At 44.4% G+C, this 57,671-nt stretch carries 42 protein-coding genes, 4 pseudogenes and 1 riboswitch (2 of these 47 running past the window's edge); of the genes and pseudogenes, 27 read left to right on the top strand and 19 right to left on the bottom strand.

Annotated elements, in window-relative coordinates:
• Together ACIFQN_RS07295 and ACIFQN_RS07300 are read left to right on the top strand one after the other, a co-directional pair.
• Window positions 1–389, top strand: the 3' portion of a protein-coding gene (locus tag ACIFQN_RS07295) for a GyrI-like domain-containing protein (RefSeq protein WP_429832433.1). Its footprint begins 91 nt before the window's first position; the window shows 389 of its 480 coding nt (coding positions 92–480); its start codon lies beyond the left edge, outside the window; its stop codon occupies window positions 387–389.
• 23 nt (window positions 390–412) lie between these two features.
• Window positions 413–880, top strand: coding sequence for a phage tail protein (locus tag ACIFQN_RS07300; RefSeq protein WP_429832370.1), 468 nt, complete (start codon window positions 413–415; stop codon window positions 878–880).
• Between the two features lie 189 nt (window positions 881–1,069).
• On the opposite strand, the gene ACIFQN_RS07305 is transcribed toward ACIFQN_RS07300, so the two are convergent.
• The 6 genes and pseudogenes from ACIFQN_RS07305 to aepX form a co-directional block, all read right to left on the bottom strand.
• Window positions 1,070–1,330: a hypothetical protein gene (locus ACIFQN_RS07305; protein WP_429832371.1), complete on the bottom strand. Its 261-nt coding sequence runs from the start codon at window positions 1,328–1,330 to the stop codon at window positions 1,070–1,072.
• A 42-nt stretch (window positions 1,331–1,372) separates the two neighbouring features.
• A pseudogene (locus tag ACIFQN_RS07310) lies at window positions 1,373–2,137 on the bottom strand (YheC/YheD family protein); the annotation flags it as partial.
• 18 nt (window positions 2,138–2,155) lie between these two features.
• Window positions 2,156–2,890: a YheC/YheD family protein gene (locus tag ACIFQN_RS07315; protein ID WP_429832372.1), complete on the bottom strand. Its 735-nt coding sequence runs from the start codon at window positions 2,888–2,890 to the stop codon at window positions 2,156–2,158.
• Complete coding sequence (locus tag ACIFQN_RS07320) at window positions 2,887–4,020, bottom strand: 2-aminoethylphosphonate aminotransferase (RefSeq protein ID WP_429832373.1); 1,134 nt, start codon at window positions 4,018–4,020, stop codon at window positions 2,887–2,889. Before ACIFQN_RS07320 ends, ACIFQN_RS07315 begins: the two co-directional genes overlap by 4 nt.
• Window positions 4,021–4,040: 20 nt before the next feature.
• On the bottom strand, window positions 4,041–5,174 hold the full coding sequence (gene aepY / locus ACIFQN_RS07325; protein WP_429832374.1) for a phosphonopyruvate decarboxylase: 1,134 nt from the start codon (window positions 5,172–5,174) through the stop codon (window positions 4,041–4,043).
• Between the two features lie 3 nt (window positions 5,175–5,177).
• A complete protein-coding gene (gene aepX / locus ACIFQN_RS07330; RefSeq protein WP_429832375.1) occupies window positions 5,178–6,071 on the bottom strand; it encodes a phosphoenolpyruvate mutase in 894 nt (297 codons plus the stop codon).
• A gap of 660 nt (window positions 6,072–6,731) precedes the next feature.
• On the opposite strand from aepX, the gene codB reads away from it, so the two are divergent.
• Window positions 6,732–7,997: a cytosine permease gene (gene codB / locus ACIFQN_RS07335; protein ID WP_429832376.1), complete on the top strand. Its 1,266-nt coding sequence runs from the start codon at window positions 6,732–6,734 to the stop codon at window positions 7,995–7,997.
• A gap of 110 nt (window positions 7,998–8,107) precedes the next feature.
• Here codB and ACIFQN_RS07340 read toward each other — a convergent pair.
• Window positions 8,108–9,253 (bottom strand): annotated as a pseudogene (locus tag ACIFQN_RS07340) (IS4 family transposase).
• Between the two features lie 267 nt (window positions 9,254–9,520).
• Here ACIFQN_RS07340 and tnpA point away from each other — a divergent pair.
• The 3 genes and pseudogenes from tnpA to ACIFQN_RS07355 all read left to right on the top strand — a co-directional run.
• Window positions 9,521–9,886, top strand: coding sequence for an IS66 family insertion sequence element accessory protein TnpA (gene tnpA, locus ACIFQN_RS07345; protein ID WP_429832377.1), 366 nt, complete (start codon window positions 9,521–9,523; stop codon window positions 9,884–9,886).
• 46 nt (window positions 9,887–9,932) lie between these two features.
• Window positions 9,933–10,232 carry an IS66 family insertion sequence element accessory protein TnpB gene (gene tnpB, locus ACIFQN_RS07350; RefSeq protein ID WP_429832434.1) on the top strand — a complete coding sequence of 100 codons (300 nt, stop codon included), beginning with the start codon at window positions 9,933–9,935 and terminating at the stop codon, window positions 10,230–10,232.
• A 95-nt stretch (window positions 10,233–10,327) separates the two neighbouring features.
• Window positions 10,328–10,984: pseudogene (locus ACIFQN_RS07355) on the top strand (transposase); the annotation flags it as partial.
• 712 nt (window positions 10,985–11,696) lie between these two features.
• Here the strand turns inward: ACIFQN_RS07355 and ACIFQN_RS07360 are convergent.
• The 4 genes from ACIFQN_RS07360 to ACIFQN_RS07375 are packed head-to-tail and all read right to left on the bottom strand — an operon-like array spanning window position 11,697 to window position 20,210.
• The gene (locus ACIFQN_RS07360; RefSeq protein WP_429832378.1) at window positions 11,697–13,133 is read right to left on the bottom strand and encodes a TIGR02679 family protein; all 1,437 of its coding nucleotides are present in this window, start codon (window positions 13,131–13,133) and stop codon (window positions 11,697–11,699) included.
• Window positions 13,134–13,136: 3 nt separating this feature from the next.
• Entirely contained in the window at window positions 13,137–17,429 is a 4,293-nt protein-coding gene (locus ACIFQN_RS07365) for a TIGR02680 family protein (protein WP_429832379.1), read from the bottom strand.
• Window positions 17,416–18,633, bottom strand: a complete 1,218-nt coding sequence (locus ACIFQN_RS07370; protein ID WP_429832380.1) for a TIGR02678 family protein — start codon at window positions 18,631–18,633, stop codon at window positions 17,416–17,418. The genes ACIFQN_RS07365 and ACIFQN_RS07370 overlap by 14 nt, the downstream gene beginning before the upstream one ends.
• Window positions 18,630–20,210 carry a TIGR02677 family protein gene (locus tag ACIFQN_RS07375; protein ID WP_429832381.1) on the bottom strand — a complete coding sequence of 527 codons (1,581 nt, stop codon included), beginning with the start codon at window positions 20,208–20,210 and terminating at the stop codon, window positions 18,630–18,632. Before ACIFQN_RS07375 ends, ACIFQN_RS07370 begins: the two co-directional genes overlap by 4 nt.
• A 165-nt stretch (window positions 20,211–20,375) precedes the next feature.
• Here ACIFQN_RS07375 and ACIFQN_RS07380 point away from each other — a divergent pair.
• From ACIFQN_RS07380 to ACIFQN_RS07420, 9 genes and pseudogenes are all read left to right on the top strand, one after another.
• Window positions 20,376–21,611 (top strand): annotated as a pseudogene (locus tag ACIFQN_RS07380) (DEAD/DEAH box helicase); the annotation flags it as partial.
• On the top strand, window positions 21,608–21,784 hold the full coding sequence (locus ACIFQN_RS07385) for a zinc-ribbon domain containing protein (protein ID WP_429832435.1): 177 nt from the start codon (window positions 21,608–21,610) through the stop codon (window positions 21,782–21,784). The pseudogene ACIFQN_RS07380 and the gene ACIFQN_RS07385, both read left to right, overlap by 4 nt.
• A 163-nt stretch (window positions 21,785–21,947) precedes the next feature.
• The gene (locus ACIFQN_RS07390) at window positions 21,948–22,259 is read left to right on the top strand and encodes a hypothetical protein (protein ID WP_429832382.1); all 312 of its coding nucleotides are present in this window, start codon (window positions 21,948–21,950) and stop codon (window positions 22,257–22,259) included.
• Between the two features lie 198 nt (window positions 22,260–22,457).
• Complete coding sequence (locus ACIFQN_RS07395) at window positions 22,458–23,261, top strand: Fic family protein (protein ID WP_429832383.1); 804 nt, start codon at window positions 22,458–22,460, stop codon at window positions 23,259–23,261.
• The gene (locus ACIFQN_RS07400) at window positions 23,231–23,590 is read left to right on the top strand and encodes a hypothetical protein (protein WP_429832384.1); all 360 of its coding nucleotides are present in this window, start codon (window positions 23,231–23,233) and stop codon (window positions 23,588–23,590) included. Before ACIFQN_RS07395 ends, ACIFQN_RS07400 begins: the two co-directional genes overlap by 31 nt.
• Window positions 23,591–24,822: 1,232 nt before the next feature.
• Window positions 24,823–25,899, top strand: coding sequence for a hypothetical protein (locus ACIFQN_RS07405; RefSeq protein WP_429832385.1), 1,077 nt, complete (start codon window positions 24,823–24,825; stop codon window positions 25,897–25,899).
• A 74-nt stretch (window positions 25,900–25,973) separates the two neighbouring features.
• On the top strand, window positions 25,974–27,386 hold the full coding sequence (locus ACIFQN_RS07410) for a WG repeat-containing protein (protein ID WP_429832386.1): 1,413 nt from the start codon (window positions 25,974–25,976) through the stop codon (window positions 27,384–27,386).
• Between the two features lie 456 nt (window positions 27,387–27,842).
• Window positions 27,843–28,028: a hypothetical protein gene (locus tag ACIFQN_RS07415; RefSeq protein ID WP_429832387.1), complete on the top strand. Its 186-nt coding sequence runs from the start codon at window positions 27,843–27,845 to the stop codon at window positions 28,026–28,028.
• A 111-nt stretch (window positions 28,029–28,139) separates the two neighbouring features.
• Complete coding sequence (locus tag ACIFQN_RS07420; RefSeq protein ID WP_429832388.1) at window positions 28,140–28,898, top strand: aminoglycoside adenylyltransferase family protein; 759 nt, start codon at window positions 28,140–28,142, stop codon at window positions 28,896–28,898.
• Between the two features lie 489 nt (window positions 28,899–29,387).
• Here the strand turns inward: ACIFQN_RS07420 and ACIFQN_RS07425 are convergent, their stop codons facing one another.
• The 3 genes from ACIFQN_RS07425 to ACIFQN_RS07435 form a co-directional block, all read right to left on the bottom strand.
• The gene (locus ACIFQN_RS07425; RefSeq protein ID WP_429832389.1) at window positions 29,388–30,164 is read right to left on the bottom strand and encodes a sulfite exporter TauE/SafE family protein; all 777 of its coding nucleotides are present in this window, start codon (window positions 30,162–30,164) and stop codon (window positions 29,388–29,390) included.
• Window positions 30,165–30,462: 298 nt separating this feature from the next.
• The gene (locus ACIFQN_RS07430) at window positions 30,463–31,884 is read right to left on the bottom strand and encodes a Na+/H+ antiporter NhaC family protein (protein WP_429832390.1); all 1,422 of its coding nucleotides are present in this window, start codon (window positions 31,882–31,884) and stop codon (window positions 30,463–30,465) included.
• Between the two features lie 118 nt (window positions 31,885–32,002).
• A complete protein-coding gene (locus ACIFQN_RS07435) occupies window positions 32,003–33,010 on the bottom strand; it encodes a D-cysteine desulfhydrase (protein ID WP_429832391.1) in 1,008 nt (335 codons plus the stop codon).
• A gap of 207 nt (window positions 33,011–33,217) precedes the next feature.
• Here ACIFQN_RS07435 and ACIFQN_RS07440 point away from each other — a divergent pair, with 207 nt between their 5' ends.
• From ACIFQN_RS07440 to ACIFQN_RS07465, 6 genes are all read left to right on the top strand, one after another.
• Window positions 33,218–34,108 carry a LysR family transcriptional regulator gene (locus ACIFQN_RS07440; protein WP_429832392.1) on the top strand — a complete coding sequence of 297 codons (891 nt, stop codon included), beginning with the start codon at window positions 33,218–33,220 and terminating at the stop codon, window positions 34,106–34,108.
• A 318-nt stretch (window positions 34,109–34,426) separates the two neighbouring features.
• The gene (locus ACIFQN_RS07445; protein WP_429832393.1) at window positions 34,427–36,253 is read left to right on the top strand and encodes an assimilatory sulfite reductase (NADPH) flavoprotein subunit; all 1,827 of its coding nucleotides are present in this window, start codon (window positions 34,427–34,429) and stop codon (window positions 36,251–36,253) included.
• A 35-nt stretch (window positions 36,254–36,288) separates the two neighbouring features.
• Entirely contained in the window at window positions 36,289–38,010 is a 1,722-nt protein-coding gene (gene cysI, locus ACIFQN_RS07450; RefSeq protein WP_429832394.1) for an assimilatory sulfite reductase (NADPH) hemoprotein subunit, read from the top strand.
• 420 nt (window positions 38,011–38,430) lie between these two features.
• Window positions 38,431–38,525: riboswitch (cyclic di-GMP riboswitch) on the top strand.
• Between the two features lie 218 nt (window positions 38,526–38,743).
• Window positions 38,744–39,496 (top strand): GTP cyclohydrolase II, encoded by a 753-nt coding sequence (locus ACIFQN_RS07455; RefSeq protein WP_429832395.1) that lies wholly within the window; start codon window positions 38,744–38,746, stop codon window positions 39,494–39,496.
• Window positions 39,497–39,520: 24 nt separating this feature from the next.
• Window positions 39,521–40,618, top strand: coding sequence for a bifunctional diaminohydroxyphosphoribosylaminopyrimidine deaminase/5-amino-6-(5-phosphoribosylamino)uracil reductase RibD (gene ribD, locus ACIFQN_RS07460; RefSeq protein ID WP_429832396.1), 1,098 nt, complete (start codon window positions 39,521–39,523; stop codon window positions 40,616–40,618).
• 1,005 nt (window positions 40,619–41,623) lie between these two features.
• Window positions 41,624–43,168 (top strand): malate:quinone oxidoreductase, encoded by a 1,545-nt coding sequence (locus ACIFQN_RS07465; RefSeq protein ID WP_429832436.1) that lies wholly within the window; start codon window positions 41,624–41,626, stop codon window positions 43,166–43,168.
• A gap of 550 nt (window positions 43,169–43,718) precedes the next feature.
• Here ACIFQN_RS07465 and ACIFQN_RS07470 read toward each other — a convergent pair.
• The 3 genes from ACIFQN_RS07470 to ACIFQN_RS07480 all read right to left on the bottom strand — a co-directional run bounded on the left by ACIFQN_RS07470 (window position 43,719) and on the right by ACIFQN_RS07480 (window position 46,734).
• Window positions 43,719–45,146 (bottom strand): HAMP domain-containing sensor histidine kinase, encoded by a 1,428-nt coding sequence (locus ACIFQN_RS07470; RefSeq protein WP_429832397.1) that lies wholly within the window; start codon window positions 45,144–45,146, stop codon window positions 43,719–43,721.
• Window positions 45,139–45,840, bottom strand: a complete 702-nt coding sequence (locus ACIFQN_RS07475) for a response regulator transcription factor (RefSeq protein WP_429832398.1) — start codon at window positions 45,838–45,840, stop codon at window positions 45,139–45,141. The genes ACIFQN_RS07470 and ACIFQN_RS07475 overlap by 8 nt, the downstream gene beginning before the upstream one ends.
• Before the next feature lie 309 nt (window positions 45,841–46,149).
• Entirely contained in the window at window positions 46,150–46,734 is a 585-nt protein-coding gene (locus tag ACIFQN_RS07480; protein WP_429832399.1) for a class I SAM-dependent methyltransferase, read from the bottom strand.
• 355 nt (window positions 46,735–47,089) lie between these two features.
• Here ACIFQN_RS07480 and ACIFQN_RS07485 point away from each other — a divergent pair, with 355 nt between their 5' ends.
• Window positions 47,090–48,175 carry an ankyrin repeat domain-containing protein gene (locus ACIFQN_RS07485; RefSeq protein WP_429832400.1) on the top strand — a complete coding sequence of 362 codons (1,086 nt, stop codon included), beginning with the start codon at window positions 47,090–47,092 and terminating at the stop codon, window positions 48,173–48,175.
• Between the two features lie 359 nt (window positions 48,176–48,534).
• Window positions 48,535–50,637 carry a cytoplasmic protein gene (locus ACIFQN_RS07490; protein ID WP_429832401.1) on the top strand — a complete coding sequence of 701 codons (2,103 nt, stop codon included), beginning with the start codon at window positions 48,535–48,537 and terminating at the stop codon, window positions 50,635–50,637.
• Window positions 50,638–50,808: 171 nt separating this feature from the next.
• Here ACIFQN_RS07490 and ACIFQN_RS07495 read toward each other — a convergent pair whose 3' ends face one another.
• On the bottom strand, window positions 50,809–52,044 hold the full coding sequence (locus ACIFQN_RS07495) for an MFS transporter (RefSeq protein ID WP_429832402.1): 1,236 nt from the start codon (window positions 52,042–52,044) through the stop codon (window positions 50,809–50,811).
• 226 nt (window positions 52,045–52,270) lie between these two features.
• On the opposite strand from ACIFQN_RS07495, the gene ACIFQN_RS07500 reads away from it, so the two are divergent.
• From ACIFQN_RS07500 to ACIFQN_RS07515, 4 genes are read left to right on the top strand one after another with little or no spacing between them, the layout of a single operon-like run.
• Entirely contained in the window at window positions 52,271–53,296 is a 1,026-nt protein-coding gene (locus ACIFQN_RS07500) for a sugar-binding transcriptional regulator (RefSeq protein WP_429832403.1), read from the top strand.
• Window positions 53,297–53,307: 11 nt separating this feature from the next.
• Window positions 53,308–54,303, top strand: a complete 996-nt coding sequence (locus tag ACIFQN_RS07505) for a 2-hydroxyacid dehydrogenase (protein ID WP_429832404.1) — start codon at window positions 53,308–53,310, stop codon at window positions 54,301–54,303.
• A gap of 14 nt (window positions 54,304–54,317) precedes the next feature.
• Window positions 54,318–55,754, top strand: coding sequence for an FGGY-family carbohydrate kinase (locus tag ACIFQN_RS07510; RefSeq protein WP_429832405.1), 1,437 nt, complete (start codon window positions 54,318–54,320; stop codon window positions 55,752–55,754).
• 21 nt (window positions 55,755–55,775) lie between these two features.
• The gene (locus tag ACIFQN_RS07515) at window positions 55,776–56,405 is read left to right on the top strand and encodes a class II aldolase/adducin family protein (RefSeq protein ID WP_429832406.1); all 630 of its coding nucleotides are present in this window, start codon (window positions 55,776–55,778) and stop codon (window positions 56,403–56,405) included.
• 346 nt (window positions 56,406–56,751) lie between these two features.
• Here ACIFQN_RS07515 and ACIFQN_RS07520 read toward each other — a convergent pair whose 3' ends face one another.
• Window positions 56,752–57,671 carry the 3' portion of a hypothetical protein gene (locus ACIFQN_RS07520; protein WP_429832407.1) on the bottom strand. Its footprint extends 94 nt past the window's final position, so only the last 920 of its 1,014 coding nucleotides appear in the window; the start codon falls outside the window, past its right edge; its stop codon occupies window positions 56,752–56,754.

Raw genomic sequence — 57,671 nt, forward strand, 5'->3', positions numbered from 1 at the left:
TGAACAAGGAGAAGGAAAACTTTTGGCGGACAGTGGAGCAGGATGGAAGGCTTGACGCATTAAAGGCTGTCGCTGCGAACGACTATATCTTTGCTGTGAACGAAGCGGTAAACCGCAAGAGGATGTATTATGCCGGCGTCATGACAGAAGCATCGGTACCGGAAGAACACAGAGTGATCCAATTCCCTAAGGGACAATACCTCGTCATTAAAGGTGAAGGGAAGACTTCTGATGAGTTGAGTAGTATGCTTACCGGCATTGCCTTTGGTCAAGTTTTGCCGGAAGCCGATAACTTTGCCTATGTCGGCGGGCCCAATGCGACGATTGAGATGGGGCAGCGAGACGGCCTTGTATATGGGGAAATGTGGATTCCGGTTGTGAAGAAGTAAACGAGATCAAAGGAGGAAATGAGATGTCCCCTATCGTTGATTTTAAAAATGTGTCTACGGCTGGTCTGGAGTCTTCACCAGTAGCAGAAGCGCTAGCTGGTATGCGTGCGAATGAAGCCCGTTACTTCATGAACAAATACAAGCACGAATTTACGGTCGTACCAGCCAGCGAAAGCCAGGAGACGCTTGATTATGTGAAACGAGTTTTGAAAGAAGAACGTGGTATTGAGTTTGCGGCCCAACCTCTAGAAACATCGCGTTTTCAAGTAGAAAATATCAAATGGGCCTTCGTCTTTTATGAGGATGGTCTAGCGGTCAACGTCATGTATACGGTGGATGATCCTAAAAAGCGGGCCGTTGGATTTAAGCTATCTGAGGGGATGGAAGTACCTAAAGAGTTGGAAGAGAAGAAGTTCAAATTTGCAAGACAGAAGTCCAAACTGGCTGGGACAATTCGAGGTTCGTTCTTCGTCATTAAAGGAGAATATTGAGTCAATCAACGTAAGGCACCCGTTTGGGTGTCTTTTATTTTGCGATAAAATTCGCCGATAAAGTGATACGGTGAACCGTATCATAAGTGATGGTAAACAATGATAGACACGAATTAGTATGAACGCAATATCGTATAAACAGATTCATCTGTTCGAAAGGTAAGTCCCCGAAGTCGTAGTCATCAATTATCAAGAATCGAGCTTTTTCTTGATCTCATCGATCTGATCCGTGCTTCCTCCTCGGTATAATAACCAAGGAATTATAGATGCGTCAGATCCCATTTGAGCAAATTCCTTGAACTGTTGGAGTAACTTGTTTAATTGGTCTTCCGTATAAGTTTTTCCCGAATTTTTTGCAGCTAGATTCATTATTGTTTTTATTGTTTCATCGTCGTTGAATTTATCTTCCGGCACACTTTTAATTACATCTATAATCATGTCAATATCCATAGATAATCTCTCCTTTTACAGGAAGATACGATATCGTATCCCTTATTTGTAGTTTTGAATTGTCTCGTACATGGTTTTATCTTCTAATTGAAGAAATATATTATCATGCGGATCGTTATTGGCTTCAATGATCCACACCTTCCCCTGCGTATCAAAACACATATCAAACCCAATGACTCTAATACCTGGATATTTGTATTGAAGTCGCTCTACAGCCCGTAATGCTACTTGATCTAATTGGGATAGAAGCGATTGTAGTGAAAGGTTCTGTAAGGAGGAACGTTGAACTACTGTGTCAACGGGGAGTATGGTTGCCCCAAGGTTTACATTGGTTATGGCGTAACCATAGTTCGCTAATTTTGCCAGTTTTCCTGTCACTTTCCATGGAGTTTCACTCTTACGTTGTACCATTACCCTGATGTCAAAGGGGCGATGATCTATCTCCATTAAAGGAATCCGATGCTGAACAATATATGTTTCAGAGAGGATTTTATTTACTTCCCCACTGTCAATGTATTGGGCAAAACCCTTCAATATTTCCCGTGTTAAGTAGGAAAAGAGATCATCACGTGTTACGACTTGTTTCGTCAATTTAACTTGAACCAAAAAGCGCTCGTTTCCTTCGGAAGAAATGGTAATGATACCACGACCGGCACTCCCGGCAGCAGGTTTCAGAATGACTGTACCATATTTTGTGAGTAACTCCCTTAGGTTTTCCTCTGTCATCAATCGAGTCTCCGGTAAATAGGAATTGATCCGCTCATCTTCTTTCAGAGCATTATATGCTTCCCATTTGTTCATCCTTTTATCACCTAACCATTCCTATTAGCTCTTTTTATATGCCAAAATTCGACGACACATGGCTTTGTCCCCCAGTTTGCGGAAATGGGACATAGCAGGATAATGATTTGTTTCAATGACCCATACACGGCCATTCTCGTCCAGTCCCATATCCATCCCATAAATACGATGTCTTGGAAAGAATGCGCTAAGCCTCTTAGCTGACAGTAAAGCGATCCTTTTGACATCGTACAGTAACCTTTGTGGGGAGTGACCATTGAGTGAAGATCTTCGAAGTGCGGTTTTAACGTGCAGTATCGTTCCTTTGCTCCTTGTATTGTTCGTGACGATGTAACCTTTGCCTGCGACTTTGGCAACTTTTGCGGTAACTGTCCACACACCAGAATTTCTTCTGCGCTGTACAATGATCCTCATATCAAACGGACGGTTGTGCACAGTGGCCAGGTGAATCCGGCGTTGAACCATATAATCAGAGGATCCGATTTTCCTTTTTACATAGGAATACGTCTGTTTTTTCCCTCTTATCGTTTTCTTTGTCTTCTCCCTGTGTACGTCGCAACGCCGGTTCCCTAACGAAGATACCTGAATCACGCCTTTCCCGCCGCTTCCGTGGACAGGTTTTAGAATCACATGGTCATATTTCTCGATAAACTTCCAAAACGCACTTCGCGTCAGTCTCTTTGTATTCGGCAAGTACGGCGCTAGTTGTTCAGATCGTTTCAGGATCAAATATTTTGACCATTTATTTTTTCCGCTCATTGGTGGTCATTCACCTTCTCGAAAGGATAACCTATGGCCCTAAGATAATTTACCATCAATTTCAAAAATTCTTGGATATCCTTGTAGGTAATATCCCCTATAGTTGCAATCCTGAACGTGTTTGACTCTTCGAGTTTACCGGGATAAATCGTAAAACCCTGGCTGTAAAAATAGTCATGCATTTCGTTGAAATCGTATCCGTTACAATCAGGTTCGAGAATGGAAGTAAGGAGTTTGGAATGATGTTTTTCAGGAACGATATAGTTCAATCCAAGACGAGTAATCCCTGCTATTAATGTTTCCCATGACCTGGTATATCGTTCGTATCTTCCCTTTATCCCCTCTTGTTTTAATTCGTTGATCGCTTGCTTGAGTGCATAAAAGGTCTGTACTGGCGGTGTAAATCGCATTTGACGGGTTTTCGAAAAAAACTTGTATTGAGCATATAAATTCAAGTAATAATTTCTTGGTTTCTTGTGCTGTATGCTTTCCAATTTGCTTTTATTTGCGATGACAAATGCGACACCCGCTATACCTTGAAGATTTTTATTGGAGCTTGCAGCCATAAAACTGATAGTCATTTTGTCCATTTGAATTGGAATAGCCGCAAATGAGCTCATCGCATCCACGATCATATCAATGCGATGTTTCCTGCATATAGCCCCTATAGACTCAATATCGTTCAAAAGGCCGGTAGTCGTTTCATGGTGGACTACTGCGAGGTGGGATATCTTTCGGGAGGAGTTTTGGATCAGTTTTTCCAGAGCAATCAAATCGATGCCATCATCAGCAGGGCTATTGAACTCCAAGAAATTCAAATCGTAGGCTTCGGCAATTTCACACATCCGTTTCCCGTACGCACCATTGTTAATGATGACCACTACCTCATCATCTACAACAGAACTTAAAATGGATTCAACCGCTGCAGTACCTGAACCGCCAAGCAATACGGTCGTGTAATGTTCCGTTTCTGCAACCAACCGGGTGAGTTCCGTAGATACGTATTCCATAAGATCGCCAAACTCCGTTTCACGTGGGCAAATATCAGGTACCACTTGTGCGTATTTCACGCTGTCTGTAGTTGTAGCGGGCCCGGGATTCAGCAAAATATTTCGCTTCACGATCCGCATACGGGTTCCCCTTCCGTGAGCTAGTTGTTTCTTACAAACGTCTGTAACCGTTCTTTTACTTCATACGGTTTTGTTTTCGGACGACCAAGTTGTTCCGAAAAGCCTCTTGAAATTCGCAAATACAGAAAAGTGAGTCCTTTCGTTTGTTTCCATTCTCTAATGGAGGATTCCAATTCGTCCAAGTTGTGAATATAAATGGAGTTCATGTAACCGCAAGATGCGGCAATGTCCACGAAATTGACATTATGTGATACCGTGCTTTGACCACCTGTCGAATCATGAGCGTTGTTATCAAGCAGAATATGAAGCATGTTGGGCGGACTGTAGTACCCGTTTGTAGCTAAACTCCCCATGCGCATGAGCAAAGAGCCGTCCCCATCAATCACGAAGATATCCAAATCTTTTTTGGTGAGCGCCAACCCCAGTCCGAGAGAACTGACACATCCCATGGAGCCAACCATATACAGATGATTGTTGGCATCTTCGATTTCATACAATTCCCGCCCTGTCATTCCAGTTGTAGCAAGCAGTACGGTGTTGATGCCTTGGCACGCATGAAAGACGGTGAGTGCTTCATGCCGAGTGGGCATCTGATCCCCTTTATTTTTGATCACTTTTATTAGGTTCAAACGAGTGGAAGGCTCTTGTTTTTGTAGGGGTTCTTCTGCAAATGTTCCTTTTCTGACGACAAAGAAGAAAGGCTGGTTATAATTCATACATTGATTTGCATATAGCAGTTGATGCTTGGCTTCCTCCGGATCAGTAGACAAATACAGCCAGTTAATATGCATCAATTCCAGCAATCGCGTTGTAATTTGCCCCATCAGTTCGTGCTGTGGTTCATCAGGCATACCCGTTTCTCCTCGAAGACTGACAAATCCAAGTAACGGAATCCGAAACGGATAGTTCAGAGAGACTAATGGGGACACTGCATTCGTCAGCCCTGAATTTTGCATCAGAGCAACGGGTTTTTTTCCTCCTAAAAAGGCCCCGGATGCAATGGCAACCGCATCTCCTTCGTTTGCTGCTGCAACATATTCGCATTCATTGATGGAGTAATTGATCAGGTTTTTCAAAAGGGAGCAGGGAACCCCGCTGTAAAAGGTAAACCCGAGCTTTTGCAGTTCTTCTCCAAATATGTTTGTTTGCAGCATGATTCAATCCCCCTGAATATTTTCATGGGAAGGAAGGTACTTCATTTCAGCAGCTTGCAGCTCGTCAGCCCTTTGCAGCCTGAAAACCTCTTCGAGGGTGGTCACTTGGCCTTCTACTCCAATGAGACTTTCATCTTGGTAAATTTGCCTTGATATTTTTTGCATCGCGTCGATGGATGCCCTCAGATTATGGTTAGCCCAGATGGCAACACTGATCCCCAATTCACGAAATCGTTTTGTCGGAGTCGAATAATATTTCGTAGGCACAATGACCACCGGGTGCCTTCCATTCCATTCATTCATAAATATTTCAATTTCCGTCATGTCTGATCGATTGCTGTGGATAAGGACAGCGTCGGCACCTGCTTGCCGATAAGCCTCCGCTCGTCGCAGTACTTCCATTAGACCCCAGCCCGCAATAAAAGCTTCCACCCTCGCCACGACAATAAAGTCATCGTCATTTTGCGTGTCTTTCATTGCTTTAATCTTGCCGCAAAACTCATCTACTTCGGCAAGGGGTTGGGCTTCGCCGTTTAAAAAAGAGTTGGTTTTTGGAAACAGCTTATCTTCTATGCAAACCCCTGCTATGTTTCGCTGTTCCAATTTTTTTACTAATCGTCTTGCGTTATTGAAGTTTCCATAGCCCGTATCTCCGTCCAACAAAATCGGTATGGACGTAGCATCACTCATAAACTCCAAAACATCCAGCACCTGAGTCCAGGAAGCTTCATTGCTGTCCCTCACTCCCATGGCTGCCGTCATGGATAATCCGCTGGCCCAAATCCCTTTAAAACCGGCTTCTTCCACAATTTTTGCAGACAGACCATAATGCGCTTCCATTAAAAACTCCAGGTTTTGCGAGTGAATCAAATGTTTTAATTTTGATGTTTTTTTCATGGTAGTATCCTTTCAATAAGGGTCAGATCTCCATCAGTCTATGGGTAAAACAGCAAAACTGTTACTAGGACCATCTGTTTGGTTTTTCGTTTTATCTCGATGCGGTATATCGCACCAACTATTTTGGGCTTGAACGAAAGGTGGGAATGCTGTGGAAAAGATTTTGTGGAGCCTTCGGGGGACTTGCAGGGGTAAGCCGTTCAACAAATGTTATTGTTAGCCAATGGGTGAATGGAGGTTTGAGCATCACAGGACCCGTTCGATATATGTTTACCAGCAAGTGACGAGCGGTGAGCCATACCATAAGTGACGGCGAAAAATTTTTGTATTTCGGTTTATCTCAGACACCATTTTTTCATCCTGTATAAAATAATTCCATACAAAAAGAAATTTTTAAATGACAGACTAACGTTTTTGTGCAATAATTAACCATAATTACATACTGGTACCTTTAATTCAGTCCAGAGAGGCTGACAAGGACAGCGGAAAAAATGATCATTGCTTGGGTAGCCTATGGGAAGGATATCCAACTTTCATTATGTAGAAAAAGCTTCTTGTCAGGTATTGGCAAGAAGCTTTTTCATTTCCTAATCGTCTAAAGTAATCGAAGTTTCCTTCGGTACCAGTTTCTAATCAACTAACTTATTGGGGGGAATTGGTATGTCAAACGTAGATAAGGAATTCTCGTTCCAGGCGGTGCCTCAGGCGAATCGTAATGGATTTTGGAAGATTCTTGCGGTCATGCTCTCTTTCACTTTTTTTTCAGCAAGTATGTGGTCTGGAGGGACATTAGGAAGCGGGTTAACGTTTGTCCAGTTTATTTGGATTGTAATAACAGGTAATTTCATCCTGGGTCTATATACAGGTTCATTGGCTTATATTGCAGCTAAAACGGGGTTATCCACCCATTTGTTGACGAAATATGCATTTGGTGAAAAAGGCTCGTATTTATCTTCATTTTTATTAGCGACAACCCAAGTAGGGTGGTTTGGTGTCGGACTTGCGATGTTTGCTGTTCCCGTTGAAAAAGCGACTGGGATTAATGTGTATGTATTAATTACGATTTTAGGATTAATGATGACAGCGTCAGCTATATTTGGCATGAAGGCTTTAACCGTATTAGGATTTGTCGCAGTTCCCGCAATTGCCATTTTCGGGAGTTATTCCATGTTTGATGCAGCTGGAACAATCGGGGGACTTCAGGGCTTGCTCGCCTATGAACCAACTGAGACAATTGGTCTTGCAGCAGCATTAACCATTTGTATCGGCTCTTTTATTAGTGGTGGTACGCTTACGCCTGATTTTGCCCGTTTTGCCAAGACATCGCGTTCAGCAGTTACGGCGATTGTGATTGCGTTCTTTCTTGGAAACTCACTGATGTTTTTGTTTGGTGCTGTAGGGGCCATTGCTTTTGGGAAATCGGATGTCTCGGATATCATGTTTTTACAGGGTCTCATTATCCCTGCCATCATTGTCCTCGGCTTAAATATTTGGACAACAAATGATAGTGCGTTATACGCTTCAGGATTAGGCTTCGCCAATATTACGAAAATATCGAAGCATAAAGTGGTTGTCTTTAACGGAATTGTCGGTACAATTGCAGCTATGTGGCTTTATAATAACTTTGTTGGATTTTTGACGATTTTAGGCTCCACACTGCCATCGATTGGAGCGATTGTATTAGCAGATTATTTTATTTTAAAACGTGGAAAATACCAACCATTTGAAACGATGACTTTTAAAGCAGTTAATTGGGTTGCGATTGTCGCATGGGTATGTGGAGTTGTCATTGCAAAATTTGCACCAGGCATCCCTCCAATCAATGGATTATTAGGGTCTGCCATTATTTATGTCGTTGTGATGAAATGTCTGCCTCAGCACTATCGTTGCATAAAAATGAGCCCATCCTTTGTCGAAGTATTCTGAATCACATTTCCAGCTTCGCAACCAAAAACGACAGACACCAGCAAAAGGTAGCCACTATCCATTTGGTAGTTATATACATTTATTACAACCGTGACGACGACAAACAACATCTATTTCCTTTTCTGTCGGCCTTTTGATGTTCGTTCTGACTGGTAATCCATTCTGCCGATCCATTGCTCGAATGTTTGCCAGAGAAAGACTTTGAGCCATCTGCTGATTTGCAACAGACTGTGTTGACTTTTCCTTTCCAGCTTGACAAGAAGCAACAAGCAGTAGGCAATAAGAGCGAGAAACACTTGATTGTTTACAGCGTTGTCACTCGTTCCATAGAATGTTTTGATCTTTACATGCTGTTTGATCCACTTGAAAAACAGCTCAATTTGCCAACGCCAACGGTAGATGTCACTCAATTCTTCTGCATCCAGATCGAATCGATTGGTGATGATACGAATCAGATTTCCTTTCGAATCAAGCGTTTCAATGAGACGTAACACGTTATCTACCCGTTTCTGTGGCGTTCCAAGCAGGATCATCGAATCCGATAAAACAGAGCTATTCGCAGGGAGAGGGAACGCATAGAGATGACGGATTTGAGCGTTCTCTTTCAGGCGAGACGCGAAGAAGATGCCTTTGTCCGTGTATTCATCAAATTTTGCGTAATCCACGTATCCCCGATCAAAGACGTACATCGCTCCGATTTCGTCAATGAGTGCTTCCATTTGGGTACGATCATTCGCGTTCGCACAAGTAAGCGTGATTTTTTCTGGATACACATCCTGCTGGCTGGCAAAAACGAGACGAAGATGAATCTTGATTCCCGCCTTGGTTTTCCGGAAGGTAGCCTATTTGTACTTCTGCAAACATAACCCAATTGTAGTCGAATCGATGATCTTGATATCTTTTCGAAGAGAGTAGGTGTTACCCGATGTCTTCTGAATCTGCCGTACCAGGTCAACAAAAATTTCTTCGAGCAGAGCAGGTTCGACTCGGTTATTTTTCCGGCTCAACTGTGCAGGACTGATTGATGAAAGTCCTAGTTCCTGCTGAAATTTCTTGGACAGAACATCATCTGCAATGGCTCGAAGCCCTTCTCGTTGCTGAAGGTGGGCATGCAAAAACAGCAACAGGTACGCTTTGGTTGTCAGTTTTTTCACGTACTTGTCCTGGTTCGTTTCGTCAATACGCTGTTGAAGTTTCACAATATTGATGGGGGCAACCCATTTACCAAATGAAGAAAATAGGGTATTCTTGTCCATGAGCTTTCCTTTACGGTGGATTTGGACAGGAACTACCTGACCTTTCCAGTGTAAAGGATTTTTTTATGCCACGAACACTTGAATGCTGAACATTAAGAGGATTTTGAACGCTTAGTAAAGATTAATGCAACGCTAGTGAAAGAAAACACGTTTTGAGGGTAAGCGTCCAATAAGACAGTGGATAGAAACTTCCCGAAAACTGTGGGACAATCCTCTCAATTAAAGTTTTTAAAGTAAAGTTGAAAAACTTTAAAGGGAGGTTTAGAGTTGGACACTAGGGAAGTCACGAGCCAGTATCGTTTCAACCAGTGGACTGAGATAGTCCGTCAATGCCGCAGTAGTGGTCAGACAGTCGCTGTGTGGTGTGCTGAGAATAACATCAAACCAACAAGTTATTACTATTGGTTAAGAAGGATCCGTAAAGCCGCCTGCGAAGCGCTCCCATCACTTAGTGGAAACAATCCAATCGTTCCAGTAAATATTCCAGACCACGCGGTTGAAACTTGCTCTTCGGATCAAGAATCATCTTCGGATATTGTATTGCGTTTTGGGGCTGTAACACTGGAAATTCGCAACAACGCATCAGCAGCGTTGATCGAAAACACCTTGAGGGCATTGCAAAATGTTCGGTGATATCTCAAAAGCGGAGAAAATCTATATTGCTTGTGGTTATACTGACATGCGAAAGTCAATTGATGGACTCGCCGCTATTGTCCAACAGAACTTTCAGTTGAACCCTTTCCAGAACAGTCTGTTTCTCTTTTGTGGCCGTCGACGTGATCGAATGAAAGCACTCTGTTGGGAAGGAGATGGATTTGTTCTCTTTTACAAGCGATTGGAAAACGGAAGTTTTCAATGGCCAATGAATGCCGAAGCCGTTCGTTCCATCACATACCAGGAATTTCGATGGCTTCTAGAAGGCTTATCCATAGACCAACCGAAGGCCGTGAAAAAGATCAATATTACCGCCTGTATTTAGCAGCAAAAAATCCCGAAAATGCGCATGGTTACTGGGCTTTTTCACACTTTTATGCTATAATGGGTAGAGTAGAAAACGCTAAAGGAACGGTAATTATGAGCGCTGCAGATCAGGTAAATGTACTCGAAAAACGCATAGGCGAACTGGAGTTGGAAAACAAACGACTCCACGAAACGGTTGAATATCTGACGCGCAAGCTCTTCGGCAGAAATACCGAGAAGACATCGTCCCTTTCTTTGGGGCAGATGTCTCTTTTTGATGAAGCAGAAACCCAAGCCGATCCGATGGCACCAGAGCCTGACCTTAAGGAGGTACAAGGCTACCAGCGAAAGAAATTTAAGGGCCAGCGGATGGAACTCTTGAAGGATATCCCTCACGACAAACGCCTCTGCACGCTTGATGAACAAGACTGCTTTTGCGAAGCATGCAACACCAATCTTGTATCGGTAGGTGAAGAATTCGTCCGAACGGAAATCGAGTTCATTCCTGCCAAAGTTAGAGCCATCGATTATTACCGTGAAACCTTTGAGTGCCGCACCTGTCGTAAGAATGGGGAACCCTACATGGAGAAATCCCCCATGCCTTATCCGGTGATCCAACATTCCATGGCTTCTCCTTCCACAGTGGCGTGGGTCATGCATCAGAAGCTCTTGCAAGAAAAATATTTGCATGCGGATGAAACGACCGTCCAAGTAATGAATGAAGAGGGACGGAAAAATACCACTAATTCCTACATGTGGGTATACAGCAGTAGATTATTACAAAAAATCATCTCAATCATCTCAAGTTATCAGCTTGAATATTTTGATTTTGTTGATTACAGGCAGGAAGTGTACGACGAGTACCTTTACACAGTGGAAATCGGCACATATTCATATAATGATACAAATTTAGGATTAATAAAGGTAGATAATGAGTTAGTAGAGAAATTGCTAGACCCCAAGATATCGGCAAATGAATTCTATGCATTATTAATCCAGGATGTATTCGATCCGTGTATTGATTGGTGAACATTCTGAGCAATTTGGCGTAACAGCCTTACACAAAAAATTGTTTGCAGTTACTGAGAGCGCAGAGAGCCATATAACAAAAGATGGTTAACGTATTTAGGCAGGAGATAGTTCTGGATAAATAGTACATAAATAAGCAGGGTTACTTTGATAAATTCGACAGGTGCCTGGCACTTATCTGTCGAATTACTTTTTGACGAGGTTACTTTCCGATTTCATGTTTAAAACACAAATATGAAGCAGTATGCAGGCTCTTTCGAATGTGCCAAAGACCAATAACTTTTAGGCAAGAAGAAATTCAATCTATCACCTGCACGCCCGAATTCTCTTTTGGGCGTATTTTGGACCAATTCAAAATAATTTCTAATTCGTTGTCGTCCAGCTGTAAAAAGTGTACTAAGAAGCCCCTAACGTTCATTCGTCCGCTAAGAGCTTCTGTAAACATTGAATTTGATCAATACATACCAATGAGATCGGCGAATAACTCATCGATTATCGATTCCTGATAACCGGGTTTTCTCTTCGTAACGACCGCTTGGAGCGTCTCCTGAAACCAATCAGGCGTATCTGCCCATTTGTTCTGCAATATACTCTGGGCAAACGAATCCCATCTTGCTTCATCAATCTCGTACTGAGTCGTCATTGCCTGTCGATAGTCGCTTGTGGTGTAGCGCCATAGCTTCACTGCTTCTCCCCCATAGCGCCGCCAGACACGAGCCGCCATTTGAAAGCCTTCGGGGTCGAAATCGCCTGAGTAAAAAAGCTGGCATCCCCCCTGCACCAATCGATCCAATAGCGCCCATACAGCCAGAGTAAACTGTCCCGATGAACAAACAAGTGGTGGATATGGATGATCGGACATCTGTTGTTCCCAGCGATCCACAATAGCCGAAAAAACAGCGGGATTTTCCATGACCCAGACTACACGTACATCCGTGTGTACCGGACGCATAACCGGATACCAGACAGGCTTGTTGACCACCGTTCGCAGAGGTAGGCCAATCACCTCATGTTTTGGCCAATGATTCCCGCTATGCTGTTCATCCGCATCCACATAGGTAATTCCACAAACCATGACATGCGACGAAAGATCATCACGAAGCACACGATGCTCGTAAAGTAACTGGGCTATCTCCTCCGCATGTTGTGGCGCATCTTGCTTTTTGGCATGGGCAAGCGCGTAAAGCAAAAGCTTCCCCAGCGCCTGATTGCTATCAAACGCATGGGGGTTCCCTGTTGTTTTCGCAGCCAATACCGGAAGCCGAACATACTCTGACTTGCCCAATGCATCCAGAATACAGAATGCTTGTGCGACCATCCGCAGACTCTTCCGCAGTTCTTCAGGCGCAGAGCTATACCATTGACGCACTGCTACGGACCCTGTTGCCTGTTGCTCGGTCAGATCTTGCAACCAGTCAAAAAATTGGCTCCGCATGCAAACAGGCAAGAATGGCGACTTTTCGTCTGGTTCACGTGTGAAAAGTCCTCTTAGCTCCGCTGTCACCTCAATCCAAAACTGTTGCCAGATGAGTTGTTCCTGTTGCTTTTTCTCCTTTTTACTTCGCAGTGGTTCACGGTAGTATGCTTCCACAAGCCGGAGCAGTGACAATTCTCCAAATCTGGTCTCCTTCAAGCCATTCTCCAGATCAGCCAGCTTGATTTGTGCCGATTTACCAGGATCGTAACGCTTGCGGAGTAGTCCGGATAATCTGTCTGCTTCTTCGTTCGAGAGGTTGGTCAAACGAATCTTGTCACCAAATTCACCGTAGCTTTCATACTTGCTGCGCAGCGCTTGAAACAGCTTGTGATATCCGCTAGTTTCTGCTTTGAAATAACGGATTGCTTCTTTAAGTAACGCCCTCTCTGTTTCAGTCTCCCGCATGTCTCCCATCTGTTACTCTCCCTGATCCCATTCCATACTAGCCGCCACCTCATCGTATTCTGGCTGTAACTCTGTCCATTCAGGATGGAGCATCCGCAGCGTATGTCCATCCCAGCGATAACGTGCAACCGTTACATAGTCGGCGTTTTTCGGACGAATCAGTTCACATATCGCCAGGTGGGAAACCGAATGATAATCGCCCCAAAGCGCCTGCGAGTTCATGATGTAGTTGAACCCAAGCTGTTCTACCAACTCGAACATATCGCGGATGTTGTTTTCATCCACACCTGCGAAAGCCTCATCCAGTGAGATGACGCGGGGAGAGAATTTGTCTGCCTCTTGATAACGGGAAAACACGGCAGAAAAAAGCGGAATGTACATCGCCATCGCCTTCTCGCCACCACTGAACTGGAAAAAATGGCGGTCGGTCAATTCCTTGGTCGGCTCACCCTCCCTGCGATACCAGAGCTTAAAGCTGAACCATTGGCGATAATCCAGAATTCTTTTCATGACCTGATGCAGCGTCTCGCCACTAGCCTCTCGCTGAATGGCTACTTCCTGTTTCGCTTTCTCAATTCGCGAACGGAAATGGGTCGTGATTCGCTCGATATCCTGATCGCGCATCAGTTTGGGGTCTCGGCGCAGGTAATCTACCAGATCCCTGGTATCCAGTTGGGTTTCATCATCTGCCACAAGCGGAACCCATTTCAGCGAGAACGTGAGACCGCTTGAGCTATCGCGCTGCTGCATCAGTTCGTTCATCCGCTCTACCCACTTCTCCGCGCGGGCGATGCGATGCTTGATCACTCGACCGACACTTTGCAAAATGACCTCTTCAAAGATTTTTCTGTCTTCTGTCGTGAGGACAATTCGTTGCAGTTCAATTTCTTGTCCAAGTTTGTCCAAAACAATGTACGGGTGGGTACGCTTTCCTTCATACTCCAGCACGATGATCCGCCGCTTGGCTCTTGCTTTCAAGTCTTCCCATTCACGGGACCATTCCGTCGTTTCCAAGACTTCAACAGATTCCATTGCTTCCTGATTGCCGTCATGATCGGTATAAGCCAACGTATAATCCAGCGATGCCTGATATTCGAGCAAATGAACCTGACGTTCCGTATCAAATACGTTTTGAACCCGGTTGTTGTACGATTCTCGCTCGCGGTTTGCCGCCTGTATTACGGGCGCTAATGTCTTGACAGATCGGATTGCCAGTTGATCGAGCTTGAGTACTTCCAATTCTGTTTCCTCAGCTTGAGGTATTTCTTCTGTTTGCTGATCAAGCGTATATCTCCACAGACCGAGCAGGTATTCCTCATGAAATACCTTCCGCCATGCTTCGAGCAGTGCTGTCTTCTGTTTAAGCAGGGAGTCAACTTCACGCTGCTTCATTCGCAGTTCTCTTTCGATGGCTTCCGTTTGCCCTTTGGTATGCTGAATCATTTGCAGCTCTTGCGGGATTTGTGCCAGTCGTTCTGTGCAATATCTGATCTTCTGTTGGATTTCCTGTGCGTCGTCGGAAGCAAGCAGACGCTCGATGCTCTCCAATGCTTTTTCCAAACGCTCCCGCTCACGGATAATCGTATTTTCCTCACCCTTAAGCACATCGTACTCATCGGTAGCGATAGCGAGCGATTGTTCTGTTTCCCGTAAACGGTGTTGCAGATTTACCTTGTCCCGGTAGGCTACTTCCAGCTTGCGCAAATCCTCAAGATAATATTGGATGGAGCGGACAGCTTGACGCAAGGACTCTTCCTCCATCGGAATAGTCAGACCTTGCCCCATTTGCTTTAGGCTATCTCTTTCACGCAGCAATTGTTCCAAAGCTTTGCGTACTTTTTCGTTCCGCAGTTGAACCTGCTCTTCCCAAATCTCCAATTTTTGCCTGGTTTGGGTCAACGATTGCAACGATGTAATCAGGTCATCTCCTTTGGGGAGTTGCCCAAGCTCTTCAGCTAGTACCCGCAAATTCGCTTGGGTTTCCTCGATCAATTGAGCAAAGAACGCAATCTCTTGATCGATCTCGACCAGTTGCTTTTCCAGGAGCGTTAACTGTTCTTCCCGATAACGTCTGCGCGCTTCACGGCCAACATATACCGACTTTTCGATGGCAGGAGCATTGCCAAGCAGAACGCCCAAACCAAAACGTCCGTTCTCGCTGATAAAGGTAGAAGCAGCCGTCTGTTGGTCGGGTTGGCACAAAATGGTTTGCAGCACTGCTTCAATCTCCGCTTTGCCCACTCCGCTTTCTTCTGCTGGGGTAGCGACAAACCATTCCATGATGGTATGGGAAAAAAGCTGGGGATCAGGCAGGATGATCCGATCTTTTACCTGCTCTGACCAGCTTGCTATTTTCTGCACATGCGATTCGGAAACGATCAGTGCATCAAGTAACCCAGCTTCTGTCAGGGCTGACTCAATTTGTGCCCGCATCGCAGGAGTGACTTCCTCTCGAAACTCAACGGCAGCATAGAGCGGGATATGAGGAATTTGTTCAGATTGCAACCATTGTCTTGCTTGTTCTATTTGTTCATTGCGTGGAGGCTCTGGATCTTTTTTCTCCCGCCACGCCTTGTGCAGTGCTACTATCTGCGAACGCTGCTTGTGTTTTACCTGTTGTTCGCGCTGTACATCCCCAAGCTTGTCGCGCAGTGTTTGCCTTACTTGCTCATTAGCCTTCATCACTGGCTCACGAACATCATCATAGCGGTGGTTCTCCTCAAAATGAGAGACTCGGTGAATCACCTCACGAACGGAATCTGGCTGCAAACGAAGCTGTTGTACGCTCCCCTGCCACTCATGGAAGGAGGAAATCAGGCGTTCTTTCTCCTCTTCCACGACACGCTCCCATTTTTGTTTGGTAAACATCAGCTCGTCCACCTGCTTGCGCGCTTCTCCCAATTCCTGCTCCGCCTCTTGCTTCACTCGCACAGCCGCACTCACCTTTTGCGCCTGCTCAAGCGATTGCTGAACCCTGTTTCGGTAGTCACTCGCTTCTTTTTGCCACAATTCCATAGAATATCCGGCGCGGGCCCGTTCAAACTCACCACGGGCTACTTCATGTGCGGGAAACTCATTTTCGCTTGATTCCTGCTCCAGGCTCTCAAGCAAATCCGTCATTTCCTTGTCGGCTTCCCTGATTTTCAACTCACAATCATCGATAACTCGGCGAAGTTGTGCCATCTGTTGCCGTTTTCCATCGCTGGCCTGCTGCTTTTCCTTGCCCCGTCGGATTTGTTCTTGCTTGTCCGCTTCCAGTTTTACCCTTTCTTTGGCGGCGCGCATCAGATCGTGATCCCGAAGCTGTTCGTGTTCATAGTGGAGTTGTTGTTCCTCTGCCTGTAGTACGTGAATATGATTCGCAAGTTCTTCCAGTTTGGCTTGCTCATCCGTTACGTTTTGTGTGAACTGCGCTTTGCGGTGCTCTGTCTTTTGCACCTCCGCCAGCGCTTCTGTCAACCCCTTGGCTTTGTCGTACCAAATGTATCGGTTGTACGCCGTATACTCCCTGACAATCCGCGCCAATGATTTATGATCCCGCCCCAAATGCTCCAGCTGCAGCTTGGTTCGATCCATCGATTCGATGGCATCGGAGAGCGGTCGTAATTCTTCATCCGACAAACCCGGCAAAGCGTGCTCCAGAATGTTGTAGATGACGGTTGGTTTAAAATCCTTGGATAGCTTGGGACTGCGCAGCTGGATGAGCAATTTGATTAAATCCTCATAAGCTTCCGGCGATTGAAACCCGAAGAGCAGCTTGTTCACCATTTCCGCGTACTCTCCTTGTGAAAAAACGACCCGCCCACCTGCTCCAATTCTCTTTTCCAGCTCTCTTTTGCCCAGCGGAATCCGATCATCCTTTTGCAATTCGGCGTTGTATTCCTTGTTGTAGAGCGAAAAGTCGATTCCCACTCGACGATTGTCCTGAATGGAAAATCCCCAAAAATCCATCGAAGCGTTGCGCTTGGCCTTTAACCCAATCCCGATCGTCAAATACTGGCTGCTCATCGGCTTCATGAACTCCAGATACAAATACCCGGTTCGTTCATCATAGCCTGTGACCTCTTTCTCTCCCAACAAGTAATCTTCCATCCGCCTCGCCTTGGAGCCAAACGGATCAAGGCGGTCAGGACTTTTCTTGCCATCCAGTACGACAGGAATCAGGCTTTGCATGGTAACCGATTTCCCTGATCCATTCGTCCCGCGCAACAAGAGCTTGCCGTCCGCAAATCCAAATGCTTCTTCATCGTAATACCAAAAGTTGACCAACCCTGCCCGTGAAAGCTGCCATCTATTCGTTTCCATCTTGCGGATTCACTCCTTCCTGCCGTTTTTTCTCATAGTCCTCCGGGTACCTCGCTACGATTCGTCCCAGACTTGGCATCAATACAATCAGTCCGTCTGTCCCGTCCTCTTGTGCCATTCCCCACAACTTAAGCTCATTCAATAATTGAGCGGACAGTGCTTTTGGCGACATGTCACGGATTGCTTTGCCCCAGCCATGTCCATAGGTTTCCTTGCATTCGTGCAGTAGTGTCTCGTAATCTACTTGTGTCATCAGTATTCGTCCGTCTTTTTGGATCGTACATGTGCCGTCCGCTGTTTTTTCCCTTACCGTTCTGGCAAAAAACAATACCACATCACTAATCGCACGACTGTCCGGAAAGATCGTAGCCGCTTGATGCTTCTCATGCAGCACGAGCATTGCGTCTTTCGCGTATAATTCCAGGGACAGACCCAATGTCTCATCAAAATCACGTGCGATCACATTGCGCTGATTACGCAGATATAACCAGTCTCCGTCGTGCAGCTCTTCCTCCCGCACTACCGGAGAGAGCAGCAATTGGCGATACACCCGATACCTTCTGGCCAGCGTTTCGTTATCTGGCTGGGATACCTGCAATACCTCGTCTATGGATTGAAAATGGGTCAAATCTTTTGGATATGCGCGCAAAAAGTACTTGACCAGCGGAGTTACTTCATACAGAACCTCGACAGATTCAGTCATGGCAAACTCTTGTTCATCGCCATCCACCATTTTGAGCAAATGCCACTCTTTTGCCTGCTGCAACACGCGAACGAGCGACTTTCGGTGTTCGTAATTGGTCCAGACGACGGATTCCGGGCCGGGGTAGGTGCTTTTCAGTTCTTCGGCAATTTCAGATAAAAGAAACTGGTCATCGATGCTTTTTCCTTCGAGATAGGCCAGCAACAAGCAAAACATCACGTAATCCCGCACTTCAAAAAAGGAGTCAATCCCCATCCAGGGTGCAGGTTGGGTATTCAAAAACTTTTCCAGCTTTACAAATTCATAGTGAACAATCAGACGAAACCCCAGCTTTTCCTGAAAAAACTGGCGCAGAATCGTTTCTCGTTCCCGAACAGACTGATACCAGATGATGTCACTCCTGGGTATCCAGAAGCGCTCCAGCAATTCCCATGCAGCCTCTTGTGCCATATCGTCAAAGCTTGCGGCATATTTGCTTTCTGTTTTTTGTGGGTCGCTCACTTGCTTGCTCCCTTCACCTGGTCGTCAAAATAGATCACAAAATCAGGCATGTCCAGCACACCATCCGTACACTGCATTTGAATCCGCTGGTTGTTCCCCAGATCCATCACCTTGAAGCGTCGGCCATCCTCCGTCTTGCCTTCTCGTGTGGGAGAGGCCATGCTTTTGCCGATCCAGCCAAGCAAGGTTTGGCGCACAAATGGCTCCACAACAGGTAATTCCGCAATGCGTACCCGGCCTGACGTAAAGATTTTATCCAGTATTTCTTTTTGCTGCTGCTTCTGTATCAGGTATTTTTGCAACATTGCCGTTTTTTCTTCCTGTTTGTTTTCAATTCGACTGGCGCGTGTCCGCTCGCGAAACTCACGAATTCGCGGCTTGATCATCAGTTCGCCAGGTTTGGTGTCCCAGATGGCAGCATAAATATCCTCCGTATTTTTCTCTGACTCCGTCCACAGATGGCGCATGTGAGACAAGCCAAAAATGGCAGCCGACAAACAATCTGCCTCTTCTTTACTTGCGAGAGACGCAAACCACTTGGCGACATACAGGTAATCCGTCCTCCGGCTGCGCATACTGGTATGCCGCTCTCCCATGCGCTGGGCATATCGGGTAATGCGGCGAATCGCTTCGTTCGTTTCCCGCTGCAAATCTTCCAAATCGCTGTTGTTTCCAGCCTGATCACCCAAAAACCACTGATGCACTCCCGCCCACTGATCGCTGTACCTGCGAAGCAATTCCGCTTGAGACTGTTGCGGCTGGTCAAAGCGAGGAATGGTCTGTTCATAGTCGGCTACTCTACTGAAAACGGAATCGAGCAGCACAGGATCTACCGACGAGAGAATTCCCTCGATCTGGAAGGAACTGCGTTGTAAGCCAAGCATAAACCTGCGCAGGTAGTCGGTCACCTGATCTTTGTACACCAGAAACTGTTCGGTCATCATCGCGTCTTCTACCTGCACGCTATCCAGACTGGCGAGATAGTCTCGTGCATTGTTGGTGACTCGCTGAAACTGGACGTACAGATCTGTCCACCACTGATGCACTTTTTCATCTTGCCATTCTTCTATCTCATAGCGAATTCGCTCCCCCTGTCTTGGCGGGAGGACATAACGGATCGGACGAGTAAGCGGTTCCAGCACCTCTACCAGTTTATCAAATTGAGCCGCTTCCAATGCTCCGCCATAGGAAGTACCCAAATCCTCCAATTCGTCTACCAATCGTTCCAGGCGAATGGTGTAGGGAGTAGCTTGGTAGCGATACCGCTTCTTTTTGAAATCCTCAATTTTGGCTACCTTCCCCGATTGTTTTCGTTCAAGGTTTCGCCATTCATACAACTGTTGCAGATCGTTTTGCAAAAGCTCGTCTGTATAGCTTGCTGCTTCCTCAGGCATCAGCCGTTCCATCACCGCCTGCAAAATCTCCTCTGGTCGCAACCAGTGGCGAAAGCGTTGCTGTTGTTCATAAAAATAACGAAGGATGGCCCGGTATCGGTAGGTGTTGTCCACTGCCAGATACTTTGCCTCGATCAGCTGCTTGTATGTTTTTCTCGGATGACTGTTTTGACCATCGTACATGAGATTCACCTGCTTTTTGCGTACATTCATGTTCACAGTATCGGATATTTTGAATTTTGATATTCCTTTCATTATAGCGAATTTTAGAGAGGGTGAAGGGGAGAATTAGTGTAAAATTTTGGTAATTGCGCACAACGAGCAGATTTTCCGACAGGTGCCTGGCACCTGTCGAATGAGATCGTAAGTGAAGGGTATCTGCTTTCTGAAAAATCGGCTGACACCAGTAAAACCCAAACATCGCTCGTGGTTGTTCCAGCATCGCTTGTTTATAATTGGAAGAGTGAATTTGACAGATATGCGCCCGATTTAGATGTTGTAGTTGCCTATGGTGCGCCAGGAGAGCGTTTCGATTCGTTACACGAGAGAAAACCTGATGTGTTTATTACGTCGTATCCGGAATTGAGACAGGATCTTTCCCTCTATGAAAATCTTGAATTTGACTCGCTGATTTTGGATGAGGCGCAGGTGATAAAGAATCATCTGACCAAAACTGCTCAAGCAGTGAAAAAAATCAAAGCAACAAAACGATTTGCGTTAAGCGGCACACCGATCGAAAATTCCGTGGATGAGCTCTGGTCCATCTTTGACGCAATTTTGCCGGGCTTTTTCAAGGATCAGAGAAACTTCCGCAATTCTCCCCAAGATAAAATTGCGCGGATGGTGCGTCCATTTATCATGGGACGCGTAAAAAAGGACGTGCTGAAGGAACTGCCGGAAAAAATTGAAACCGTTCATCAATCAGAATTGACGAAGAAACAGAAAGAATTATTCCTGGGCTATCTCGAGAAAATTCAACAAGAAACAATAGATTCACTGCAAACAGAGGGATTCGTGAAAAGCCGCATGAAAATCCTGGCGGGTCTGACACGTCTGCGTCAACTGTGTTGTCATCCTTCTCTCTTCCTTGAAAACTATGAGGGTCATTCCGGTAAATTGGAGCAACTGATGGAGATTATCGAAAATGCCCTGGAAAACAAGAGAAGACTGTTGGCATTTTCACAATTTACAAGCATGCTTCAAATCATTCGTGAAGAACTGGATCGGACGAGCAAAGGGTACTATTATCTGGATGGACAAACTCCCTCAAAAGATCGCTTGGCGATGACGGAACGATTTAATCAAGGAGAGAAAGATCTCTTTCTTATTTCGTTAAAAGCAGGAGGCACAGGATTAAACTTAACAGGTGCTGATACAGTTATTCTTTATGACTTGTGGTGGAACCCAGCTGTTGAGGAACAAGCCGCAGGACGTGCACACCGTATGGGACAGAAAAGCAGTGTCCAAGTCATGAAACTGATTGCACGTGGAACGATCGAGAAAAAAATCTATGAAATGCAGCAGAAGAAAAAAGAACTGATCGAAAAAGTGATTCAGCCTGGAGAAGCGATTATGTCTACCTGAAGGCAAGACAGGTTGAAACAGAATATCTAAAGTGCTGGGAATGCGGAGACAGATTCATATTTGAGGCGGACGAACAGAAGTTTTATAAGCTGCGTGGATTTGTTCCGCCGAAAAGATGTCCTGCTTGCCGGGAAAGAAAATGGCTGCGTGAAATGGGGATCGATGATGTATAAAAAGAGAGCAAAATCAGCTGTACCTCGACACAAGCGGTTGAACAGGACTAGTCGGTTACAGGCGGCGAAGCATTGGCTTCAATAATATCAAGGGAAAAACTTGTTGCACGGGTATAGCAAGCATTTTAGTGTAGATTTACTTTGTTCCATTGAGGAATTGCAGATGTTGAACGTTTCGTTCGATGAAAAATACGTTAATAAAGTGAAGCAGAGTGTAGAAGCGCGAATAAAGGCCAGAAAAAAACGGAAAGAGGAACAGCGAAGAGAGGAATGGCTCTGGGCAGAACCTTATTCGGATGAAACGTTTAGCTTTATTGCTGGCTATACGGATGGTGGAGCTCCCTACGGTATTACTTGGGAGGAACAAACTGAAATTGATAACGGGAATATGGAAGATGCAGATAGCATTGATGGAAGGAAGGGGAGAAGCATCACAACGGAAAGTCATTTATTTTTCATCGGAGGAAGGGAATAATAATATAGGCTTTATTCTGTATAGATTTCGTATATCCAGAGAAGGTGCAGGATACCTAGCGCTCTTGAATGAATTATTTGAAGTAATAGCCTACGTATATGAATAGAGTCAACTTCTGAGATTGCTGTTAATGAGTCGTACTCATTAAGTTATGAAATAAATCACAATAAGGCATAGCATAAGAAAGCAGGTCTACTATTGTATCGACCAAGATTCCAGTATACCCACACCATTGTAAAATCTTTGATGGCGATTGAAAATTACAAGATTACAGTTGAAATGCTCCCTCTGCCTAAGGATATTGAAAAAGAGTTACGTAACGAAGCAAAGCTTAAAATGACTCATTACTCGACAAGAATCGAAGGGAACCCATTGGATTTGGAAGAGGTTTCTCAAGCTATTATCAAACACCGAGATAGGCAAGGTCTGAAGGCAGAACAAGAGGTAAGAAATTATTGGAACGCTCTTTCCTTTTTAAGCACATCCAAAAGACTAAAGATTCAAATCAGCGAAAACTTTATCAAGAGGCTGCATTCAATCATTGAAGTAAGGGGTTCCGGGAGAAGGAATGAAGAAAGTGAATATAGAGGACCAATGAGACCTGGAGTATTATTTGCTGTTTATGACAGTATTTCAGGTGAGCCTGAGTATATTCCACCAGAAGCAAACGATGTGCCTCAATTAATGGGAGATTTTGTAACTTGGATCAATAGTGACTACGCAAGAGAATTGCCGACACCAGTAAGAGCTGGTATTGCTACATATCAACTGTTAACCATACATCCATTTTATGATGGAAATGGTAGAACCGCTCGGGCTCTTGCAACCTATATTCTTAGCATCGATGGCTATGATCTGAAAGGGTTTAACTCGATGGAAGAGTATTATGTGTCAGATTTGCAGGGATATTATACGAAATTACAAATGGGTCTGCCGGTACTTTATTATGATGCAGGAATAATCCTTCTGACTTGGCACCTTGGCTTGAGTACTTTGTCTTGACGATGGAGAGAGCTTTCCGTAAAGTAGCACGAATTGCTGAGAGTAAGTACAAACAGCAAATTGATCCGAGGGTAAAGAGGTTAGAGCCCCGAAAGCTTATCGTGATTAATCTTTTGCTTGGAAAAAGTGGAGATATCACTCCTAAAGAAATTGCGGAGGAATTTAAAGTTATACCGAGAACAGTTACAGAATGGGCTAAAGAATGGATGGAAAAAGGTATTATCGAGCCAGCTAGCGGAACCGAACGGATACGAGCGTACAAGCTAGGTAGACAGTTCAGTGATCTCACTTTGAGCGATCTAGGTTACGCTGATACAGATCAGCAATAAAGGCTTGCAATAGCGAACAGATGACGAGCAAATAGGGAATGAATAGGAAATGGATAGCGAATAAATAAGGAGCCAATAACGAAGACATAGCGAATGAATAAAGTACTTATAAATGGAAAAGTGGTTAGAGAATCCTTCGACCACTTTTTTTCATGAAAAATTGACCGTCCGACCCGTTACGGTGAGCCGTACCATAAGTGACGGCAACGGGTTTGAAAAAAGGAGCATTCCTGTATTAAATGATCTGAAAAAAAGATTCTAAAATCAATCGTCAATAAATTAAATGAAACGCTAAAGAAACGTACTCAACCTCTTGCTTGAACTTGAACTCCGGGAAGATAACACTTCATTCGTATCATACGAGCGGGTGTATGACTTGATTTCCCAATTTGACAAACTGCTCGATAGAACATCGTTTGAACAGCGGAAAACGCTCCTTCATCTTGTAATCAGGAAAATTACCCTCAATAAACAACGAAAGATCGAAAACATCGAGCTCATTTCTGATGATAGAAGTGACACTTACTTCTCAATAATTGACCCTTCTGCGAACAACGCTGAAGGGACTTTTTGCATTGTGAAGCAATAGTTTAGAACAAGTCGATGTATTATCGTTTCTATTTAGTATCTTTTAGTAATGTGAATTTCCTGTCTATTCACTAGGATGTAAGAAATATTTAGTAAGGCTGTCCCAGTTGTAGAGAAAATGTTCAAGAGCTAATCATATAATGAATCGAATCATTTTAATACTGGGAATAGAATATCAACAATAAGATTAAACAAAAATGTGATTTGAATAGGTCCAGCAAGTGTCTCGGTATAGATAAATTGGAATAATATCGGAGTAATGCCATGAATCAACAACATATTGAAGTTTATTCTACAGACATCTTAATTTTGGTGTATAAAAACCCCATAAAAGTACATTTTTTCAATAAAACGGAAAATGCATGTAACTTTTTGTAATTTTATCCGTCATTTGTATTGTAAGACATTTTTGTAAAAACAAGGAGGAAACTGTATAAGAATGGTAATGTGGCGCATATTGCATTTCGGTGACTGCTACTGTGACACCTAAAACGGGTAGCCCAGAACCGAATCGTGACTCGTTGTAGAAAATCTACTGAGGGTATTCTCACGCTCAAGACCATCCACCAAAGGCTCCAACTTCTCCGGCACTTGTTCTATTTATGAAATCAAATTCACAGCAATTTTTGAAAAGGAGAATATTTATGACGCAAAATATTTCAATTTCGCCAACCTTAGCGCTGCAACAAATTACAATGTCACAAACCCAGAATTATGATGGGACTACTGTAAACGCGTTTATTTACGAAAATGGACCGGAAAATATTGACGAAACATGGTTCGATACGGCCGCATACGGAAGAGCGTTTACTTATGTTCAGCTAATACCAGGGTATATCTATGAAGCGGAATTTTATAATTGGAATTGGACAAATACCAAGTCGGTTCGCTTGGGCATAGGGATAAAAAACACCTCCACTACATCTGCTCAAGTTACAATCCTAAAAAAAGCCATATCAAAAACAGATAAACTTAATCCAAAGCCGAGCAACATAATTGGTTCCGACATGACAGTAAAGTTTATGAAAGATACGCAATCGACCCCTCTATCCATTCCTGCAAACAGTGGAGCAACTCAGGGCTTTAAGGATTTACTTTCCGAGACAATTGTAAGAAGCGAACTGGTGAATGGCAGGATTCGTTTTAGGGTTGATTCTGGCACGTCTTTGTACGCAAAAATATATTTTGTCGATAGTACCAAAACGGATTGGGAGAAGTTTGCCGGATGGACTAACTTAATCAGCCAAGCAGACCTTAATAGACCCGATTCTCAAAAGCCTCAAACGTATCTAAGTGAAACTTCTTACACAGGAGTTTACCAAAATGTAAATCGAGCTTTTACAGTCCCTAATTTGAATCCCGTTGAAATTGCATTGGGCCAGAAACTCAATAATAAGATAGTCGATCTTTACAATATCAATGAATTTGAGACACCCAGCAATACGCTCCCGTTCGTTGTAAACGGGAATCAGGGTAATTATGGTATTGTATACACGCCATATTGTTCTGTTCCTAATGCTAAGTATTTCAAATTGACTCCAAAGAAAATTGCTACAATTCAAAGATATGTTATTAAAGAGAACGGTTTTTGGAAGATTGTTGATGCCTCCCAAACGTCACCCTATAAAGGTACGCTAACGGGTGGCACATCGTTCTGGTTTGTGCTTGCCGGTGGAAATCATGGTGATGTAGAAATTCAGTTTAGCACCACCCCATTCTAATTTTTCACATATAATGCATGTAGAAAGCAGTTTTTCTGTTTCCTACATGCCAATACTTTAGGGAGAAAATGATAATGAAACGCTCACTGGTGTTGTATCTATTATTTGTTATATGCATTATTCTATCTTCCCCTATTGCCTCGGCATTTTCATACACAGAGGCCATCCCCTTTAAGTATCAATGGGTCGGCGATTTTCACGAGGGCTTGGCACCTGCTAGTAGTAAAGACTATAAATACGGCTTTATAGACAAGTCCGGAACAGTGGTTATTCCTTTTGTTTATGAAGGGGCAGGTGATTTTAATGAAGGAATGGCCGCCGTTAAGAAAAATGGATTATGGGGGTTCATTGATAAGAAAGGGAAAGAAGTGCTTCCATTCAGGTATAAATCTGCCGAGCGTCCTCCCAGTTTCAGCAAGGGGCTAGCTCCTGTTCAGACTTCGAATAATAAATATGGATATATTGATGTAAGCGGTAAGTTTGTGATAGAGCCTAAATATGACGAAGCGTTAGCGTTTTCCGATGGCTTGGCCGCTGTTCAAATCGATAAAAAATGGGGATACATAAACCTATCTGGCGATATTGTTGTCCCATTGGAGTATGATGGAGCCAATAATTTCTCCGAGGGATATGGTAGGGTTAGAAAAGGCACTGGGGTAGAATCGAAATATGGTTTTTTTGATAAAAGCGGTAAAATTGTATTACCTATCGTATACGACGATGCGCGTGATTTTCACGATGGGCTGGCCTCGATCGGGAAACTATTTTGGTTTGATGACGTTTGTAATGCTGCTGAAACTTGTAAGAGACCGGGATTGAAGTTTGGATATATAGATAAACAAGGCAATGAAGTTATTAAAAGCGGTAGTGGTGCAGGTGCTGATTTCATCAACGGATTGGTGCTTGTGTCAGATTCGGTGGGACCGAGCCACACTTGGCAGTACAAAAACAGATCAGGCTTACCTATTGTAACCGTTATTGGAGAGGAAGCGAGAGAATTTAGTGAAGGTTATGCCGCTATTAAGCGGGATGGTCTTTGGGGATTTATCGCAATGCCTGACAGCTTTAATCTTGCCGCTCCCTACGTCTCAACGGTTTACGTCAACGGCTCGGCGAAAAGCTTTGATGCGTACACTATCGGAGGTAACACTTACTTCAAACTACGCGATCTCGCCTATGTATTATCAGGTACAAGCAAGCAATTTGATATCGGCTATTCAACAAAGGGAATCACGCTTACCGGCGGCAAGCCATATACTGTCGCTGGCGGTGAAATGATCCGTAGCGATGGTAAGACGAAAACATACGCGCCCACAGCGTCTAAGGTTTACAAGGATGGTAAAGAAGTTGCAATTGCTGCTTATACTATCAATGGTTACAATTATTTCAAACTACGCGACGTAATGAAGCTATTTAATATTGGTGTAACATATGATGACAAGACCAAGAACATTAGGATTGACACGAGTAAAAGATATATCGAATAATCCCTACACGTTTCCTCCGTTCCCAAAAAAAGCAGAGTGTGTCTCAAAGATTCTCATAGGACACACTCTGCTTTTTTCGCGGATCGAGCGAATGCTTGAAGGTGTTCACATTTTGTCTCATATGCAACCTTATTTCACTGCTAAATGCACCTAATAATGGTGCCTTTTAATTTTTTCGCCGATAGACCTGTTAAGGTGAACCGTACCACAAGTGATGGTAAACACAAAAAAACAGGAAATAATACTTGATAGTAGCTATATCAGCAGATTAAAATAATTGTGATAATTGCTGGGTTTACTTCCTGTAAGATGGGTCGTACACTATACATAGTACAATGTACACACTTTACAAACTTGATCATATAAACTTGACCACACTTAGAAGGCTTATTCCACTTGTTACAGATGGAGTGAGCTTTTTTGCATGCAGAAAACCATTTAGGAGGATGAACAACAATGGCAAAAAATGTACAGGCAGTAGAGGAAAAGGTGGATTTACTTGCTCAGGCGCAAGCAGAGGAATTGAGACAGTCAGGCACGGGTACGGATCCGCAAGTAGCGGCACAGGTTCGGGCAGAGGTTCGGCAGCTATTAGATCAAGCTGGATATACGATTGGTGGAGTATGTTTAATGGCTAGTTAACGGACTATTAGTTTCTAGTTGAGTTGATATTGTAAAGAAAAATCCTTAAAATTGACATTAGGTCGATTAACATATTATTGTTTTGAATAAAGCATTTTGAAGGAGAGGAAAATGACTGCTTTAGTTGAAATAGATTCTGTTAAGAATATACTAAATAACTATATTTCAGATAAAATATTGGGGATATATTTGTTTGGTTCTATTGTTGATGGTGGACTAAAAGAGTACAGTGACATTGATATTCTAGTAGTGATAGATAAATCATTAACGGAAAGCGAAAAAAAGGCTCTTATCAAAGCTTTAATGAAAGTTTCTGGAGAAATAGGAAATGAAGAAGGTAAGAGATACATTGAAGTTACAGTTATTAATTATAATGACATAAACCCTTGGAGGTATCCTCCAAAATCTGAATTTGTTTATGGTGAATGGCTCCGAGAAGATTATCAAAATGGTATGATTCCTCAAAAAACTGCTGATTCAGATTTAACTATCATGTTATATCAAGCCAGACAAACTCATAGACATATTGATGGAATCTCTCTTAATGAAGTTATCCCTGAAATTCCTCGAAAAGACTTGTTTAATGGAATTAAGGAATCTATACCAAATTTAATTGCCCATTATCATGGTGACGAGAGAAACGTATTGCTAACCTTATGTAGAATGTGGCTAACCATAGATACAAAAGAAATCGTGTCCAAAGACAAAGCCGGAGTCTGGGCAAAGACACGGGTTCCGAAAAAATACAAAGAAATCATTGAATTAGCTATTAAAGACTATTTATCAGAAGCTCATATTAATTGGAAATTACATGAGAATGATGTTGAGAAAACTATTGGATTTTTAGTTAACAAACTAAATCAACTGTAATTTAGTTTTTGATTTTTTGTTAAAAATTCGACTTGTTAAAAACTTGCCGTTACTTGAACCATTTACGTTTGATAAGTCAGTGGTGAACATTTTCAATCTTGGAGCAGTAGAAGTGTAGGATTACACAAGGTTAAAAGAACAGGAATCAATGATTATCAATGGAGCAGACAAGGAAACGATCCTTGTTCGCTCCTTTATTTTCACGTGCAGAGTTGGATTGACCAGAAAGCTTCCCTCACAAGTTGCGTTTCGCTACACGAAACTCGTTTAAGGCCGAAGAGCACCCTGTTAATTGGTGCTCTTGTATATTTCGCTGATTGTTGCGCTTAGCTTTATCATAAGTGATGGCAAACAGAAATTAGGCAGGAGAGGTAATGGATAAACACTAGATGCTATCAGAACCGTTTCGAAAGCCCATTAAAAAAAGGAAGTGATGAGGAATCATCATACTATTCGCATAGTGATTATTAAACATTGGATGTCGCTCTCTTACAAAATATCTATCCAAATTTTTACTGCCGTTGCTAGTATGATTAATGCCAATATGACTTGTAAGACTTTTGTATTTACCTTTTTTCCAGCTATTGCCCCTAGAGGTGAAGCAATTAAACTAGCTACGATCATGATGAATGCTGGAAAGTAATCCACCTGACCAGTTGTGATTTTGCCGACTGTTGCTCCAATTGATGAAATAAATGTAATTGCCAATGAAGAAGCAATGGTCATTCGTGTTGGAATCTTTAATACTACTAGCATAATTGGCACTAACAGAAATGCACCTGCCGCACCGACAATTCCGGCTCCGATTCCTACAATTAATGCAAGGGACCCAGCAAGCCATTTATTAAATTTCACTTCATGTAGAGGAATATCATCAATCCCTTTTTTGGGAATAAACATCATAATTGCGGCAATTAACGCCAGAATACCATAGATAAAGTTTATCCCTTCTTCTGGCATTAATTTTGAACCAAATCCTCCAATAAAACTACCAATTAAAATACTAACACCCATATTGGCAATTAATTTTTTATTTAAGTACCCGCCCTTACGGTAAGCCCAAACTCCACCAATCGTCGCAAAAAATACCTGAACGGCGCTTATTCCGGAGACCTCGTGTGCACTAAAAGGAAGTAATCCAAATAAAGGAGGAATATAAAGCAGCATAGGATATTTTATGATGGATCCACCAATTCCTAACATCCCAGAAATATATGAGCCTATGAAACCAATTAAGAAAATAATAATGGTAGATGAAAAATCCATCTGTGTGCCTCCTAGTAGTAGGTTAAGTATTTATTTTTGATGTGATTTTGAATTAAAAAAGCCCATGTCGATGATGGGCTTTTTTAAGCTGTATTAACATTAGCTTGCCATAAACATGTATCGTGATTGTAGTTTGGTCATTCGACCAGTTAATATCCCCTCGACCCTCATGTGCCATCATGATCATGTAATGGCGTTAATTGACTTGGGGCCAGACTGGGGTTAGAATAGTCTAAATTATAACTCTTCTTACTTCGTGTTTGGCTAACCCCAAAACGACTCTATTCTAACTTTATTTCTAAACGGTCATGCCAACAGTGGAATCACTTTTTTTATCCTCTGAGCTTGAAAATGTACGATTCCAACCTGTAATGATTGAGAAAAATAATACCGCTATAATGGCCCATCCATATGGATGTATAAAAGCTGTGCCAATTGATGGTAAAGGCAGGTTCCAATCTTGAGCTGCTGTAGTTAAGACACCATACCATACGATTACAATGATATGCCAAGGTATCATATAAAATAGTGAATTGACTGCGCAAGACATTAGGTTAGCAGTTCTTTCCCCTGATAATTTAAACCTCTCCCCGATTGATTTTACAAAACTTGGCCCAATTAGTAGTAATGCTGGCGCATTTGCTGCAATTGGAACGGAAACCAGAAAGGTAACGAATACAATCGAAAATTCAGCTTGCCTTACACTTTTTATCATATTATTTAGAGACCATTTGAGTACAGAATCCATGACACCGCTTTCAATTACAACCTGGGTAATCGCTAAAACCAACAAGGCAAAAATGATTGCACCTGTTACCCCGCTTATTCCATCTTGGATAAGCCCTGTACTACCTCCTCGTTCCAACGGAAGACTGAAAATTTGTTGCCATTTTAAATTTCCAATTAATAATCCAATTACCATCGCACTAATGTTTCCATAAATAAGTGCCTCAATGATATGGCGTTTTGCAAGTGCTGCAAGGATGACAATAAGGATACTTATTAGCATCGTTAATCCTAGAATATCTGTTTCAACTTCCATATTTAGCTGTGCCGTGCCCGATTTTGCACCACCAAAAATGAAGAAAACAACTGCTGCAAGTAGCCCTGATACGGCAACAAGTGGAAATCTACTTTTTACAACATCTCTCATCTGTGCACCTTGTGTGTAGGCAGAAACAATCGTAGTATCAGAAACTGGAGCTAGATTGTCACCAAGAGCAGCCCCCGATAGGATTGCAACTGCTAACATGACTGGATCCGCACCTAAATAAACTCCAGCTGGGTAAAGCACAGGTATAAGTGAAATAACAGTCCCTGTACCTGTTCCAGTACCTGATGAAAATAATGAAGCGACAACGAAAGCTAATAAAGTAAACATTGCCCCCTTTGCACCAGTTTCCAATCCAAGCCATAATAATCCTTCAACAAGTCCACCAGCAACGATCAACTTTCCAAAAACTCCTGCAAACAGCCAGGCTAATACGATGATGATTCCATTCTCATTTCCGATTCCTTTCATAATCGCCTTGCAATAATGTGATTTATCCTTCGCAAAAAATAAGGTCAATGCTATTGCTAACCACCCGGCTGCCCAGAACGGAGCAGTTCCACCTCTTTCCCCAACAGACAACCAAATTAAAACAGCTATTAAAATAATTAATGGAACGATCCCCCCAAATACTCCCCCATACATCTCCAACTTCCTATCCTTTACCAATAGAAATCCCCCTTCTTTTTACTATGCGGGTTTCTGGGACAGATTTGTTGTCCCGCCGTGTTTGGAATACGCCACCTGTCCCTTCGTCCCGCCGTCACTGAAATTCCCCGTGCTCCAATCAGTTAATGTTTTGCAGGACAGAGGTTTGGTATGCAAATAGTGCAGGAGATCCTCCAGTGTGGATAAAGAGAACGTTGTCGGTATTTTTAAAGTAGCCTTTTCTGACGTGGTCAACGAGGCCAGCCATTACTTTACCTGTGTAGACAGGGTCTAATAAAATACCTTCTGTTCTAGCAAGCAACTGGACGCTTTCTATCATTTCATTTGTTTCTAAGGAGTAGCCAGGTCCAACATAGTTATCCTTACAAACTACTAGTTCGGGTGGGAATTCCTCCTCAATACCAACATATTTAGCTGTTTCTAATGCTAACTGCTGGATTACCTTTTTTTGTGCCCCCTCTGGCCGACCCACATTAATCCCCATTACAGGTATTTGTTGATTTTCACCGAAAAGTCCAACAAGTAGTCCAGCATGTGTTCCACCACTGCCACTTGCAACTACAATATGATTTACATCTATGCCCATGTCTTCTGTTTGTTGGATAATTTCTTGCGCACATGCGACATAACCCGTTGCTCCAATTTCATTGGAACCTCCGCCAGGAATAATATAGGGAGTTCTGCCGCTTTCAGTCAATTTTTGAGCGAGTAGTCTCATTTCATTTAACATATCCGATCCGCCTGGGACTACCTTTATACTTTCAACCCCTAGTAGATGGAATAGGAAGTTGTTACCACTTGCCTCCGGTTTATAGCTCGAAGGTACACGCTCTTCTAGAACAAGTACACATTTTAGCCCTTCCTTAACTGCCGCAGACAACGTTAGTCTACAGTGATTTGATTGGACTGCCCCACATGTGATGATTGTGTCAGCGCCCTTTGCCTTTGCATCTGCCATTAAAAATTCCAATTTCCTCGTTTTATTGCCGCCAAGTGTTAAACCTAGTAAATCATCTCTTTTCATGTAGATATTTGGTCCACCAAGAGCACTTGAAAAGTTTTTTAAATACTCAATCGGTGTAATATAGTCGGTATATTTCATTCTTGGAAAGTCAATCATTTTCATGAATCAAATCCTCCTTGTAAGAACTTCATTTTTTCTAAGAAATCAATGCGTCATTTAACTCGAATGAATTGTAACATTATTTTAAAAACTCAGGTTATATATTATAGTTATACTATATAACTTGAACAATGCTTCGAGGAGATTGTCGAAAACGAACTAGTTCATCCTAGTTCATCAATGTAAAAAACAAACTGAAGGGTGAACATAATGAATATCGAAAATCTAAAGATGTTCTGCCGGGTAGTTGAAGAGGGAAGTGTCAATCAAGCAGCACGGTTGAGCTTTGTTTCTCAGCCTGCAGTTACAAAACAAATAAGACAACTGGAAAATTATTATGGTACAGCACTTTTTGATAGATCGAATGGTAGGTTGAGCTTAACAAAAGCTGGTAAGGCCCTTCTTCCATACGCTAAGGAAATGATCGTATGCATCAAAAGGTCTGAAGAGGTTGTACAACATATTGTCCATAAAAAGGATTCCACGCTAAACATTGGCGCAAGCTTAACGATAGGAGAATACCTTTTACCAGGATTACTTGGTGATTTTCAAAGAAAAAATAAAAATATCCGATTTAATTTATCGATTAGCAATACACCATCCATCATCGCAAAATTAAAAAATAGGGATATTGATATAGCATTAGTTGAAGGTATCGTTACAGAGAAAGATTTTCAAATAGAAAAATTTGCAGAAGATGAGTTGATACTTGTTATCCCAAGTAATCATCATTGGAAAGACAAATATGAAATCGACATGGAGGAATTGACCGAAGAAAAAATGATTTGGCGAGAGAAAGATGCAGGGGTGCGCTCCATCATAGAAAATGTTTTCAGTGTCAATAATGTTTTGGATAAAATAAAAAGCTACATGGAACTTGGAAGTACACAGGCGATTAAGAGTGCAATCGAAGCAGAGCTAGGCGTTGGTATTCTCCCAAAACTAACTGTGACGAAGGAGCTTAGAATCGGAACATTAAAACAACTACATATTTCGGGAATTAGCATAAAGAGAAACCTTTGGATAGTCAAAACTACCTCAAGATTCCCGATAGAAAACCTCGAACTCTTCGAAAATTTCCTAAAAAGAAAAACATTGTAGTAGGACACATAGTGGCATGGGGACAGATTTGCCGGTCCGCTAGCTTGCGTATGATCCAAAATTAATACATTTATTTTGTAAGGGTATTCTGACTGTCAAAGACTAATATATAGACAATAGCGGTGGTATTAGAAATATAAGAGCCCGGTTCCTTATCATAGGACCGGGTTTCTTTTGCAATTTGTCCAATTATCAGAATTACTTATCATCAGTATAAGTGATTCTGATTGCACGGGTTTCCCTACTGTGGTAGTTTAAAACAAAATAAAACATATAAGATTACTCGGAATAATTTTTTCCTGTGCGAGGTGCATATCGTTGGTACTTAAGGTGACAGACAGTCCTTTCAGTCAGGAACAAGTGGAGCTCCTAAATCGGTTGCTGCCCACGCTTTCGGAGGTACAAAAGGTTTGGCTGAGCGGATATCTTGCGGCTCTTTACAATGCGGAAACACCGATGGCCGCTGGGGGTGGGGCCGCGTCAGCTGCGAATGGGCCGGTCATTTCCAAAGAGGTAACGGTGCTTTTCGGATCGCAGTCCGGGAACAGCCAAAATTTGGCCAAGAAGCTGTCCGGAAAGCTCCAAGAGCAAGGCTTCAACGTAACTTTCTCCTCCATGAGTGACTTCAAGACCAATGCGTTGAAAAAGGTTCAAAACCTGCTCATTGTGGTAAGCACACACGGGGATGGCGAACCACCGGACAACACGATCTCCTTCCATGAATTCCTGCATAGCAAGAGAGCGCCACAATTGGAGGGCTTGCGGTTTTCCGTGCTGGCATTGGGAGACACCTCTTATGAATTTTTCTGCCAAACCGGCAAAGATTTCGACAAGCGGCTTGAAGAACTCGGCGGCAAGCGTCTTGCTCCTAGGGTCGATTGCGATGTGGATTACGACGAGTCAGCCTCTGAGTGGATGAATCATGTCCTGGCCTCTCTAAGAGAATCATCGGCAACCCAGGTTGCTGCTGCAAGCGCAAGCGTCGGTGGTGCAGCGATCGGGACAGGGACACAAACCGAATATTCACGGTCGAATCCGTTCCAGGCTATTGTGCTGGAAAACTTGAATCTGAACGGACGCGGATCTGATAAGGAAACCCGTCATCTGGAAATCTCCCTTGAGGGGTCCAATCTCCACTATGAACCGGGCGACTGCTTGGGGATAATCGCCAAGAATCATCCCCGCTTTGTCCGTGAGCTGATTGACGCGATGGGGTGGAAGCCGGAAGAGTTAGTTCGGATCAATAAAAACGGGGAGGAGCGCCCATTGGAAGAGGCGCTTTCCAGCCATTATGAAATCACGCTTCTCACCAAGCCCCTCTTGGAACAAGTAGCAAAGCTTTCTTCTGAAAATAGACTGCAGGAACTGCTTGCGGAAGGACGGGAGCAAGAGCTTCGCGATTATGTCCGGAATCGGGATTTGTTAGATTTGGCCCGGGACTACAGCTTGAATGGATTGTCTGCCAAAGAATTCGTCTCCATTCTCAGAAAGCTGCCGCCTCGTCTCTATTCGATCTCCAGCAGTTTGAAGTCCTACCCGGACGAGGTGCATCTGACAATCCGGAAGGTTCAATATGAGGCCCATGGGCGAGAGCGGTACGGCGTGTGTTCGAGCTATATCGCGGATCGTCTGGAAGCGGGGGATACACTGCCGGTATTTGTACAGCATAACCCCAACTTTAAGCTTCCGGCTAACCCGGACATCCCGCTGATCATGATTGGGCCTGGAACAGGTGTCGCTCCATTCCGCGCCTTCCTGGGGGAACGGGAGGAGCTTGGGGCGAAAGGCAAGACGTGGCTTTTTTATGGCGATCAACATTTCTCCACAGACTTCCTCTATCAGCTCGACTGGCAGCGTTGGCTCAAAGAAGGCGTACTGACGCGTATGGATGTCGCGTTCTCTCGAGATACGAGCGAAAAGGTGTACGTTCAGCACCGGATGCTTGAGAAGAGTAAGGAGCTCTACCAATGGCTGCAGGATGGGGCGCATGTATACGTATGCGGAGACGAGAAGAAGATGGCGCACGACGTTCACGCCGCCCTGGTCACGATACTCCAACAAGAGGGTGAACTTGGTTCAGAGGAAGCTGCCCTGTATTTGAAACGCATGCAGCAGGAAAAACGTTATCAGCGAGATGTCTACTGAGTTTCGATCAAAGATAGCGAGAGGAGATATGAAGCATGTCAGAAAATCATTTGCTTTCGCCAAACAGTGCTCCTCACAGCGATGTAGAGGATATTAAACGCCGAAGCGATTACCTGCGGGGAAGCCTGGCGGAAACGCTGGAAGACAGAATTACAGGGTCTATCCCTGAGGACGATAACCGCTTGATGAAATTTCATGGAAGCTACATGCAGGATGACCGGGATCTCCGCAACGAACGGAATAAACAGAAGCTGGAGCCGGCCTATCAATTCATGGTGCGCGTTCGAGCGGCCGGTGGAGTTGTCACGCCGGAACAATGGCTTATGATGGACCATATCGCCCAGCAATTTGCCAATGGGACGATTCGCTTGACGACCCGCCAGTCTTTTCAACTTCATGGCGTGATTAAGTGGACTATGAAGAATGTGATTAAAGAAGTAAACGATGCCTTGTTAAGTACACTGGCTGCCTGCGGGGACGTGAACCGCAACGTCATGTGCAACCCGAATCCCTACCAGTCAAAAGTCCATGAACAGGTTTACGAATGGGCGAAAAAAGTAAGCAATCATCTGGATCCCCGGACCCGAGCCTATCATGAAATCTGGCTTGACGAAGAGAAGGTTGTCGACAGTCGAGAAGGGGTAGAGCAAGAACCAATCTACGGGCCTGTCTATTTGCCGCGCAAGTTTAAGATCGGCATCGCGGTTCCGCCTGCCAACGATGTAGACGTCTTCTCTCAGGATTTGGGCTTCATCGCCATACATGAGGAAGGTCGACTGCTGGGCTTCAACGTTGCGGTCGGCGGCGGAATGGGAATGAGTCACGGTGATCCGAAGACGTACCCGCAGGTGGCGCGGGTGATCGGGTTCGTCTCGCCGGAACAACTGTTGGATGTCGCCGAGAAAACGGTCATGATCCAGAGAGACTACGGAGATCGCTCGGTGCGGAAGCATGCCCGGTTCAAATATACGATCGACGACCGCGGCATCGAATGGTTCATCCATGAGCTGGAGCAGCGACTGGGGTGGAAGCTGGAGGAGGCACGCCCCTATCACTTCGATCATAATGGCGACCGCTACGGCTGGGTAAAAGGAAGCAACGATAACTGGCATTTTACCCTTTTCATTCAAAATGGCCGGGTGAAAGACGAGGACAACTACCTCCTGATGTCCGGCCTGCGGGAAATCGCCAAGGTGCATGCAGGGGATTTCCGCCTAACACCCAATCAGAACCTCATCATTGGGAATGTAACCAGTGGAATGAAGCAAGAAATTGAACAAATCATTCAAGCATACGGGCTCACCGATGGAACTTCCTATTCCGCGTTGCGAAGAAACTCCATGGCCTGCGTTTCGTTGCCGACTTGCGGATTGGCGATGGCTGAGTCAGAGCGCTATTTGCCTACGCTGCTGGATAAGATCGAGCTGATCTTGGATGAGGCGGGTTTGCGCGATGAGGAGATCGTCATTCGCATGACAGGGTGCCCAAATGGATGCGCAAGACCAGCACTGGCGGAAATCGCCTTTATTGGGAAGGCTGTCGGCAAATACAACATGTATTTGGGCGGCGGTTTCTCCGGAAGTCGATTGAATAAGCTGTATCGTGAAAACATCGGAGAGGCAGAAATCCTGGAGGAACTGCGGCCGATCTTGAATCGGTATGCGAGGGAACGTGAGGTAGGCGAACATTTCGGGGATTTCGTTATTCGGGCCGGGTATGTGAAGGAAGTAAGATCGGGACTCGATTTTCATGAGTAGTGTGGCATTGAGCGTTTAGTAACCAGGTGGATAACAGTTGACGATATGTTCTGCCAAGAGAAGGCCATCCCGCTAAGGATGGCCTTAAACCTTGCCGTTTCGTAAAAACGCGGTGAATGGTACCACAAATAAGGCTGGTGTATGACTGGTCATTGACTTAAATCAAGAGTGCCAATTATTTTTATCATTTACAGTAATGGGTGAAGTGAGCCTTACCATAAGTCTTGCACGATGTTCCTGCAGTTGATGGACTCGCGTTGAGCGTAATCCCAGCGTAAGCTAGTTTCACGAATGTCACTGCCGTACTGGATTTTTCGGAAGCATTCGGTCAATTGCTGGACGGGTTAGGGAAAAATAACATCTTAAGAAAAACAAATTCTTGAAATTTCAGGAAATATGAATTATATTCAAAATGTCAAAAAACCGAAAAGGCAAACCTAGTGAAAACTAGCGACGCAAAGCTATAGGGGCTAAAGATTGCGAAAGTTGCAAGTCTATGCCAGCCAGTTGCCGAACTGTCCGGAGAATCTGGAGAACCGTTTCTGACGGTTATTCACGATGGATATTTGCTATTCCCCGTTGTCGGCAACGATTGCGGGGAATTTTTTTATGCATTAATGAGAGGAGGGGGTGAGGAGCGATCCATCATAGCCGCGTTACCGTCGTATCTAGCAGCTGATCAAGTCAGCCATCATTTGCGCCACTATCCAGTTTGAAAAAGGAGCGGTACATCATGTTGACAAGCCTAGTCAGAAGAGCATTGACGGACAAGCTAACCATCCTCAAACAGCCGGGATATCCGGATTTAGCCCTGGTTGGACCAGTTTGTCTCCCCGTCCAGATAGACGATCAGGAAATCACTTTCCAATGGTATACATGGCTGAACATGGACATGGCCGATTTGCAGCAAGAAGATCTTCTCGACATGCTGCCAGAGGTCGATCTCGCTTCTTATCAACAATCATCCGTGCTGGTCTTTGGAGATTTCGCAAATGCAGAACAGACGCTCGTCCGGATGCACAGTATATGCCATACGGGGGACATATTCGGGAGCAAGCGGTGCGATTGCGGTTACCAGTTGCGGCGCTCTATGCGTATGATGGCGGACAACGGCAGCGGTGCCCTGTTCTATTTGGCCAACCATGAAGGGCGTGGAATCGGGCTTTTCGCCAAATCATTGGCGTATCTGTTGCAAGAAGAAGGATTCGATACGGTGGAAGCCAATCACGGTCTGGGCTTCGCTGACGACCACCGCACCTATGACGAAGCTATTCGCGTACTTCGAAGCTTGCGTACGAAGCCGGTGACCCTAATCACGAACAACCCGAAAAAACTGGAGTCTTTGCGGGAAAAAGGATTGTCGACAGAGCATCATAATTCCTTATGGGGTAAACCGACCAGGCACAACAAGAGTTATTTGGAAACGAAAATCGCCAAATCAGGCCATTTCCCTTCCGAAGCATGGGTGCAAAATGCCGAACACTGATAATCAGGGGCGAGTGAAGATACAATGAAGATGGACGAGCATTTCATGAAGATCGCCCTTGATTTGGCGGCAACATGCAGAGGAAAGACGTCACCGAATCCAGTCGTCGGTGCCGTTTTGGTCAAAGAGGGGCAAATTGTCGGCACAGGCGCCCATCTTAAGGCGGGAGACCCCCATGCCGAAGTGCACGCTTTTCGCATGGCAGGCGAACATGGCAAAGGAGCTACGCTGTACGTCACGCTGGAACCTTGCTCTCATTTCGGAAAAACCCCTCCTTGCGCAAAGCTCGTTTGCAACTCTGGAGTCAGTCGGGTAGTGGTGGCTATGGAGGACCCGAATCCGCTGGTGGCTGGACGTGGCCTTCAAATGCTCCGGCGGCATGGGATCGAAGTGGAAGTAGGCATACTCAAGGAGGAAGCCGAACTACTCAATGAACGATTCGTACATAATATGACGAAACGACGGCCGTTCATTATTTCGAAGGTTGCGATGACACTTGACGGGAAGCTCGCTGCGCATACGGGTCACTCACAATGGATAACGGGGGAACGGGCGCGCTCTGAGGTTCATCAATTGCGTAGTGAGGTTGATGCGATTCTGGTCGGCATTGGAACGGTATTGTTGGACAACCCCCAACTCACAGCCCGTTTGCCAGGAAACCGGAAGCATCCCATCCGGGTCATCCTAGATTCGCAATTGCGGTTGCCCCCAACAGCCCATGTAGCTGATTGTTCCGAAGCAAAGACATGGGTTGTGGCGAAAGAAGGAGCGAATCCGGATAAGGCGCGTGAGTTGAGGGAGCAAGGGGTGGACATTCTGTTTGTTCCGACCGTGGGTGGCGGTCTTGACCTCCATACATTGGCCGATATCTTATACAAAAGGGGGATAACCGATCTGTTGGTGGAAGGCGGAAGCGAAGTGAACGGTTCTTTCTTGCGGGCAGGCCTGATCGACAAATGGATAATCTACATCGCTTCCAAAATATTGGGGGGACGGAACTCCTTGACTCCGTACAGCGGTGTAGATGTCGAGATGATGCATGATGCATTGGACGTTCATATCCACTCCATTCGGCAGGCGGGGGATGATCTTTGCATTACTGCCTATCCAGCGAACCGTTAGCTTCCTCACCGGGGCCGATCGTAGGCCTCGCCTCGATTAGAAGGATCATAAAACTTGACGGACGAGGCGAATTTTATAATGACCAGAATAGAAACATTGAGGAATTAATTAAGCCTGCGTTTGTGAGTAACTAAGGTTATTAATGGGACACTCGGTCAGATTGAGTGTCCTACTTTCATATAGAATAATGGACAAAAAACTTGCCGTTACAAACAGCAGGGAGATCTGTACCACAAGTGATGGTAAACAGGATGGCAGGAGAAAATGGTTTTTAGATTTATTAGAATCAACTATATCTTTTTAAATTAAGAAGGTAGTATATCACCTTTTCCATCATAATGTTATACTTGATAGTAGACAGTCTTCGAAGACGCTAGACATGTCTTTCACCCCCTGAGAACATCTGTATTTACTGCTCTCAGGCTGATTTTTACTGTTAAGATTGCTTTTTTTAGGGTCTTTTGTGAGTATAGTTTATTGGGGATGATCGGCAAACCAAAATTTAAACCTGGTGGCTCCACGTTGTTGTTGATTCTGCAGGAGAACGTAGGATGGTGTGGAGAAATTCATGTTCCATATTCTTGTGTGTCACATACAAAGGCCGTATTCAGGGATATAGCGGCAAATGAAAATGGAAAAACCTACTGCCTAAAAGTGGGTCATTTTTCGTGTCCAAAAATAAACTAGTACAGCGCAGCTAAGGAACCTGAAGGGTGTCTATTCACTGGAACGGTAAACGAAAGTCACACCCCCTGCAAGCAGTCGGGTTAAGGCCTTGGTTATTGTGTGTTCCAGGGGTTTTGTGGACAGTTTCCTACTTTTTAACTGCAATAGTATGTCATTTTTGAAATTCACCTGCTTTTAAACAGCATATATCTGTCATATAATAGCAAACATTTCATTCTATAAATAAAAGTGTTACACTATATTCAGGTTATCATTGATCCAGAAAAGGTGTGTACTAGGTAGCACCCTGACTTGCAAAGGGGCCAGATCGGGAGCCGCCTGCATCTTTTCTCCAAATCCCAGCGAGTTAGGACGGTAAAAATGAGTAACAGACAAACTAAAACAGACGTTATCTTAATTGGTGCCGGAATCATGAGTGCGACTTTAGGGTCACTGCTGAAAGAATTAGTACCTGACTGGAAGATTACTGTGTTTGAGAAGCTTTCAAAAGCAGGAGAGGAAAGCTCTAACGAATGGAATAATGCGGGAACGGGGCATGCTGCACTGTGTGAGCTTAACTACACAAGCGAAAAACCAGATGGATCTGTAGATATTGGCAAAGCTATTAAAATTAATGAACAGTTTCAGGTTTCCATGCAGTTTTGGTCTTATCTTGTAAACAACAAGCTGATAAGCAATCCGCAGGACTTTATCATGCCATTGCCTCATATGAGCTTAGTACAAGGGGAAACGGATGTATCGTTTTTAAAGAAACGTTTTGAAGCGATGTCAAAAAATCCTCTGTTTCAAGGTATGGAATTCTCTGATGACCCTGAAAAACTGATGGAATGGCTTCCGCTTGTTATGACAGACCGTACATCGAATGAACCTATTGCGGCAACCAAAATCGACTCTGGAACGGATGTCAACTTTGGCGCTTTAACACGCATGTTGTTTGACCACTTAAAGAGTAAAAACGTTGATATACACTACGAACATTGTGTTGAAAATATGAAACGTACTGGCGACGGTTCGTGGGAATTGAAAGTGAAGAATCTGGGTAGCGGTGTCGTCGAACGCCATACGGCAAAATTCGTCTTTATCGGAGGCGGAGGCGGAAGCCTGCATTTACTGCAAAAATCCGGTATACCTGAAGGGAAGCATATTGGTGGATTCCCGGTAAGCGGAATATTTATGGTGTGTAAAAATCCGGATGTTGTAGAGCAACATCATGCAAAAGTATACGGTAAAGCTAAGGTTGGGGCTCCGCCAATGTCTGTTCCGCATCTTGACACACGGTATATCGACAATAAAAAATCGTTACTATTTGGCCCATTTGCCGGTTTTTCACCAAAGTTCTTAAAAACCGGTTCCATGTTGGATTTAGTCACTTCTGTAAAACCGAATAATGTCTTAACGATGTTGGCGGCAGGCGCAAAAGAGATGTCATTGACTAAATACCTGATTCAGCAAGTGATGCTATCGAAAGAACAGCGCATGGAAGAGTTACGCGAGTTTATCCCGAACGCGAAAAGCGAGGATTGGGATTTAGTCGTAGCGGGTCAGCGTGTCCAAGTTATCAAAGATACAGAAGCAGGTGGCAAAGGAACACTTCAATTTGGTACGGAAGTGATTACTGCTGCTGATGGCTCGATTGCAGCTTTACTAGGTGCTTCTCCGGGTGCTTCTACTGCCGTTTCTGTCATGATTGAGGTAATGAAAAAATGCTTCCCGCAACATGTACAAGCGTGGGAACCGAAAATAAAAGAAATGATTCCTTCTTATGGCGTGTCACTCATGGAGAATCCAGAGCTGTTAGACGAGATTCATACTTCAACAGCGCGGACGCTTGGTCTAAAAAGTGAACTGGCCCTCGTCAAGTAGATCGTAAAAGAATAAAAATGAGATAAGCGGCCTTCGTCCTGAATTCCATGGGACTAAAGGCCGTTTAGCTTTGCCTGTAATGCGGTAGTAAATGAATATGGGAAGCCAGTCAATTTAGGCTGGCTTTTTTTAGTTACCTTTCCGATACTGCCAGCGGGGTAAACTGTATCACAAATTTATAACATGCAGGTTTATGATATACAAGAGATTCAGATATGATGAGACTAACGATAATAGTTTAATGTACGAGAGGAAAGGAGAGGAAAATGAAAAGCATATTTTTCAAGTATATGACTAAATTTACATCTCTTAACGATGAGCAGCAACAGGCTATCGCTGAGGATAGAGGACCAACTAAAGAACATCGGTGCGGATTATGAAATTGCGTAAAATTAGTTTGGACGAATTTTTGCAGAGTTAGGCTGACAGGAGAGCTCGGGTACTTGCCCCATAGCGTTAAGGACAACCCAGTAAGATGATGCAGCAAAGTTATAAACATCGTGTTCGTTGGAGCATCTTGCAACAAATTTATATTGTTGCGGAAGAGGGCTTAATGTGAGACGGGCAAAGGAATCCGCATAAAAAATTCATAATAGGGTCCGGTTCGGTGCAGCCAGATATCTCCTTCGTGCAGCTGCACGATGCTCTGGGCAATCGAAAGGCCGAGGCCCGACCCGTGCGGCATCCGGTGATCATTCCTCGATTCGTCGGCTTTATAGAATCGATCGAACAGTCTTTTCTCCTGCTCGGGCGTAATGACTAATCCCGTGTTGGCGATGGACAGTATGGCCCACGGGTATTCAGCATGCAGTACGATATCGATGTTGCCCGGTTTTACACTGAATTTAAGCGCATTGGTTAACAAGTTATCGATGGCCCGGACGATTTTGTCTGCATCGATACATACCTCCACTTTCCGGTCGGGCAGCGTACTGTTCACACGGACCTGATGCTGCTCAGCGAGCGGAAGGAATTCCAGGGTGATCTGATCCAGCATTCCGACCAGATTGACCCGACTTTTGGCCAAAGTCACCTGATTGCTTGTCAGCCGCGTGTACTCGAATAAATCGTCAATTAATTTTTTAAGCTGGTTGGATTTGTTCAGTGCACTGTTAACGTAAGGCTTCAACACGTCACCTGTCTTTGGATGTTCAATCAGGACGGTTAAATAGCCGATAATACTCGTCAAAGGAGTCCTCAAATCATGAGATATGTTCGTGATAAGCTCGCTCTTGGTTTGTTCGGCCAGCCGCTCTTTGGCGATCATCTCCTCAAGCTGTCCCGCCATCTCGTTGATGCTTGCTGTGAGCGTCCCGAGTTCATCCTTGCTTTTGACCGGCAGGCGTATGGATAGCTTGCCCTCGGCAATTTGCTGGACTCCTATGCTCATGGTCCGGATTTCTTTCATTTTGCTATAGGTAAACAAATAAAACAGGAGCAGGAATAACAGCAAAAACACAAGCAAGCTGTACAGAGGAGGATTCTCATATACGTAACCTTGTTCTGGGAAGAGCGGCCCCGACACGGCAAGAAACAGCTTCCGATCCTGATATTGGATAGGTGTAATCGCCGTATATATTTTGCCGGGCTCAGGCTGATTTTCCGTCTCCTTCTGCTCATAGATAATTTGGTACAAATCAATCTTATCCTCTGTAATCGATGGGGAATGATAGACGATCGTTCCTTGCATATCGGACAGCAGAATGCGCAGCCTGCTTGCCTCACTCTCGCGCTTCAGCAACGGATTGATCTCCTCCGGACCGGAGAGCCCAGGCAACTGTCGCTCAATTTCGCTCAACTGCTGTTTGACATTCTGTTTGCTTGTTTCAAAGCTTGTGAAATTGACTTTACGCGATTCTCGCGTCACATAATCAAAGAGCAGGCTCAACATCGTCGTGAGCACGAGAATGGCTCCGAAAGCCAGCACCAGTTTTACCCGCAGACTTTTGATCCAATCGGGTCTTTTGAGTTTAATCAATTTTATAACCTACTCCCCAGACGGTTTTAATATATTTGGGCTCACGGGGATTGTCCTTGAGTTTTTCGCGGAGATTCCGGATATGCACCATTACCGTCTTGTCGGATTGCATCACGGGGTCCTTCCAGATCGTTTCGTAAATTTTGTCCACACTGAATACTTGTCCCCGGTGAGTCGCGAGCAGCACCAGAATATCGAACTCCAGCGGCGTAAGAGAAATTTCCTTGCTTTTGATCGTTACCTGGTGGCGCGGAATATTCAGGACCAAATCTCCAATGATAAACTCCAGCGGCTGTTGCTTATCCTGCGTCTCGCTCATCCGGACTCGACGCAGCTGCGATTTGACCCGGGCGACAAGTTCCAAAGGGTTAAACGGCTTGGATAAATAATCGTCCGCTCCGCTCGTTAAGCCTAATATTTTGTCCATGTCTTCATTTTTGGCTGAGAGCATGATAATAGGGATATTCTGGGTTTTCCGAATTTGAATGCAGGTCTGAATCCCGTTGAGCTTAGGCATCATCACATCCAGAATGACTAGATCGAATGCCTCTTTCCGAAGCAACTCCAAGCCTGCGGCCCCATCTTCGGCTTCCATGACCCCGTACCCCTCATTGATTAGAAAAATTTTTACAATTTCACGGATTTCGGGCTCATCGTCAATGATTAGTACGTGGGCTCCTTTCTCGTTTCTCATTCGGAACACACCTTCTTCTCTTTTGGAATCTTTTGAATAACTACGGCGCTGAGTCATGACAACCACTTCATCTGGTATCGGCATCCCGATTATGCTCAGACACACTGAGAAGAAGAGCGCGAAATAACCGAAGTGATGAGTGGCATCGAGCAGGGTATGAATACTAATGGTGTCTCCTCCCATTTTATAATGAACGAAAGAAAAAGCTCAAAATCAAAATGAGTGGTTGAAAAATGAAGGGGAGTACGCATTGAGGTTAAAGCAGCCAAGTCCCGTGTGCCATTTCGGAACAAGACGTGCGTGTAATTTTTAGGATTTTTTGCATATATAGACGAAGGCAGGCGGAATGTTCCACGGTACAAGTGAGATGCTTACCTCGTTGAAAGCGGCCTGTAACATGGTTTTCATCTGAAGCGAGTATTGGAATGTAATAAACAGCCCACCTTCGCATAACGTCTCGCAAACTTGCCGGATGATCTTCTCCCGATCGGATCGGGAAAAGTTGGCGAAGGGAAGTCCTGAGACAATACAATCTGCATGGGCTACCCCGATGCTGCTTAAGCTGTCCTTAAGCTCTAGCGCATTGGTGAACATATGGAATCCGTCGAACTCGCGTTTAAGTAATTCTCTCATCTCCTCTTCTTTCTCAAAGACGGCGACTTTTGCATCTGGACGAATCAGATCATAGATTGCTTGGGTGAATACCCCTGTTCCCGCCCCCAGCTCGACTAGGGTGTGTACATGATTCCAGGGTACGTGTTCCATCATTTTTTGCGTTAAGCTGTTCGAGCTTGGGATGATGCTCCCGACGTCACGGGGATTCTGGAAGAATTTTTTCAGGAAAAGCCATTTATCGATGGTCTTGGATTTCATAAAGGTTTTAGCCAGCATCATACATTTTAGCTCCTTTATGTACTTTATTGTTTGCTGGCATTATCTTATTGAAAAGTTATTAGCACTTACGCCAGAAAACAGTAAAGATTTTCTTAAGATCTTTAAAAAAAAACGTGCCTGTAGGTTTCCACCCGTCAATTCAAAGCGCAGCGGAGGGCAAAGGACATCCCGTAAGGTCAATGGTATACACCTCGCTTCCAACCCTGACGGGAAATGGTAAAATGATCCTGCATTACATGTATAAGTTCACCCAAAAACATAAGTCTATGATGCATGTGGAACATTTTATACAATTCATGCAGCTTCGGCTGGATGCTTGGATGTTCCGTACACATTGAACAGGAGTGGGTAATCGATGATCAAACTGAAAGATATCGGGAGATTCGAGGAGCTGCCGGAAATTGCGATGCACATTTACCAAGGAAATATTCCGGCTTTGCAGGCTGCCTTGGCAGCAGGCTGGGATGTCGAGGAAGGCATCGTGCTGAGCAAACACATCACGTTAAGCCCATTGGATCTGTCGCTTATATCGGAGAGACTGGATGTGGTTAAGCTGCTGGTAGAACATGGCGTCAACCTGAATGTGGAGAAGAATCCGGCTTTTTTGCGAGCAGTTCGCTATTGCAAGGAAGATATCGTTCGCTACCTTGCAGAGCACGGCGTCAAGCTGGACAAGCTCAATCAAGTGGGCTCCGGCGCATATTCACAAGCCTATTATGGCAACAAAAGCAATATCCCGCTGATTCAGGAGCTGGGATTGGATATAAAGCTGCATGGCGGTGCTGTACTGCGCCAGGCTGTGTCGGATCATGACCGTAAGACCGTTGCGTATTTGCTCGATCAAGGGGTGGACATCAATTACAATAAACCGGATATGGTCTATCCGTATCTGGCGACACCGCTCACAGTAGCAACTCGCATGGGCAATCTCGCCATGGTCCAATACTTGATTGAACGCGGCGCGGACGTTACTTTGGCTGAGAAGGGCGGCGAGCGACCGTATACGATTGCGGTCAGCAATAAGGATAAAGTCATGGCAGATTATTTGAAAGCGCTGGAGCCGGCTGAATTTCACGACATAGAGAACAAAAAGTACGAGCTGAAAAAATATAAATTGACCGATGAGCTCGTCCGTTTTCTTACCGGGAACAGCCTGCGCCTGGAGCTTTCGCAAAATGAGTATGATATCGGATATATCGACTTTTTCACATTGACCGATACAGTCGAGATGAAAGTAGGCCGGCAAAAACTGCTGCGCCTGTCAGCCGATATCGACAATTACTCCGATCTGCAGCTCGTATGGAATCCAAAGAAAAAAGGTCTGATTGGCTGTTATGACGTGGAGCATCAGGAGTATGCGGATCTGTGCAGCTTTCCTGAGTTCTTCGCGCAGCCTGAGTTGTACCTCATCAAGTTTCTTGAGGGGGGGTTCGGCGAGTAGCGGCTTTCCATACGTTTAATGCTCATCAACCAAGCGATTGCCGGCGCCTGCGGCAGTCGCTTTTTTTATTCGAATAAGGGCCGAATTGTTTATATTTTCCAAAGTCGTAATACTTGCGCCCTGTTCGCACATGGAGAAGTATGTGATTATTAGTCCATCGAGAGTTCAGGGTCATCGGCTTTGAACCCCCGAACCTTCAGGCTATTGCGATCCTTCCTTCTACTTCATTTGGCGAACTAGGGTCGCAGCTTTCCAGAAGGATGTCTCTTAACGAGAGGAGGCGTCCAGGCTATCATATTCCTTCCTTCTATAGTATTTTTCCAAACGACAGTAGGGATATGGCTTTCCTGGACTCTTTTATGATGATCAACACTATCTATTTGCGAAGAGCGAACAAACGAATTGTGAGCCAAGGAAAAGGGTCGGATCGACTCCCGGAAGCTTACTTGGCAACAGCCATGAAAAATATCGAATATCTCGGATTTACGTTTTCCCATCGATTGATGCGGGCAGTGCGAACCTTATCCAAGGAGCAGTTCGAAGCGTTTTATCGTCAACTGGCTGCCGATTTAAGGGTGCTGGTAGGGGCTCATGTGGAATACCAACCGATGTATCCCGGTTTCCCGATGCAGGTGATGCAGGAGCATGATGCGGAGCTTTATCTGAATGCCATTTATCATTATCTTACTTTGGATTTGCCTGAGTATGACGCTGCAGACAGACCTCCATTGCTGGATGAGGTAAACCTGAAAGTCATTGATCTTGGAAGCAAAGCGGAATTCCATGCCATGATACGCCGGTTGATTCAAGCCAAGACTTCCATCTCGGCTACGGACCGGGAGGATATTGATGCCGCTATAGAAGACGCTGAACCGGATGAATTGGAAGCGATTCTCCCGGCCGAGATTCCGTTTAAGGAGAATGTAGGATTCGTGGCTGCTTCCTTATTGAAGCACAACAAGGCCAATGTGAAGCTGATCGGACAATACTTTAAAACCGCAACCGATGTCCTGCGTCTGGCCGTGGCTTGGTCTGATGGCGATGTCAGTCTGGCAGAAGCGACGCGTTTTCGTAAATTTAAGCGGCGCGAGAGACGGCTGTTGCTTGGACTTTTGGAACAGTGCCATCCCATCACGGAGGATATGCTGAGATACAAGGAGCGCTGGATTCGATTAGGCGAAATCCTGCATCCTTTTGAATACAAAGAGCGATTTAGGCGTTGTGAGGAAGCATTTGATATTTTACGCAATAACAAGCCATATACGACCTTTAACGGAAGCGTTGAACTCGCATTCCAATATCGTCAGGTCTGGAATTTGCTCGATCTGTTGATGCAGCGCCCGGGTGAATTTGCACGAAGATTGGATAAGTTATTACGGTCAACCGAATCCACGGAGTATGTCGTGCTGGCGTTTGGCGAAGTCGCAAATCAGGTATCGACGCCTGTATTGCTGCAAGTGCAAAATCATTTTGCCCGCCGTCATGAGCCGCATGAGCTCCGCGTCTTTTTCCCGAAAGGAAATGTTGCCAAAGCCTTTGCCGTTCCCCATACACTCCCTGATATCAATGAAGCGGCATGCCAAGACATCGTCCGATTATGCGAAGAGGCGCTAATACAGAGGTTCTCCGCATTGCCCCCGTTGGGGAGGACCTATATAGATGAACGATTGAAGAACTATCATGTGCCTTTCTCCCAGAGATCAGCAAGCAAAGCCCTGCGTACGATTGTTCGGGGAAGCCGTTTGCCGATGACGGAGGGGGATACGATTCGTTTTTTCAGCTGGTGGAAAGAGGGGAACGTTGATGGCAAGCCTACAGGCCGTGTAGATATTGATCTGTCCGCTGTCATGTATGATCACAACTGGCAGTATGTTGAGCATATTTCTTATACCAATCTGCGATCCTCTAAATACCAAGCCGTCCATAGCGGAGATATCGTGTCGGCTCCTAAAGGAGCATGCGAATTCATTGATCTGCACATTCCTTCTATTGTCGGTTATGGCGGTCGTTATATTGTAACCACCCTCCATTCCTACACGAATCAACCGTACTGCAACTTGCCGGAGTGCTTTTCGGGCTGGATGATGCGCAAGAAACCCGGTTCTGGCGAGATATTCGAGCCTTCGACGGTTGTCAATAAAATCGATGTCACGGCCGATACGCAGATTGCCATTCCTGTCATCCTGGATCTGGTAGAACGCACGGTCATCTGGACAGATCTGGCTCTGACGCGATATCCTCACTACTACAATAATGTAGAAGGGAACCAGAGGGGCATGGTCTTGATGGGCAAAGCCATGACAGCGTTGCGGAAACCGGACCTGTACGAATTATTCTCGCTCCATGCCAAGGCACGAGGGGAGACGGCGGCTACTGTAGACCAGGCCGATGCGGTATTTTCGGTGGAAGAAGGGGTTACTCCATTCGATATCGAGCAGATTATGGCAGAATATCTTGTTTGAGTGCAGATGCGAATGTTTGGAAGAGTTGATAGCGTTTAGTAGTTCAGCAGGCGAATTTTCCTCGCCTGCTGTTTTACTGTATCCAAAATAAAGCGCTGCACAGATTTTACTCGACATGGATAGAGGAATGAGTCTTGAATGTCCACTTACTAGCAGAAGACGTCAATGTAATCAGTTTTCATCAATTGTCAGGAATTTCGTAAGGTAGGCTCCCACAAAATACAGGATGGCCAACACCCAGACGATCCCTGTTTCCCCAACAAAACCGATTAGCAAACCAACGAGAGCGGGACCAATAAATGTCGGCAGGCCGGCTCCTAAATTTAAAATCGACATGGCCGCGCCTTTATCCTCTTTGACCAAAGAAGGAACAAGCGCTGATAAAGGAACATAACCGGCCAGCAGAGCTCCCCATAAAAGCCCCAATATCGAGAGAATTGCGACATTGCCCGGTGCAAATTGGGGAACATAATACAGCAGCAGTGTTGTAATCCCGCACCCTACACCACCAAACCACATAATGGTGTTTCTCCAACCAAGTTTATCACCGATAAAACCGAACAATAGATTAAAGATAATGTTGCTGGTAAAGATAGACCCCCAAATTTGCAGCCATTGTGTCGTGGAAAAGCCATGATTCTCCATGTACATAGGCAAAAACACGGGGAACGCGAAAACGGCTGTTGTGTTAATCACACGTACAAAGCCGCCGATCAGCACCTTTGGCTCGCGTTTGACAATGAGCAACCCCTTCATGAGTTCCGCGACTTTACCAGTGTCGCTATCCTTCTTGGTCACCTCTACCTTATCGCGATTTAACACCAAAGCGAAGAAAGCTCCGAGCAGTGCCCACAGGACAGAAGTCCATAGCGTATTGATATGTCCAATGGCATTAATGCCCCAGCTTGAAAAATAAGCACCAAGGACAAAGAGTCCCCCTGAAAAGACAAACCAAAACCAACCGACAGCGGCCCCTAATTTCTCTTTTGGACTCCTGTAGGAAATCCACACCAAAAAGGAATAGGCAAACAGAGGGTAGCCAAATCCTCTCAAAGCGTAAAAAGGGATCATCAACTGCAGGGAAAAGTTTTGAAGCCCCCAATGAATAAAGGCGACGGAGCCCAAAAGGTAGCAGATCAATCCGATCATCATAGCCTTTCGGGGGCCATACATTTCAACCAGTACGCCGGAGAACCAGGATGATATGGCAATGGTGATCCCGTATACTGAAAACAAGGAAGCAGATTGCTGAATGGAAAATCCGTGTTCAATCAAATAAGGACTTAGCCATCCTTGTTCGATTCCGTCCCCCATCATGAAAATGATGATTCCAAGATATCCCCAAATCAAACTGGGGGGTATTCCAATGGATTGTAGAAACTTTCCTTTTCCGCTGATTGTTGTCATGCTTGTGATAGCTCCTTTCTTTAAAGCGTTTTCATTTGCAGTAATACTTGGTGAGGAACGTTTTTTTGTACAGGCCTCCTTCCGTGAAGTAAATCGCTTATACCATTTTGGACATTTGCTCAAAATTAGATATAATGTCTATAGGTGGATTTTAGCAAGGGGATTGTAGAATATCAAATATTTTTTGATAACTCTTAAAAAATGACAATAAAATTGGGGTTTTTAGTTGTGGTTTGCTGTTTCCCAAAACACAATGATGGTTGCAAACAGATTATTGGTATGTATAATGGAGGATGAAAATATGAGAAAAAGTATCGAAAATGAACAAATGTCCGAGAGGAGTTTTTTGGAGAGAATTGCCAAGATGTACTATGTCCTTGGTTTAACCCAAAAAGAGATTGCAGAACAATTGGACATCGGCAGGTCTTCAGTTGCTCGTTTTTTAAACGAAGCAAGGGAGGAGGGAATTGTACAATTCCATATTCAGTCAAAGACAGATAACGCAAGAAAAAGCGATTTAGAAGCGAAACTGGTCATGCAGTATAAATTAAAAGATGCCGTCGTAGTAAAACGGCATCAGGGATACTCTTTTGAAACAACTGTAGTGAATTATTTAAACAGCATTTTACCTTTTCAAGGTTCGGTAGGATTAAGCTGGGGAAGAACCATGTATTCTGTGGGTCAAGTCATGCACTTGTGCGAACCGCGACCTCAATTAAAGCTGGTTCAGCTATGTGGGAGTGCGGGAACAAAGGAAAACGAAATCCCGGCCTCGTCCCTTATCCAAACCTGGGCGTATGCGATAGATGCTAAACCATTCTTTTTGCCTGCTCCCACCATTGTGGAGAGTAAGGAGATCAGAGATGTTTTGTTGAGGGACGAAAATATTAGGAATAGTTATCAAGAAATCCGCAATGTGGATATTGCAATTGTGGGTATTGGGAATACCGAACCCGAGTCAACTATCGTAAGCTCAAACTTTGTCAAAGGATTGACGAGTGAAAAGCTTAAACATAAGAGCGTAGGGGATGTAAATCTGCATTTTTTCAATGAAAACGGGGATTTCACGATGCCTGAAATTTCCGAGAGGGTGATTGGCGCCTCACCCCTGGATTTTATGAGAATTCCTACCAGAGTCGGAATGGCGTACGGCGAGAATAAGAGACATGCCATTTTAGGCGCATTAAAGGGGCGGATCGTCAATATTTTATTGACCGATGAGGAGACTGCTCACTTGCTGGTAGAAGAATAGGAGATGTATAAATGAATATCTTAGTGACTGCTCCTTACAACAAAGAGTGCCTGCAGCAGTTGAAAGAGGAATTTGGCGAAGTCAAACATTTATCCTGGAAGGAACACGGGAGAGAGTTTTTTGAAGAGGAATTATTAGCGTTATTAAAAGAGACTGATGCTGATGGACTGATCACAGAATTGGACGACGTGACGAAAAAAGTGATTGCCGGCCATCCCAAGTTAAAATTCATTGGGGTATGCAGAGCGAACCCTGTCAATGTGGATGTGGACGCAGCTTCTAATCAGGGAATCCCGGTATTTCACACACCTGCCCGCAATGCCCAGGCGGTTGCAGAATTGTTTATTGGCAACGTCATTTCATTTATGAGGCATACCATTCCAAGCACGAAATGGTTAGAGGAGGAAAATTGGGAAGGCGAATCATTTAGTGCCTACCTGAACTTTAAAGGGAATGAACTGGCGGGGAAAACAGTCGGATTTGTGGGATTCGGGGCAGTTCCACAAAAAATTGCCAACATGATCAAACACTTTCCTTGCGCCATCCAGTATTACGATCCGTTTATTGAGGCCGAGTCCGTCGGTTACAAGCGGCTTGGCTTAGAAGAAATATTTGAACAAAGTGATATCGTTTCTATCCATTTGCCAGTAAATGATCAGACAAAAGGAATGATTTCCGCAGATTTGTTAAATCGGATGAAACGAGAAGCGATCTTTGTCAATACGGCACGGGCTGCCGTTGTTGACAATGAAAGTCTGTTGAACTTGTTGAAAAGCAATCAAATCAGAGGCGCCATCCTGGACGTGTTTGATCAAGAGCCACCTAGCCAGCGCGATTATGAGATGATTCAACTGCCGAATGTTTTGGCAACTCCCCATACCGCAGGAGCCAGCTATGAAGTGGAAGATCATCACTCTGTCATTATGAATGAAAGCTTGATTAAGTGGGTGAAACACCAAAGCCAGCAAAACATTTTCAACAGGAGATTATTAGCTCCCAATCAATAGGGGTGAAATCCGTTATGAAAAAAGGGTACCTAATTGTTGACATAAGCACGGGGAACGCCTCTGTCGGGGTAGCTTCGATTTTTGGTGAAGTGTTGGCATTGGAGAGTTCGGTCATCCAGTACCAAAAAGACGCTGATTTTCCCGACAACCACTTTTTTCAATCACAGCAAATGTGGGAAGACACCGTTCAGTTAATGAAACAGGTGCTGAAAAAAACAGCTGATGTAGAGATTTTGGCGATCTCATCCACAAGCCAAAGACAAGGAATTGTCTTGTTGGACAGTCAAGGTCATTCATTAATTGGATTCCCGAATATTGACAACCGCGGATTAGAGTGGGAGAGCGACATCAAGGATTTCGAAAAGGTATACGGACTTACAGGCCGCTGGATCAGTACACTTTTTTCGGCCCTGAAACTACGTGGCGTAAAGGAAAGGCAGCATCATATCTGGGAAAAAACAGCTGCCTTTACGAGTATCAGTGACTGGATTGGATACGAGTGCACCGGAAATCTCGTGTATGAGCCGTCACAGGCCTCGGAAACATCTTTATTTGATGTAGGTCAAGGCAAGTGGTCAAAAGAGCTTTGCCATCTGTATGGCATTGAATACGACTGGTTGCCTGAAATCAGGGAGAGCGGATCCGTACTAGGGAAAATCAAGCCCGAGCTGGCGAAAGAACTGCAGCTTTCACCAGAGACGTTATTTATTGTCGGCGGGGCGGATACGCAACTGGCGGTCAAAGGAACACAGCCTGAAGTAGGCGATATTGTCATAGTTTCCGGCACCACTACGCCGATCATAAAAGTCGTGGACAGCTATACAGTGGACCATTCGGCGCGCTGCTGGGGAAATCGCTACGTCGACCCCAATAAATTTGTGATCGAGACAAATGCGGGCGTATCAGGTCTGAACTACCAACGCTTGAAGAAAGTCTTTTTCCCTGATAAAGACTACGCCGAAATCGAAGACGAAGTGCTAAAACTACAAAACCCCACTTGTGTGGCTTCTTTTGGAACACTGGTGTTTGACAAAAACCTTCCTTTGTCAAAAGGAGGCTTCTTGTTAGACGCACCGGCACATCAGGACCTGACAGCCGCAGATTTTGTTTTTGCCATCGTTTTTGATATCGCTTGTTCCATTAAGCACAATTTTGACGTGCTATTGGACATTTCCCCCAGCGAAAAGAACTTTGTTTTGGGGTGCGGCGGAGGTTTTCAAGGAAAAGTTTTGCCCCAGCTGCTGGCAAATTTATTGCAAAAGGAAATTCGCATTAAGCAAGAGTATATGCAAGCCTCTATAGCCGGCAGTGTCATCATTTGCAATGAAGCTCTGCAAATAGAGAATCCGTGCAAATCCGTACTGCAAACCTTTGCACCTACGAACAATGAACATTTGCACACCTTGTATCAAAAATGGAGCGCGTTTAGAAGCAAGATAAACGAACGATAGAAATGGATCGGGAGTGATCACATGCAGGTAAAAAAAGACATCGTTCATTATGCAAAAATGTTGGAGAAAAATGGTCTGGTAGTTGGAACAGCAGGGAATATCAGCGTAAAAATAGGCGATACGATGTATATTACGCCATCCGCACTGCCGTATGAGGAAATGGAAGAACAGGACATTTTGGAAGTTGACCTTGTATCTGGGGACGTTATCGCAGGCAAGCGGAAGCCTTCATCCGAAACGCCGATGCACAGTTATATCTACAAGCACAACAGCAGAATCAAAGCGATTGTTCACACACATTCGACTTACGCGACAATGTTTGCCTGCGCCCATCTTCCGATTCCAATCGTCCATTATACGGCGGCGGATATCGGCAATGAAATTGCAGTAGCGCCGTATGCACGATATGGATCGGAGGAGCTCGCCCTGCACGCGGTAAATACCTTGGGTGACAACAACGGTGTGCTATTGGCCAATCATGGCGTGATTGCCGTTGGGGAGACGTTAAAGGACGCTTTCAGACGGGCAGAAGCCATCGAAGAGGTTGCCCACCTGGCGTATGGAGCCCACCAGTTAAACAGTGTCAAACCGCTTGGCCCCAAAGATTTGGCCGAAGCAGTGGAAGGCTTTAAAACATATGTCAGCGGCTGAGCTTTGATCGCTTTGACAAAAGTGCCCCCACGGGAATTATTCTACTAAGGGTACAGGCAAATGTAGTGGCCGCCTAAAAACCGTGTCAGTACAGTTTGGGGGTTGTAACAGATTGCAGGGGGCAGTCCGTTGCAGCCCCTGTTTTATTGGGCCGAAATCGTCTTCGTTATTTGTAGTATGTATCCGTTTGATTTTCTTGCATGAGGTCATGTTTATTCGCGAAGGAACGATTCAGACCATATGAAAAAGGAAAGCCTTACTGTAAATAGCAGCAAGCCGGCCTTATAGGTCGGCTTGTTTTTTAGCTTTTGATATCCACAAAATCCCCACCACACATGGCAGAGATTTAATCTATACTATAAACGAAATCTACTATACTACGATGATCCTTTGGAAGCTTATCATTTTCAAATACATTACTCACATTCTTTTTCACCATATCATAATAAAAAAGACCGTATTGATTATTGTAATCCATTCCTAAAATAAACAAACCTTCTGCATGATCCCTCGGGTAAAAAGACTTTACTTCTTTAATACCTGGAACATCAAAGTCTATTACCTCTTTACTGTCTATGTTCAACATTTTCAATGTTCGGGGCTCAGACGAACCCATATGAGGATCGGTTGTCATTAAAATTCTATTTGCATCAAGTTGCCGAGTAAGTCTGATTTCAAATTGGTCTGTATGGTATATCGGCTCGTAATTTCCAAGATTGACATCCATCAAATATAAAGTCTTGGGTCTGATATGGGTAACCGCCACAACATTATAGCTTCTCATGACAGAATCGGAAGTGGTGAGGCTCAGTAATTTTTTCGTAGAATAGTTATAGGACAATGATTGGTACCACGTATCATCGTCATTTGGATTCAGATAAGTAAACTGCTTCGTCTTCAGATCAAAAATGGCGGGTTGTGTAACCGTTGCATATTGCGGTGCAACATTTACAAACATTTTATCATCTACGATAAACATATCATTAAAAAGAAACTTACCTGAGGTTAATTGTTTGCTAGCAGAAGTTTGTAAATCATATTCATACAAATTATCAGACTCGTCACCGCTGATACTATTGCTAAAATACGCTTTGTTGTTTCGAATATCTGCAAAAGCTACGGGATATCCAGCATCTATCGGAATTTTAAATAACTCCGCCATTTTATTATCCGCAATCGAATAACGGAACAATACTAAAGAAACCCCGTCATTATCATTTTCTCCATTATTATAAGCTGTAGCTGTTATATGCAAATATTCCTTTA

The organism is Brevibacillus sp. NRS-1366 (genome assembly GCF_050467985.1).

What these genes read in the sequence shown, in the direction of transcription:
- ACIFQN_RS07300 (WP_429832370.1), top strand. Translation starts at nt 413, where the DNA reads ATGTCCCCTATCGTTGATTTTAAAAATGTGTCTACGGCTGGTCTGGAG.
- ACIFQN_RS07305 (WP_429832371.1), bottom strand. Translation starts at nt 1,330, where the DNA reads ATGGATATTGACATGATTATAGATGTAATTAAAAGTGTGCCGGAAGAT.
- ACIFQN_RS07315 (WP_429832372.1), bottom strand. Translation starts at nt 2,890, where the DNA reads ATGAGCGGAAAAAATAAATGGTCAAAATATTTGATCCTGAAACGATCT.
- ACIFQN_RS07320 (WP_429832373.1), bottom strand. Translation starts at nt 4,020, where the DNA reads ATGCGGATCGTGAAGCGAAATATTTTGCTGAATCCCGGGCCCGCTACA.
- aepY (WP_429832374.1), bottom strand. Translation starts at nt 5,174, where the DNA reads ATGCTGCAAACAAACATATTTGGAGAAGAACTGCAAAAGCTCGGGTTT.
- aepX (WP_429832375.1), bottom strand. Translation starts at nt 6,071, where the DNA reads ATGAAAAAAACATCAAAATTAAAACATTTGATTCACTCGCAAAACCTG.
- codB (WP_429832376.1), top strand. Translation starts at nt 6,732, where the DNA reads ATGTCAAACGTAGATAAGGAATTCTCGTTCCAGGCGGTGCCTCAGGCG.
- tnpB (WP_429832434.1), top strand. Translation starts at nt 9,933, where the DNA reads ATGCGAAAGTCAATTGATGGACTCGCCGCTATTGTCCAACAGAACTTT.
- ACIFQN_RS07360 (WP_429832378.1), bottom strand. Translation starts at nt 13,133, where the DNA reads ATGGGAGACATGCGGGAGACTGAAACAGAGAGGGCGTTACTTAAAGAA.
- ACIFQN_RS07365 (WP_429832379.1), bottom strand. Translation starts at nt 17,429, where the DNA reads ATGGAAACGAATAGATGGCAGCTTTCACGGGCAGGGTTGGTCAACTTT.
- ACIFQN_RS07375 (WP_429832381.1), bottom strand. Translation starts at nt 20,210, where the DNA reads ATGTACGATGGTCAAAACAGTCATCCGAGAAAAACATACAAGCAGCTG.
- ACIFQN_RS07390 (WP_429832382.1), top strand. Translation starts at nt 21,948, where the DNA reads ATGTTGAACGTTTCGTTCGATGAAAAATACGTTAATAAAGTGAAGCAG.
- ACIFQN_RS07405 (WP_429832385.1), top strand. Translation starts at nt 24,823, where the DNA reads ATGACGCAAAATATTTCAATTTCGCCAACCTTAGCGCTGCAACAAATT.
- ACIFQN_RS07410 (WP_429832386.1), top strand. Translation starts at nt 25,974, where the DNA reads ATGAAACGCTCACTGGTGTTGTATCTATTATTTGTTATATGCATTATT.
- ACIFQN_RS07415 (WP_429832387.1), top strand. Translation starts at nt 27,843, where the DNA reads ATGGCAAAAAATGTACAGGCAGTAGAGGAAAAGGTGGATTTACTTGCT.
- ACIFQN_RS07420 (WP_429832388.1), top strand. Translation starts at nt 28,140, where the DNA reads ATGACTGCTTTAGTTGAAATAGATTCTGTTAAGAATATACTAAATAAC.
- ACIFQN_RS07425 (WP_429832389.1), bottom strand. Translation starts at nt 30,164, where the DNA reads ATGGATTTTTCATCTACCATTATTATTTTCTTAATTGGTTTCATAGGC.
- ACIFQN_RS07435 (WP_429832391.1), bottom strand. Translation starts at nt 33,010, where the DNA reads ATGAAAATGATTGACTTTCCAAGAATGAAATATACCGACTATATTACA.
- ACIFQN_RS07440 (WP_429832392.1), top strand. Translation starts at nt 33,218, where the DNA reads ATGAATATCGAAAATCTAAAGATGTTCTGCCGGGTAGTTGAAGAGGGA.
- cysI (WP_429832394.1), top strand. Translation starts at nt 36,289, where the DNA reads ATGTCAGAAAATCATTTGCTTTCGCCAAACAGTGCTCCTCACAGCGAT.
- ACIFQN_RS07455 (WP_429832395.1), top strand. Translation starts at nt 38,744, where the DNA reads ATGTTGACAAGCCTAGTCAGAAGAGCATTGACGGACAAGCTAACCATC.
- ribD (WP_429832396.1), top strand. Translation starts at nt 39,521, where the DNA reads ATGAAGATGGACGAGCATTTCATGAAGATCGCCCTTGATTTGGCGGCA.
- ACIFQN_RS07475 (WP_429832398.1), bottom strand. Translation starts at nt 45,840, where the DNA reads ATGAGAAACGAGAAAGGAGCCCACGTACTAATCATTGACGATGAGCCC.
- ACIFQN_RS07480 (WP_429832399.1), bottom strand. Translation starts at nt 46,734, where the DNA reads ATGATGCTGGCTAAAACCTTTATGAAATCCAAGACCATCGATAAATGG.
- ACIFQN_RS07485 (WP_429832400.1), top strand. Translation starts at nt 47,090, where the DNA reads ATGATCAAACTGAAAGATATCGGGAGATTCGAGGAGCTGCCGGAAATT.
- ACIFQN_RS07490 (WP_429832401.1), top strand. Translation starts at nt 48,535, where the DNA reads ATGATGATCAACACTATCTATTTGCGAAGAGCGAACAAACGAATTGTG.
- ACIFQN_RS07495 (WP_429832402.1), bottom strand. Translation starts at nt 52,044, where the DNA reads ATGACAACAATCAGCGGAAAAGGAAAGTTTCTACAATCCATTGGAATA.
- ACIFQN_RS07505 (WP_429832404.1), top strand. Translation starts at nt 53,308, where the DNA reads ATGAATATCTTAGTGACTGCTCCTTACAACAAAGAGTGCCTGCAGCAG.
- ACIFQN_RS07510 (WP_429832405.1), top strand. Translation starts at nt 54,318, where the DNA reads ATGAAAAAAGGGTACCTAATTGTTGACATAAGCACGGGGAACGCCTCT.
- ACIFQN_RS07515 (WP_429832406.1), top strand. Translation starts at nt 55,776, where the DNA reads ATGCAGGTAAAAAAAGACATCGTTCATTATGCAAAAATGTTGGAGAAA.